Source organism: Paraburkholderia rhizosphaerae (assembly GCF_004366595.1).
GTDB classification, from domain to species: domain Bacteria; phylum Pseudomonadota; class Gammaproteobacteria; order Burkholderiales; family Burkholderiaceae; genus Paraburkholderia; species Paraburkholderia rhizosphaerae.
In genome coordinates this window covers 112,099-169,769 of sequence record NZ_SORE01000011.1, presented here as the reverse complement: position 1 = coordinate 169,769, position 57,671 = coordinate 112,099, and the positions used below count along the sequence as shown (strand labels likewise).

Here is a 57,671-nt window from a genome sequence, read left to right as displayed (position 1 = left end):
TAACGAAATCGCGCGCGTCGCCCTCATTGGACTGATGCTCTCAGCGACCACCGGCCTGATAATGTCGTTGACGACGTTTCGAATTATTCCCGAACGACACGCAGCGGAGCCCGCTTATCCAGATTATGTGAGCAGGCTTGCGCCGCTTCCCGTCGGTCAGCTTGCCGCGCTCAAAGGCGTAGACGTAACGGCCTTGCGTGAGCTCGCTTTCCCTGCGCCGCAGAATCCACGCGACGTCTACGCGTTGAGCACTTCGAAGGGTGCCGGATACGTCGATCCGTCCTCGGGAACATGGCTCGCCTGGCAGGACAACGATGCATTGCAACGTGTTCATGAAACCGTGTTCATGTTGCACACAGGTGAAGGGCTCTGGTGGCTGGCGCTGTTGCTCGGCGCGGCAAGCGCCTCTGTTCCCATGCTCGCCGTCAGCGGGATCTGGTTGTGGGCGCGCCGTCGTCGCGCAATGCCTGTGCTCGCCAACAATGTAAGGACGCGGCAGGCGGATACGGTCATCCTTGTCGGCAGCGAGTCAAACGCGACGTGGGGATTCGCCACGGCCATTCATCAAGCGCTCACACGGGCGAACCTTCGTGTGCATACGGCTTCGATGAACGATCTGTCGTCGCGCTACGGAAAAGCGCAGCGCCTCATCATACTGACTTCGACCTTCGGGGACGCGAATGCGCCCTCGAACGCCACGCAATTTCTCCACAAGCTGGCCGGAATGGACGTTCCCCCTCCGATGGGATTTGCCGTTCTTGGTTTTGGTGATCGTCAGTACCCGAACTTCTGTGGCTATGCGCACAAGGTACATGAGGCATTGTGTGCAAAGGGGATGCGTCCGCTGATGGACCTCGGGAGGATCGATCGCCAGTCAGAGAGTGCGTTCAGAAAGTGGGTCGAGCAGTTGAGCACCGCACTCGACGTCGCGCTGGAGGTTCGGTACCAGCCCTCGTCGCCTCGTACCATTGCACTTCGACTGATCGAGCGCAAGGACTATGGGGCGGGGGCCGAGGCATTTACGTCTGTATTGCGCTTTGTTCGTAGCCCGAAGACAGATTCGGCATGGCAAAGGCTACTGAGCGCCCGGCTGCCGGCGTTCGAGGCGGGTGATCTGGCCGGCATCGTGCCGCCCGGGGACACAGTGCCGAGATTCTATTCGTTGGCGAGCGACTCGCAAGATGGCTTTGTCGAGATCTGCGTGCGCAGGCATCCGGACGGGTTGTGCTCGGGTTATCTGACGAGCCTGAAACAAGGCGACTCGATCGATGCATTCATCCGTACGAATGCTGGTTTCAGGCCGGCAGCGGGTGCAGCCCCGCTCATTCTTGTTGGCGCCGGCACTGGCATCGGCCCGTTTGTAGGATTCATCCGGCAGAACGCGGCTGGGCGCCCGGTGCACCTGTATTTCGGCGCGCGGCGATCCGGCGACTCGTTCCTTTACGACGAGGAACTGCGCCGCCTTGTGGGCATGGGCCGGCTGACAGTCCTTACGACCGCGTTGTCGAGCCCGGCGGAGAAAACTTACGTGCAGGAACGGCTTCTTGCCGATGCTGTGGCGCTTCGCAAGCTCGTAGCTCGAGGGGCGCACGTCATGGTGTGCGGAGGCAGGGACATGGCGAGAGAGGTTGCAAACGCGTGGGAGCGGATTCTGGCGGGCTCCGGCCTTACCGTGAATGACTTGAAGTTGAGGGGTAGCTATGTCGAAGACGTCTATTGAGAACCAGCGGGCAAGTGATCTTTGCCGCCACACGTTCAGCGGTGCAACGATGGGCACTCGCTACAGTGCGCAATGTTACGCGCCAGCGGACCTCGATCATCGGTCGCTTGCGGCCGGGCTCGAAAGGGCGGTGCAAGCCGTTGACCAGGAGATGTCGAACTGGAAGGCAAGCTCGGACCTTACATGCCTTAACAAGGCGAGTGTCGATGTCTGGGTGCCGATATCCGCCAACCTTGCAAAGGTGCTGGTTCGTGCAACCGAGATCGGCCGTGAAACCGATAACGCCTTTAACGCCGGCCTCGGTGACCTGGTTGACCGGTGGGGGTTCGGTCCGGGAGGTGTTGGCCAGCCGGGCATGTCGAGCCTGCTAGGAGGAAGGCCGCATCGGCCGATCGGCGAAATACTCGAGGTCGACGTCGCGCAAAGTCGCGCCCGCAAGCGGGCGCCGGTGAAGCTCGACCTGTGCGGAATTGCGAAGGGCTTTGGGGTCGATGAGCTGGGCCGTGTGATGGAGCACAAGGGCATTCAATCATGGCTCGTCGGAATTGACGGTGAGATGCGCGCACGCGGCACGAAGCCAACCGGGTCTTCCTGGGCACTCGCCATCGAGCGGCCGGAATATACCCGCAGGGAGGCGTTCGCGGTGATTGAAGTCACTGATATTGCGATTGCGACTTCGGGCGACTATCGACACTGGAGTGAATACGAGGGCACGCGCACTTCGCACACGATGGACCCTCGCAAAGGTGCGCCCTTGAGGAACGGGATCGCCTCAGTGACGGTGCTCGCAGACACATGCATGGACGCCGACGCATATGCAACTGCGCTTATGGTGTTAGGCGAGAAGCACGGGGTACAGTTCGCCCGCCGCAAACGGCTGAATGCGCTTTTACTTGTACGTGAGGGCAAAGGTTTGAGGGCAATTGGAACGGGCTGCTTTTCCAATGGATGAACGTTCCTGTCACATGTCGCGGACAGGTCGGCATCGTTCTCATAATGGGTGACATATTGACGGGCGACAAAAGGTTCGCGACGCGTCTTCTATCCTGTCCCGGACCGACGCGTGCAAGCGTGAGAAGCAGCGGCGAAGAGCGATTGAAATGTTGATGTCTTACCGGATGCCTAAGCTGCACAGCGCGGCCTGGGCGCGGCCTGGGCACCCCCTGCTTCCCTAGCGCCGGGCCACCGCGAGCCTGTTGGACCAGGTCGATTTCGCGTCCATTTCTCCGGCGCGCCAGGTCGCAGCGGGTGATTTTTCCCTAATGGCCTCGGCGCGCCCCCCGGCGGAAACATTGGAAACTCTTTGTCTTTTCGCAGACCGACGGTCACCGGAGGGAATGGCCGATCATCGGTGCAATACCGACGCCGGAGTGACCGAGCGACGGTGCGAGTGAATGTCGCTTGATGGCCGACAAGCGCACGCTCGCCGGCCACCGGTGATCACACTTCGGTTTGCTCAGCCATTTCGAGAGCATCGTCTACCTCGATCCCGAGATATCGCACGGTGCTTTCGATTTTTGTATGGCCCAAGAGCAGTTGAACCGCGCGCAAGTTCTTAGTGCGTCGATAGATCAACGACGCTTTCGTTCGTCGCATGGTGTGCGTTCCGTACGCGGTGTCATCGAGCCCGATCGACCCGACCCAACGATGGACGATGCGCGCATACTGGCGCGTCGACACGTGCGCTGAGGCATGCAGTCGACTTGGAAACAAATAGTCGGCAGGCGTCAATCCCCGCGCCGAAATCCAGGCAGAGACACTTTGACGAGTCTGCTCCGTGATCTCGAACTGCACTGGTCGATGTGTTTTCTGCTGCATGAAAGTCGCGCGAGCTACCACATGACCTCCCATGTAGACGTCCTGCACTTGCAGGCGCGTTAAATCGCACGCTCGAAGCTTACTGTCGATCGCAAGGTTGAACATCGCCAACTCGCGAGCGTTGGACGACATCTGCAGCCTCGTTCGAATTGCCCAGATTTCTCGAAGCTTCAGCGGAGGCTTCTGGCCGGTCAGCCTCCCCTTGTTCCACGGCACCCGACGAGCGCCGGAAGAATTAAGCGGTTCCATGACAATCTCCTCTTCAACGAAGGGAGATCGATTCTGCGCTTGGTGGAGTGGTCAATCTTCGACCCGGAACTGCCGTTCACAAGTGGAGGCTGCAACGACAGCATTTAGTCGTACAACTGCCGTTCGCCGCCATTGCGCGATTTCACCTCAGGTACTTGCTCGGGCGCAACGGAAAGTAAATTCCATATCCTCGCTGGGCGCTGCACCGCGTCCCATGCGGGTTGAGTGTTGCGTGGCACCGAAGATACCAACCGGAAGGACTGGGTCTTTTGCAACTGAGCATCGCGACTGCAAGTCACTGCGTTGAACTAACGCACCACCCCACAGGGCTTTGTCACGTTGGCGATTGTGGTGCAACGCGTCACCTGTTGATGCGATCGCTCAAAAGGCGGGAGGACAGAAAGATCTGCGTGCGTTCGGGCAAGCGAAAGCTTCCATGAACGTGACAAAGCCCGGGCAGGCCATCCGCACTCGGAATCCGATGATGGTCGGCGCATGCCGATCCTAGACCTTACCGGCGCCGCCACTCTAAGCGAGTCTCTCATGTCGCATTGCTTGTGATGGCAGCGATCAATTCCCTGGTTGTCAATACTTCATGGGCGTAAGTGGGGCCATTAATATCCATGGCAGCGCGAAGTGCTTCATGTGAGCGCGCAGAGGTCGCATCTCGAACGAGAGTTACGTGATAGCCAAGTTCCATCCCGATGCGGCCCGTCGCTTCAAGGCAGGTGTTCGCAAGCAGGCCAATCAGGATGATCTTTTCCTTGTAGTTCCTCTTAAGCAGTTGATCCAGATCGGTATTTGGAAAGCCGCTGGATGCCCAGTGCTCAGTCGCAACAATGTCCCCTGGTTGCACCTGAAATTCATCGTGAAACGTACCGCCCCATGTTCCCTTTGCAAAGGCTTGACGCTCAGCGGCACCAAGTTGGTAAGGCGACGGATATTTCCAGTTCACGTAGTCGCCCGACTCCCAACGATGGTGCGGCACGTGAAAGATCGTGATGCCAGAGTTACGCGCCGTTCGTACGATCGTCCGAAGGTTGTCCATCATGTTGTTCTCTTCGGCGATGTCCTTGATCCACGGAAATAGCTTGCCTCCGTCACTCAGAAAGTCGTTGTAGAGATCCACGCAAAGAACTGCTGTGATCTTTGGGTCATAGCTGGTCATCGAAATCTCCGCTGTTGAACTGCGAGCCGAACCGGCCAGAGGCGACTCCGCCACTTGCCGAAAATAGATTTAGTGCGCGATCTGTACGGCCGCTGCTTTTTTACAAGAGTCGTGAGAAATCCTGTGCCCAGGAAATTGATCAGATCTTTCGGCAGGTCGGCGGTCACGGGCGTATCGAGCGCGTTCATGCGAACTTGAGTCCGATCACGCCACCGAGAATCAGCAGGATGAAAAACACCCGCAACGGTGCGGCCGAATCTCCAAGCAAAGCGATACCAAGAATTGCCGTACCCGCCGCCCCGATTCCGGTCCACACGGCGTAACCGGTCCCGACCGGCACTGTACGAAGCGCCACCGAAAGAAGAATCACGCTCGACAGCCCGGTCGCGACCGTAAGCAGCCCGGGCGTCAGTCGCGTGAAGCCGTCTGAAGCCTTCATCGCAAAGGCGAAAGCGATCTCAAGCACGCCTGCCAGGCCAAGTAGTAGCCATGCCATCAGTGAAAACTCCGTACAGGATGTGCGATGTCAGGCTTTAGCGTAAGCCGCGGCGGGGGTGGTGCGGAAGGCGATGCCAAGACGATTGAAAGCGTTCATCAGGCTGATCGCATAGGTGAGGTCGGCGAGTTCCTTGTCATCGAATTCGGCCGCCGCCGCTTGATAAGCGTCATCGGGGGCGTGCGTTGCAGCCACACGCGTGACCACTTCCGCCCAGGCGATCGCTGCTTTCTCGCGCCTGTCGAACAGCGTGCCGGCGTCGTGCCATACCTGCAAAAAGGTGAGCTTCTCGTCCGATACCCCGAGCTTCTTCAGGTCTCGTGTGTGCATATCGATGCAGAAGGCGCATCCATTGATCTGCGAGACGCGCAGATATACGAGGTTGATCAGATCCGTCGCAAGGCCGCATTTCTGAAGTATCGAATGTACTTCGCCAAACGCCCGATATGGTTCCGGCGACGCCTTGATGTAGTTGATGCGTTGAGTCATGAAGAACCTCTCTGACTGATCGTTTAAGAGGCTTCATCTTGTCTCAACCTGGTCCAGTCCAAAAGAACCATAAACTTGCATCCGGGCTATGCCATGATTGTTCTCGCGCAAGTCGCGTCGATCACATCAGCGCCAGGATTCGCTTGCCGAGTTGCGCCGCGGTTGCCTGACTGTCAACGTTCGTGAAGCCGACGAGCAGCGCCGATCCGACTTGGCGTCCGTCGCCCCAATCCGAAAGTGCTTCGGCGTACAGGCCGTTTTCACCCATACTCGCAACGAGCCGGCGGTCCGAACGGCGACCGCGCAGACGCAAGATCAGATGCATGCCGCCAGGTTGTGCATCGATGTCGACATAGTTACGCAGAACGCTTTCCAGACCTGCAACCGTTGCATCGCGTCGTTCAGCATATAGCCGGCGCATTCGCTGAATATGCCGTGCAAAGTGCCCCTCTCTCATGAACGATGTCACCATTGCCTGAACAAGGTGGGACGTGCCTGTGCCAAGCGTGTGAACGACCTCCTCGAATCGTTCGACGAGCGTGTCGGGGACGACCAGATACGCGAGTCGAAGGCTCGGCATCAGCACCTTGCTGAAAGTGCCTGCATAAAGGACTCTTCCGTTTCCATCCAGACTTTTCAGCGCTGGCAAGGGCCGGCTGACATAGCGATATTCGCCATCGTAGTCATCTTCGATGATCCATCCTTTGTTTCGCGCAGCCCATTCCAGCAAGGCCAGACGGCGGGGCAACGACAGTGTTACGCATAAAGGGCTTTGATGGGCGGGAGTCACGATCGCCGCCCGCGCGCGGGGTGCGAGTTCAATGCCGCGGGCAACATCTATTCCTTCTTCGTCCACCGGAATGGGAACTCCGCTCAGATTGAGCATACCCATCAACTGCCGGGTCGGGGGGTATCCCGGATTTTCGTACCACACCTGATCGCCCGCGTCGAATAGCGCGTGAGAGATGAGTTCGATCGAGTGACGATAGCCTGATGTTACGAACACCTGCGTTGGGGCGCACTTAATCCCGCGCGCGACCTGAAGGTATGTCGCGATAGCCCCGCGAAGCTCCTCCAGACCACACACCGGCGGGTGAACCATGTCGGACGCTTGCATGGCACGAATCCGGTTCGCGCCCAGCCGGGCCCAAATTTTTCGGGGAAACATGTCAAGTGCAGGCAAGCCCATCTGGAAAGGCAAGATGGAATCGGGTCGAAAGCTGGGCGCCTCTGGCACGGCCTTCAACTTCGGCTGCACTTCGCGTGTCGGAATCCGCGCCCGGAGGCTGGGCGTGACGATGGTTCCCGCCTGACCTCGCGAGACGACATATCCTTCGGCGGCCAGTAGCTCATACGCAGTATTCACCGTGCCCCGGGCCAGACCCAGTTCGGTCGTCAGGGCGCGCGCGGAGGGTATTCGGTCGCCGGGCTTGAGCGTGCCATCCGCGATGACCGCCACAAGACGCTCATAGATCTGGCGATAGAGCGGAGTATCTGCGGTGAGATCGAGCGGCGAAACAATCGATGTCTTCAATTTGACCATGAGCGGTCGCGTCTGCGCGTCTGAAAAAGGATTGAACCATGGCATGCGAAACAGGCGTCTCATGCTGCTCGCAGCAATGACAGTTTTGTCTGCCGCTTCGGCATTGTCCGCTATTCATTTCGAAGTCGTCATCATGGTCTATACGAAGACTCAATTCATGGTTCTGTTAGTTGGACCATTCCATCCTTAGAGTATTCCCATGCCATGCCTTCATCAAGCGATCAAGGCGTGTCAGAGGAAAGCAGTACCGCTGCCGCGAAACCGAACTTTGGAATCCACGTAGATGAACATCCTGCATCTCACATTCAGTTCTCGAGGAGAGTTTTCAGAGAGTCAAAGGCTTTCGAGGAAAATCGTCGACATGCTGTTTCATTGGAATCCCAATGCCGATCTGGTCGTACGCGCACTCGGCGATGGAGCACTACCACACGTCGATGCGGAGTACGCGTTCATGCAGCATTCATGCGATGCAGGACGATGCGGAACGGGTTCTTCCGCGAGGTCCGACGAGTTGATCGCGGAGCTTGAGCGAGCAGATGTGGTGGTCATAGGAACGCCCATGCACAATCTCAGCGTGCCGTCCTCTCTCAAGGCCTGGATCGACCATGTGGTTCGTGCACGAAGGACATTCACCATGACGACCTCTGGCAAGCAGGGCTTGCTGCACGATCGACCTGTGTACATCGCGGTAGCGTCCGGCGGACGCTTTTCCGGAGCGAATGCTCATCAGCCGGATTTCCTGACACCCTACCTTAAGAGCATTCTGGCGTCGATCGGACTTCACAACCTGAGCTTCTTTACGGTAGAGGGAACGGGAGCGCGCGCGGATTCCGTAGACGCCGCCCGTCGGGTAGCCGATGACGCGCTCCAGGCTCATTTCAACTTACTCGGATTTCAGCATGCCTGCGAAGACCTTGACTGACATGCCGTCGCGCGCAATCGGCGCCATCGCCGTTTTTTGCGGCTCGAACTTCGGCGCTTCGGAACAATACTCTCAGGATGCGCGCAAGCTCGGCCTGGCGTTGGCAGCTGCAGGCATAAAGGTGGTGTATGGCGGGACGACCAAAGGCTTGATGGGTGCCGTAGCCGATGCGGCAATATCGGCGGGAGGCCTGGTGCACGGCGTCATTACAGAGAGCCTGCATCTGCGCGGCCATTCGCATTCGACGCTGACTCATTGCGAGATTGCATCGACGCTAAGAAAACGCAAGGAGCGGATGGTCGAGCTTGCTGATGCATTCATTGCATTACCCGGAGGAATCGGAACGATTGAAGAAGTGATGGAAGCCTGGACGATGAACCAGTTGCAAGAAATCGACAAGCCTTTGGGTCTGTTGAACACTGCGAACTTCTTCATGCCCTTCATGGGTTTCATCGATCACATGGTTGAGCAGAGATTTCTGCCGTCCGCCCATCGTGAATCCATCGCTATCCATAGTGACCCAAGCGAATTGATTGAGTCGTTACATCGCCAGACACGTATCGATGTGCCTAAATGGATATAGCTGACGAGACGTCATTTACATCATGAATATGATCGGATGGCGGCTTACGAGCCAGGAAGAGACCCTCGGGGACCTAAGAACGGAGTAACTGTACGACCGCTTCTGGCCGCACTGCGTCCCACGACAACGCGCAATGCTCGTCGCCAACGTACCTGTCATGCCAGAGGCATAAAGCGACCCCTTTGCCGCTACCCGGTCCATAAGGACGGCGAGGACCGATCTCATACTTCATCGGCTACTCACCCGGGGGAGCGTGTGCTACTCGCCGGCGAAATCCGTCGTCGCACGCAGGACCGCCATTGTGGGGACTCGTTTCGCTTCCCAGATGCGTTTCCACCCGACAGGCCGCCACCTTTTAAGGAAGCGATGGTTCGACGCTTTGAACGCATGAGCGTTAGTTGTTTGCCATACTTCCGTACGAATATCGTTTACTGTCCGCTGGTTGCTCCCGTTACCTGTTCAAGGCCGCAAGCAGCGCTTCCGTACAAGGTGTTTAACTCAAATGGGGGCGGATATGGCTTCCGGAAAGTACAGCGGCGTCAACCGAACAAGCCAAACGTATTCCTGTTTCTGTAACAAGGCGCTTGCTCAGTTTGCGAATCGCCGCATCGGCGCCGACCTCGCGCGACGCGGATTCCTGATAGGCATGGGGGCGGCCATGCTGAGTGCCGTGCTCCCGGAACTCGTTCGGGCGCAGGGTGCGAGTCCCGTCGCCGCTGCGCCGCAGCCCGTTACGTTTACAAATTTCCGACTGTTCGACGGCAAGTCTGCCGGCCTGCGCGATGGGATGTTTCTCGTCGTCGAAGGAAGCCACATCTCACAGCTGGGGCAAGGCCAGCCACCCGCTGCCGGCACGAACCGCACAATCGATTGTGGCGGCAAGGTGATCATGCCAGGGTTGATCGAGATGCACTGGCATGCCATGCTCGCCTCGCTTCCGATCCAGACGATCTTGCAGGCCGACCTGGGCCTGGTGTATCTGGCTGCGAGTGCGGAAGCCCAGCGTACGTTGCTGCGCGGTTTCACGACGATACGCGATGTGGGCGGGCCGGCGTTCGCGCTGAAGCAGGCCATCGACGCGGGGATGATTCCTGGCCCGCGCATTTATCCGTCAGGCGCGATGATCACGACGACAGGTGGTCATGGCGATTTTCGCCCACTGACGGACATCCCGCGTACGACGGGCGAAGTCAGTGCGCAGGAAAGGACCGGCGCGAATGCGATCGCCGATTCAGCGGACGACGTGCGGTTGCGCGTGCGCGAGCAGTTCCTGCAGGGCGCAACGCAGATCAAGATCGTGGGAGCCGGCGGCGTATCCACACCGCGCAGTCCACTCGACATGCTGACCTTCACCGAGCAGCAACTAAGAGCAGCCGTCGAAACCGCGGGCGATTGGGGGACCTATGTGACCGTTCATGCGTACACCTCAGAAGCCGTGAAGCGAGCGGTGGCAGCAGGCGCGCAATGTATCGAGCATGGTCATCTGATGGACGATCATGCAGCCGAGATCATGGCGAAGAACGGGACATGGTTAAGTACCCAGCCATTCGTGAACGAAGACGACGTCGGGCCGCTAGCGGGACCGATCCTTGACAAGTTCCGGGAAGTCATCGTAGGGACCAACAACATGTACAAACTCGCACGCAAGCACGGACTCAAGGTGGCGTTCGGGACCGACCTGATCTTCTCGCCGGCGGTGGCGGCACGCCAGGGTTTGATGATTGGCAATATGACGCGCTGGTACAACGGTTCCGAGATTTTGCGGATGGCGACAGGGGGCAACGGGGAGTTGCTTGAGCTCTCAGGAAAGCGCAACCCCTATCCCGCCAGGCTGGGTGTGCTGGAGCGGGGTGCGTGGGCCGATTTGCTGGTCGTCGGTGGCAACCCGATCGACAATGTGGCACTGCTCGCCGATCCCGACAAGAACCTGAAGCTGATCATGAAGGATGGGCGCATCTATAAAGATGCCATGCAGACCTAGACCTGCCTCTACAGGTTGTTGACCAGGTGACGGCGAATCATGCCGGCGGCTCGCTGGAGCGGAGCAACGTGAAGTCCGATGCACGCCGAGATTAAACAGGCGCTACTGGCAGCGGACGAACTGCAAAAAGTCCGCTGTCTGACTTGAGCTGACGTTTGAATGTCGATCAAAACCTTCTGGTGAGCGGCCGCAGTTGGCCGCACTCTGCCGGATGACGTGTCGACGAGCCGCCTCGCCGGTGACACTTATTTCGCTTAGCTCGAGTCTTTGCCCAGCAAGCGTTCGCGGTCCTCGTTGAGTGCCTGTCGTGGAGTGACGCATTTATCGCCGCAACGTTGACGGAATTAATACGTTCTACGGCTGCGACTACCGTTGCGTCGTCTGATCGTGCATCAAGCCTATGCAGTTCATTTGCGACGTAAGGCGTCACGGCCGTGACCGAAGACCGAAGTGTTGTTCGCGAGCGAGTTTCGGGCACACTACGGATTTCCTGGCGGCTCTCGCATGTCACGTTCATTCACTCCCACTGCGGAACAGGACGCGATCGTGGATGCAGTTATTCACGGCCGCAACCTGAAAATCAAGGCATTTGCCGGAGCAGGAAAGACGTCGACCCTGCGGCTCGTTGCCAGCCGCCTCGCAGACAAACGCGGCAGCTATCTTGCCTTTAACCGGGAGATCGCAGAACATGCGCGCCGCGGTTTCCCGCCGAACGTCGTCTCGCGTACGATGCACTCCGTTGCCTATGCATCCGTCGGCTCAGCGCTGCGTTCGCGCCTGGATCTTCCCGCCGAACAGCCGCACGAACTGGCTGCGCGATATCAGCTGGGTGCGCTGGAATTGCCCGGCATCATGGGCAAGGCGCTCGAGATTACTCCATTCGACATCGGCCGGATGATCGTGGATGGTCTTGGTCGCTTCTGCCGCTCAGCGCAGGTCTCGCCTGAAGCGTTCCACGTTCCTGTGGACGAGAAAATCGACGAGGCGGCTGGGCAATGGCTGCGTGAGGCGCTACTGCCCTATGTCACCCGTCTGTGGGAGGAAAGCATTGCTCCCCGGGCACATCAGGCGATCGGGCCGGATGTCGTCCTCAAGGTCTGGGCATTGACAGATCCGCGTCTGGATGCCGACTTCATTCTTTTCGACGAAGCGCAGGACAGCGACGGCGTCATGCTTTCGGTCCTTGGGCGACAGCGTCATGCACAGATCATCTATGTCGGCGACCCCTACCAGCAGATTTACGAATGGCGAGGCGCGATCAATGCAATGGCGTCGATCGATGCGCCCGAACTCGCATTGTCGGAATCCTTCCGCTTCGGTCCTACTTTCGCAACTCTCGCAAGCCGTCTGCTTGGCCTGCTTGGCGAGCGCACACCGATTCGAGGCCAGCATGCGATTGGCTCAATCATGGTGGAGGACCCATCGATCGCACCGCCGGTCGACGCCATCCTGTGCAGGAAGAATGCGACCGCCATCTGGCACCTGGCTGCAGGGGTCGAGATGGGCCACAAGCCGGCCATCCGCATGAGCTCGGCTGAAATCGAAGCGTTCGCGGATGGCGCCGACCAGCTAATCGCTGGAAGGCGTGCCTTTCGCCCTGCCGCTTTTTCACTGTTCGAAAACTGGGGTGAGGTGCAGTCGTTCGCCCGGAGCGCGGTCGGGCGCGACCTTCTGCCCATCGTCCGGATCGTCGAGGAATGCGGTACCGGTTACATTCGGGCGCTCGCTCGCCGCGCGACACCAGAGCCGGTTGCAGACTACGTTATCTCCACCGTGCATCGCGCCAAAGGACTGGAATGGAAACGCGTGAAGGTGGTTAATGATTTCCGGTTCGGAGTGGTCGACGGCCGCCTGAGCGTGGACGACGAAGAAATGCGTCTGCTTTATGTCGCGATCACGCGCGCACAACACGTACTCGACATCTCGGAGCTTCGTGAGGAGCTCTTGCGGTTATTCCACAAGCGCACCTGACGCATGTAGCCGGAATCACTCCCGCTGCCAGTGCCCGTCCGCTAGCGCCATCGGCATCGCCATCCGTGCGTGCTCCTGACCTTGTACCGCTGATGCAAGATTGGGAAATGTGGCCTGGACGTCCGGTCGCAACGCCCATTCCGGCAAACCGTCGATGCGATACGTGAAATAGACTTTGGTGAACGAAGTGCCCGCGACGTTTACGACCGGGTCCCAGCTCAGTATCTTCACAAGCCTGGCCTTGCCGTAGCAGATGGTGCCTTCAGGCGTTATGTATTTCTTGCCCTCGTCAGTCGGCGTGTACTGGTGTCCCGGATAACGTCGGCCCAACCAGCCTGTGACTGACACTGGATCAGCTTTCAACACGCCAGCCTTGCTCAACGCCATCATCAGTGGCGTATCCGGTTCGGAATCCTGGGCAACATTCGGCCAGTTGAACGAGATCGTTCTGCACATGCTAGGCTCACAATTACCCGAAAGATGCGGTGACTCACGCGTTCAGTAATCGCCTTGATTGTGCCGCCCTTACCAGCGCCGTCCCGCCCTTCGAACACAATACAGATCTTGGCCCCGCTGCGCACAACCCACTCCTGCATCTTCACGAGGTCCGCGTGCAGTCGACCCAATTCTTCAAGATACGCCTTGTTGCCGAGTTTGCCTCCTGACTTCGTACTATCGGCTTTCGGTACCATCCGTGTGGTTTTGGACATGTTCATGCTCCTGGTAAAGCTCGCGAAAACACCATTTACTCTTCCATTACCGGTATCCGCCCAGTCTTTGCGCCCGACCTAAGCATGAGCCAGTCCTGTTCATTACGATCCGCGTAAGCGAGTGCGAAATTTTCGATGGCCTCGTCAAATGCGTCTGACGTCCCAACATACCCACTTATCAGCGCGGGATCGCCGGCCTTTCCCATCGCATGTCCGAGCGCACGCCCGCACAGCTCCGCATATTCGCTGAAATCGCTGACATCAAAATTGGCGATGTCAAACGCCCCCTTCATGTCGCGCAACTGCCGGACATAAAAGTCAATGCCAGTCATCCGAGCCTTGGCCCACCCGAGAAAGATGTCACTTGCCGATTGAAGCAGGCGCTGGCCCGTTGCCACACGCTGCCCATGGTTAGCATACCGGCTTGGCCGAAGGTAGCGCTCTAGCACCGACGCACGGGCCTCCTTGACCTGAAGGAACAACGGGCAGTTGCCATCTGCCATGAACAGCGCAACCCAACAGCGCGTGCCGACCGATCCAACGCCGACAACCCGCATCGCCGCGTCAATCAGTTGATAGCGATCGAACAGTTCGCGCCGGTCGTCGGGCAACGTATCGCAGTAGTCCGCAATGAAGTGGCGAATAGTATCGTTGAACCGTGCCGCTTCCTGCTGGTTTGTGACTGGGAAGTGATAGACCAAGGGAGGCTCGTCCTTGATCTGCATCCGCCCATTGACGATCTCGGTCGCGTGTCCCATTTCAGCACGCGACGTTCGCCTCCGCGCCTGTGCGATGACAGCCTGTTCCATCTTCTTCTCTTTGAGCGAATGGGCGGTTGCCAGCATATTCTCTGCGTTGATCTGGTGATACCAGACATCCAGCGGGTCCATCGTAGAGCGCAATAAAACTGTCACTACCCCTGCATCGCAACGGCGCGGCTGAGCACGAGCGAGTTGACACTTTTATATCCCTTTGGATCGTAATGAAAGCGTCAATTCGCATATGTCCGCATTAAATTCGTCAACTCGCCTCCTACACTTCGAATCCCGTCCGTAAGCCGTTGATCTTATGGAAAAGTCTCTGCATATCGCAGGGCCGGTTGCGATCGCCCGTCCGCGCGGTGCTCACCGGTTCGAAGCGTTCAGCCCCAAGCTCGCGCGCCGGATGACGTTCTACCGCCGTGCCTCGCTTGAGCAGTGGGTATTGCTTGAGGCCGATCCTCGGGTAATTACCTTCTGCGAACGGCCGGGTTACATACAGATCAACGGACACAATCGTCTCGCGGACTTCTGGGTTCGGTACATCGATCGCGATGAATTAGTTATCCTTGACGATTGCCACTACAAAGATGATGCGACGAAGGCGGTTCGCAATCTCGACGTGCAGACATTTTTGATCAGGAAAGTCGTGCGTGCAGAACTGGCCGCCGCTCGCGTCTGGATTGAAAACTGGCAGCGCATGTTGCCGTGCCTGGTCGCCAACCGGGATCTTGTGCCGCCGGCGTTGCCGCAAGCGATCGTGCGCTTCACGAATGAGCCTCAAAGACTGCTCGCCATCGAGCGCGAGTTTTCGACCGGTGACCCAATACCGGTTCGCACGGCCGTGTTTGGCCTGCTGCACAGCGGACGTGTCAGTGCGCCGGAGCTTCGGACACAACCGCTGTCACTGCTCACGTCATTCGCGGCTTTGGAGGTACAGCCATGAACCGCCGCCGACCCGAATTCCAGTCGATCGACGTCGGCACCTGGCCGACCGTTGCCAGCGCGGAACTCGACGATGCTGCGCGGCGCGACTTCGAAGCCCGTCGACATGCCGTCGTGCGTTTCGCAGCCGGAGAGTCGGTCGCGACGATCGAACAGGCAACCGGCGTGAATCGCCGGCAACTCTACCGCTGCATCGAAAGGGCAATGCTGCCGCATCCAGACGGCAGGCCGTTCGGTTTTCGTGCGCTGGTTCCCTACATGCGCATCGCGGAGTACGTGCGGATACGCGACATCCGCGTGCATGGCGAGCGCGGCTGCCGTGGCGCGGCTGGAGCACTGTCGCAATTATTCGAACGTCATCCGGAGTTAGCGGGTTGGCTCGTTTTGCAGGTGAAGCAACGCAAGATATTGCTCCGGCAGATCGACACGAACGGACGGCTTCGCACGTGCTTGCGCGGCCTGCAGTCGCTGCACGACGATTTCCTTCGGCAATGTCGTGCGGTGGGGCTCACCGCTGCAGACTATCCGTTCAATACGGCGGGACATGCGATCCGCTCACTTTCTCGCCACCTGACCGCGGAGATGCTGCGCAGTTTCGGGACGGCAGCCCACCTGGCGGGCGCATCGCACCTCAAGGGCTTGCCGCGCCAGGACGACGAAGCGGCCACGCCGGCGGCGACGCGCCCTTACCAGGTGGTGGAATTCGACGGCCACCGGCTCGATATCCGGCTCAAGGTGGTGGTGCGCGATCCGCTTGGATTCGAACACGAGTTCGAGATGGAACGCGTCTGGCTGCTCGTGATCATTGACGTGTGCACGCGCGCTGTCCTTGGCTATCACATTGTGCTGGCCAGGGAGTACAGCCGCTACGATGTCATCAAGACCATCGAGAAGGCGCTGGAGCCACACCGCCCACGCACTTTCACAATCGCTGGACTCGCATATGGAACGCACGATGGCTTTCCGTCGCAACGGTTACCGGAACTGGCGTACGTGACGTGGGAATGGATGCGACTCGATAACGCGAAGGCCAATCTTGCCAGCGAGACGCTGACCGCGTTGTGCGAATTTGTCGGCTGTCTTGCTGACGCCGGACCGAAATACAGTCCGGACGAGCGGCCGTACATCGAGCGCTTCTTTGGCACGATCGCGAGCCGTCTATCATCGCGCCTGCCCGGGTACACGGGTTCGCATCCGCGCGATCTGCGGCGGGCGCTGGCCGATCCGAAGGGCGACCTGCGTCTGTATGTGTCAATCGACGAGCTCGAGGAACTGGTCGAGTACGCGATCGCGAGCTACAACGGGACGCCGCACAGCGGCCTGAACAACGCGACACCGCTTGAAGCCATCGAGTACTTCGTGCGCGGCAGGCAGACCATGGTCACGTGGCTTGCCGAACATCATCGCCACAGCTTATGCCTGATGCAGTCCGCGCGGCGTTGCCGGGTGCGCGCGTATCTGGGCCAGGGCGTTCGGCCGCACATCAACCTGCACGGCGTGCGGTACACCAACAGTGTGCTGGCGACGAGCGCCCATTTGATCGGCCACTACCTGTTGATCTATCTGAACGCCGACGATCTTCGCTGTGTACGGGCGTTTCTCGCCGACGGTACCGAACTGGGCGTGCTCGACGCGCAAGGCGCGTGGCGGGTGGTGCCGCACAACCTCAAGCTGCGCCAGGAAATACGCAAACAGAAGGACAGGCGGCGAAGTCGCCAGCTGCCCGACGTTAATCCGATCGAGTCCTATGTTCGGGACAAGCTTGCGCAGGCGAAGAAGACCCGCAAAGCGGCGACGGAGCTTGCACATACCGTGCGATTGCTTGCATCGGCACCGACCGCGCGAACGCCCGTCGGCCCACGGAACGCCCGCGCGGCGGAAACAGTGTTGTCGCCGGAAACCGCGCCGGCGGTCGTGGCGCCAGCACCGACTGTTGTCGAGTCCGCGCCGCGCACACCTGTGCGGCCGAGGAAGCTGTCAATTGGAACCGGCCAGGTGTTCTGACCTGTAACCCTTCATTGAGAGGTATGCCATGTCGCTAGAGATACCACGTCCCATCGACCCGTCACTGCATCCGCTAGTGACCGGCAACTACCGTATCGCCACGCCGGCCATCGAGGCCTTCTATGAACTCGTCATGCGCTGCCTGCGCTACCGGATCATGGGGGCGCTCATCTATGGGCCGTCGCGCATCGGCAAAACCCGGGCCATCGAGTACGTGCGTCTGCTGCTGGCACGCGATTACCCGAAGATGACAACCTACCACGCCCAATGCGAGCACAAGCCGCGGCACGCGGAGGGACCATTCTTCGCGAACCTGCTCGAGGCGGTGGGCGACTACGATCCGAACGCGGGCACGAATCCGTCCAAGCGCATGCGCCTGGCGCTGAGGATCCGCGAGGCGGCTGCCAGGGCCGGTAGCGGTACCGTGCTGCTCTTTTGCGACGAAGCGCAGCGATACAACGAAAACGAATACGAGTGGCTACGCGACGTGCACGACGCGCTGGACCGGCAGCAGATCAAGCTGTTCACGTTTCTCGTCGGTCAGCAGGAGCTGCTCGCGCAGAAGACAGCGCTGCAGATCGCGGGCAAGACACAGATCGTAGCGCGCCTGATGGTCGAGGAGCTGTCGTTCTACGGTATCCGCAATGCCGAGGACGTCGCCACGTGCCTGAACGGATATGATCAGACCGCGTATCCCGAAGGCAGCGAGTGGACATTTACGCGCTTCTATATTCCACAGGCCTTCGACTCGGGCTATCGACTCGTCAGCGATGCCGACACGCTCTGGCAAGCGTTCGAAGCGGCGCATCACAAGGCCAATCTGGCGGGACGGCTCGCCATCCCGATGGAATCGTTCGCGCGCGCCCGTGGAGATTGTCTTGAAGGAAAGCGAACTCAGGGACGGTGCCGGCTACTGCCCGGAGTCTGCTTTGTGGACCTATGCCGTGCAGCACTGCGGCTACGTGCAGTCACGCCATGCAACCGGGCGCGTCCTCGTTGCCGCCGCGTAGCGTCGCGTCGCCGCGGCCGCTGAGTTTTCCGATCCTCACACTCGACGAACGCAAGCTGACGCCCGCGCTGGGCTACGTGTTCAGCAGGAAGTGGCTCGATCCCTGCGAGTCACTCGTCTCGATCCTGTGGAAATTCGAGCGGGCAAACGGTGCGCCCGGGCATACTGTCGCGCGACTGGCGAGACCGGACATCGACCCGTATGAGGGCATTGTTCCCGAACTGGGCGAGGTCGATATCAACCGGTTGCGGGAGAACCTTCTGGTGCCGGTCGCAACGCTGCAAATGGCATTGCTGCAGCCCTCGCAGCGGCGACGTTACAGCAACGTCTTTCGCCACTGCCGGCGCTGCATGACGCACGGTTATCACAGCGTGCTCCATCAGATGGAAAGCATCCGTGCGTGTCCTGCCCATCATCGGGCACTCGAAACTGAATGTCGGAGATGCGGATACGAAGCACCGTATCGGGTCAGCGTGCGGCTGCTCGAAGCGCCATATCGCTGTGCATCGTGCCGCGCAAGCTATGGCGGTCAGGGCTGGACGCCAGGCACACCCTTGATGAAAGCCGAGCATCGCAAGGCATTCACACGCCGGTACTTCGAGCGTCACCTGGGTTGACCATCGCGCGATGGTTATGACGAAAATGCCATAGGGGCGTCGCGTGCTACCGCTTGTGATCCCGTGAACGAAATGCCTCATCGAACTGGCGGGCTCGCTGCACTTCCTCGCTGTGAAGATAGGTCGATGTCGTCGAGATCGACGCGTGCCGCAGGTTGTCCCGCACCATGATCAGTTCGGCGCCACGCGCGAGCGCGTGCGACGCATGTGTGTGTCGCATCCAGTGTGGGCTCGCACGCTTCAGCTTTTCGGCGGTCGCGGGCCGTTCGCCCTGGATCGCGTCGGCCGCCAGCACGAAGAACCGGTGCAGCACGCGCCAGAGTCGTGTGCTTTCGATGCGCGCTCCATCCTCCTCGAGACTTGCGACGAGTGGTGTTGCCGGATTCCAGCGCTCCGGTGTGACTGGCAGGCTGCGCTGGATGAGATATTGATCCAGCGCGGTTCGGGCCAGCGACGGCAGCGCCACCTTGCCCGGCTTCCTACCTTTGCCGAGTACGTGCAGCCAGTGATCGCCGTGTTCGTCACGACGGATATCGCCGAGTGTCGCGCTCACCAGTTCGCTCGCGCGCAGGCCGGTCGCGTAGCCGAAGTCCAGCAGGAACCGCAGGCGCTGCGCGGCTGCCTCGCTCCAGCCATACGACCACTCGAGGCCGTCGGCTAGCGTGCGGATCAGCAGCCACTCGCCCTCGGAGAAGCCGCGGGACGCGTCCAGTCCCGCGGGCTCTACGTGGCTTCTGACCTTGACGCCGGCGAACGGATTTGCGAGCACGTAGCGTTGCTCGACCAGCCAGCGAAACATCGCCGACAGGACGTTCAGCGCGTACGCCGCCGAGCGGGGCGACAGCGGACCGGTGAACGGGCGCCATTCGACACTGCGTCGCAGCCGCGACGGTCCGATCCAGCGTTCGCGCGGCGTCGGCCGGCGCAGGAAGCTCCGGTACGCGATTGCATCGTCGGTGGTGAGCGACGACAGTGCGCAGTCGCGCTCGACGATCGCCCACAGGATCAGGCGCTCGGCTTCCTTGCGGTAAGCACGCTGCGTCGCAGCCGACTCGTGCAGCGACAGCCACGATCGAACCGCTTCATAGTCGTTGGACGCTTTCAGCAGGCAGGCGTCCTTCGGCGCACGAAACTGCCCGCGCGAGCCGTCAACCTCGTGTGGCACGCGCAATTGCTCCCACGGCACGATGCTGCTCACCGGCGTCGCGGCAATCAGCGCGCGTGCGCGTTGGGTCAGGGCGGGATGGGCGGCGAAAAACGCTTCGATCTGGCGCGCACCGGCGGTACCGAGTCCGTCGATGGCCAACCACCAGCGCCGCCGGCGCGGAATCCGCACGGTCAGGTCAGCGAGCGTCCGGATGCCGTGGGCATGCAGGGCCGCGGCGATGCGAGCGGGAAGCCACAGGTCGACCATATCAGCGATCAGCGGTGCGGGCACCGTCAGATTGCGCAGCGTCTCGATTGCGCCATTTACCCGACTTGCCGATGCTTTCGTCGGTCGATCGACGAAGACGCCCGCCAGATCCGCGCGATGGCGAACCTGCGCGTACGCGATGAGCAGCCGGCGAATCCGGCCCAGCACGCCACGCGAGGACGCGCCGACGGCTCTCCGGTCGCCCAGATAGCGGGCCACGGCAGTCCGTGCGTCCAGCCCGGCGTACCAGCCGCGCAACGCGGCGAGCTCCGCCTCGTCGGGGAAGCCCAGGACAGTTTCGTCGGTGTCACGCGTTTTCATGTCCACCAGTTTAGACGAAGATTGATGATGGACTGATAATAGGATTTATCTTGTTGGACGCGTTTCGCTCCGTATTTCTGCGGAAAATCTGAGGTCAATACGCCAGAAAGGCCTGCGTGCACGACGATGCGGAATGCGTACGGTCAGGTCCGCGTGGGTCGTGCTGGGTTGTGTCGAGCAGGCGCGCCGCGCGCGGTGCGAACCGCTGCGCGATGTCGTCGGCCATCCGCGCCTTCGGCGGGCACGCGGTGCGCGGATGTCGATCGCCTGTGCGACCGATTTCGCGCTGTTGCCGTTCATCTGCTGGATGGTCGAAAGAGCGCCGCAAGATCGTTGCGATGGGACGCGTGCGCAACGGCGATCAGTTTGTGCGGGATGTGCCCAAGCACGCCGCGCCCGGATCGCCCGCCGCCCGGCGAGGAGGGCAAATAGCGCTCGACGGCCGCCCATACGGCGAGGCCCACGCATTACGCGCGCAGCACGGCGAGCTCATCGGTGCCGGGAAAGCCGGGTGGGATCTCATCAGGAACGGGAACGGGCAGCGGGGTGTGACGCATTTTCCCACCGATTGCAAGCATGCGAACGACAGATCCAGCCGTCCCCCGTTACCATCCGGCCGTCAAACTCTTCGAAACCACTGCACATCTCGCAGGATAGGGATATAGTCGTCAATGAGGCGCATGTTGCGCGCGCACACGAGAATGACCTCCTGCACGAGCAGGTTGTCTGGCGGTCTCCCCGCCTGATGAAGAGAGGCCGGCCAAACGCCGGCTTCTTTTTTGTACCATCACGATTTCAGTTGCTTTGCTATCGCATTGGGCGCATCGTGAAAACATCCAAATATTCCTGACCGCCTTCTCGCATCCGGATACGAGCAGTTCAATGACGGCCAGTTTTGATTGAAGAGCCCGTCATCATGACCATTCCGACCATTGAATACCGAGGGTACGAGCTGCGCGCTTACTCTCACCAGGAATTTCCGCTGCATCGCGACCCCTATGCCAAAGGGGCACGCCGGTTCTCATCCGTCGTGGGAATTGACGCTATCCCGTCCACAGGAGCGAGCTTGCGCCGCTATTCGACGTTGTTCGGCGGCGCCAGTCCCACGAACGAGCGTGATGCCATCGAGCTCGCCATGCAGTTCGGCAAAGACATCGTTGACGGCAAGGTTCAGGCATCCGAGCTCTGACAGCCAAATGCCAGTCAGTCCCAAACCCAGTGGGCCAGTATGCAGTATCCCTTTTATGTTTGCCGCGAGGACGAATTCGGCTTTCGCGGCAGTTTTCCTGACTTTCCGAGCGCCGAAGCACGCGGAGATTCGTTCGCCGAACTGCTGCGCAACGCGACGAGGGCCGTCGTATTGATGTACGACCGGAGTGAGCAACTCATCCCCGCTCCGACGTGCAGCGCGTCGGAGTTGCATTCGCTCGATCTGGACGATGGGGAGGGCATCTGGATGTTTGTCGACATCAATCTCGCGCGGATTACCTCGAAAGCCGCGGACGTTCAGTTTGATCTGCTCGAAAGTTTGCTGCAGCAAGTGGATCGGGCGGCAAGAGAACGTCATATGACGCGCTCCGCGTTCATCACCCTGGCTGCCGTACACGAACTTTCGAGCCGGTACGACGGGCAGTTGTGCTGTTTGCCCGTTTCCCAACGGGTTTTCGTGGACGCCTGACACCGTTCGCGCGACGACAAATGGCAGGAAGCAAGCGCGACGTCACGACGTGTCGCGCCGTCTCGACTATCGGGGCCGAACCAGTTTTTCTCACAGCAGGAGTGCATCATGAAGGTTGACCAGGTACATGCGGAAGAGCTGGCAGAAAGCAGGAGGCGCAGAGAGGCTGCACAGAACGCGACGGATGATGGTATGCCGATGGCACCCGAAAGTGATGAGCAAGACGTCGAAGCGATTCCATACAGAAAGCCGAAGCAAGGAATCAGGTCAGCGAGGAAATGGCCAGACGCGGTATGCGACCTCATGTGATCCTGACCGTCCACGAAAACAGAGACGATATCGCCTCGCCCGTAATCGCTGGGAAGCGAGGAACCGGAAAAGCTGGTTCCAGCAGGCCCTGAAGGGCGGCGCGGCATCGTTCCGACGGCGTGTACTCTCACGACAAGCAAGTTCTTCGCACTGCAGTTCAGGTCGCTGGAAGTGAGCTGAGGTTGCTCGTCTCCGGCTATGCACCGACCTGTGCTAAACGCGATAACGCATGACGAGACGCACCGGAGATACATGTGCTTACGATCGCGCAGCAACGTCACAGTCTGACCGTAACTGAGAACCGGATCATTCGGGCGGAACTCAGCATTAGCACGGTGCGTGACATGATTCAGACATCGCTCGTGGGCGGCTCTGACACACTACCGATGCAAGACGTTCTCGCTATGGCAGAGCAGGCACTCAAGGACCTTTTCGAAGTGAGAAAATTCTTGATCGAAAGCATCAAGGGAAAAGAGCGGGACCTGGCCAAGGTCGTTGGATCCTCGAATTAACGCTCATGTCACTCGACCAGGCACGCAGGGATTGCGACCCGTACCATTCCCACACCGTGAAGCTCGAGTGGTATCGGGCGGTGCGCGCTTGCTATCATTCAAGCGACTGAGGCAAGCGCAAATCGGCCGGATGCGCCTGGCCCCCTACGATGCGGCAAACGTTGCAGGCTATCGGAGAGAGAGGGAAGAACTCACTTCAATGGTGAGCTGTTTGTATCGATTGAAGATCCCAAAAGCACGTCAATTGCTGCCTGCCCTGCGACTTCCGCGACCAGGTAAGCCCAGCGCCTGGTAAAGGGGCCATGGCGAAGCTGGATTGCGTTTGCACCGTCGCCGATGATGCCGAAGTTGGTACCGCCTTTAATCTGCATCGTTACCTCGTACATGTCCTCCGCGGAAAGAGTCAATGTGACGTGAATCTCAAACCCTCTATAGGGAATCATCCGATACATCGACAGACTCCGCCGGTTGAAGAATCAAGCCTTGTGCTCGACTCCGGTCCTGATGGTTGTACGCAATCGTGTGCTCGGTTCCCCGATGAGCGGATGCATGGAGGCCATGCAGGTGCCGTCCCCAAATCGAGGTCCCGGCAAATACCCGTTGTGGGTCGGGCGCGAAGCTCCGAAGCATTTCGTGAGTGCAGCAGCGGGGAGCAATATATCGCCATCGCGTACTCAGTTACAAAACCAGCCAAACTGGATGGCAACCCGTCCGGAACGACGTAAGCAGCGACGACTGTCGGCGGCCCGTCCCGCGTCAGCAGAAAGGTGCAGGGGTACAGGTGGCGATAGGCCCTCTGTTCACGAAATTGTGTATCTGGTCGCGGGACCACCCTTATAAAGGGTTCTGGCCAGTCCCAGGATTCGGTCGCGGTTGTGGTCGAAGGTCGCAAGCAGCGCGGACTCGTCAGGACCCATGTCGGGGTTCAGCTTCGTCAACATCGCATCGTCGACCAGAAAGACAACCTCGCGCGCATTGTCATGGCCCCAGAAGCACACACAGTGTCTGGATGCGTCGTAGATGCGACTGGGATTGGGAAAGTTGAGCACGCACTGTTTTTTCATTCACTCACCGGACAGATATATCGCCACTTGGCCGCGTTGACATCGATGCGGGCGTCCATGTCGCGTCGCCTTTGCGCCCGCTCGCCTTCCGCCATTTCCCGTGCCGACTCACGGGCTTTCTGCTCGACGACGTAGTCGCTTTGCCTGACGGCGGGGCTTGAGTACGTCCTGGGTTGCCTGGGCATGGTATTTCCAATGGAAAAATTCAAAATATCAGGGCCGACTCAGCAACCGAATGTCGTTGTCAGCGAGGGGAGAACCTTCTTGAGCGCTCGACAAGCGGACAACGAAGACAGGCAAAACGCGGCCTGAATGAGGCACGAAGCTTTCGGCACGATATCCGCAGTGGTCTCGGTACCGTGAAGGTTGAGGGCGCCGTGCCGACCGGAGCAGTCGGGTCTCAAGGCGTGCACTCTGCGTCTGACGAGAATGCGCCTTTTTCGACGGCAATGCAAGGCAGATCGCAAAGACCTTTCAGTCGACTTCCCCCGCGCAACCGCGCAACGGTCACACACCGCAAGCGTAAGACTATCAATGCGCTGTCTGTGTGAAATGTACCCGCGACGTCAATACGTAATCCGAAATAAAACGGGTGGACCTTCCTGACTCTACGGTCTTGGCCCCTTCATTCCTTCGGCTTCCATGGCCGCATTTCGCTCCTCGCTTGCCCCAATGGGTTCCATAGCCTCGTCAACGGAAGCTGTCGCGCGTTCTGTGGCTGACCTGGTCTCGTTGACAGTGGCGCCAGATTCTCCGTCTTCCTCGCGCGGGGGAACCAGCATGTCATCCAGCATGGCTTCCAGCTCCGGCGTGTCCCATGGCGCTCCGCGCAGTTTCTTCCTCTTTATGTAGTGCCTCACCTCTGCGTCGTGCTCGGAACTCAATGGAAGACCAAGAAAGGTGTTTTGGGGGGTAGCTTCGACCATGGTACTGCTCCAGAATTTTCCCTGCTTCGAGTGTAATCCTGATGTGCTCAAGAAGCTCGAACTATCGGTCAGGGCATCGGCCGACCGCTTAAAGCGGACGTGCCACCAAGATCACCGAGTACAGGGAGAGGAAGCGCATGGCGCAATTTCCGATTGCTACCCGAAATCGTGGTGTTCCTGAAAATCGCAAATGAAGATTTGTTTGCTTGAGGGTCTAACATGTGTCACGTGTCCGGGTGACGGGGTGCTCAGCGTGCGCATCGTGATACCAGGCCATTCATTTTCCCGCATCGGGGCCTGCTCGTCGCGCATCGCGTTCCACGCCTCTGTCGACGTCATCCGTGGTCAGGCTGGGTAGCGTCGCATCTGCGTCCCGATATCCAACATCCGTGCGTGGGATAAAGCTGTGTGTGGGATAAAGCTACGAGTACGATAGATCGGTGAATAAAGACCTTTCATATTGCTATGGGAGGCTAATATGTAAGTGTGGACCCGACGGCAAGGAAGAGTGCCGCGAGTCGATCAATAGACGGTCCTGTATCGTGTTCGCGGTGGTAGTGTGCCTCGCGATATCGGCAGCGGCAGCGTGCAGGCTGGAACATGAGCGCGAGCCGGCCGCCCGTTGGCCAGATACGTCTCCGATCGGGGACCGGATGCGCGATAAGCACTGAATGACTGAGCTATCCGGATTTTGAAAGCGCCAAGGATAACGAGTGACATTTCTTACCGCATAATCGGTCGCCAGGTGTAACTCGGGAACAGATTGGAAAGGGATAGTATGACGCATGCAATGTGGGGCATCGCTTTCGGGCTGGCGCTGATCTTAGCCGTATCACTGCGGAGGTACATGCGCGGCGTCCAGCGGAAACAGGAGATCCGTTGGCTGAACGAACATCACGTATTGAACAGGCTACGCGAGCGTTTGCGATTGTCAGCTGGGAAATGACACCCGCAGGATGCAAGACTGTTTTGAAGGAGGAACAAGATGACCTTGAATTACGCAGGCAGGTCGCACGACGCAGTCGTCGCGGCGAGACATAAGCAGAAGCAAAGGGCGCAGGAACAGGCAGGCGGTGAAATGGCGATCGAGGGGAGTGAGGCCGACGCCGAGCACAGTTGCGGCGAACTGTCCGAACGAGGAAGACATGTATGGCAAAGCGGAAGCGGGATCAACAAATTCGGCGCGTGCGCCAGCGGAGTTCGCGCGCACGGAACCCGGCCAGCCAAGGCAGAGAATCTGCCGCACCCGGGTCGCTTGAGTTTCCCGCGACGGGCCATGCGCAACACCTCGAGGATCGCTTTCACATTGACGTACGGCTTGTTCATCACGATCTCCTCGTTAGTGTAATGCTGCGCAACCCTACTCGCCGTCCCTTACTGGGCCCCAAGATTTGAGATGCACCGGATCGACAAGACTTACTGCTCCTTCCTGGACGAGACTGTTCCTGTCGTCCGCGTTCATCGTAGAATGGAATGCGCTCCCGGTGCCATATCCCATGCCTCCCGTGCCTGCCAAAGTTGCGCACCTACGCAAAGGCCTGCGTGGAACTAGTCAGTTGTGCGAGATTTGTCCGCTTTCCGAGATCCGTCGCGACGACGTCCTTGAGGCACCCGGTGATCAATCAACATGGCAACCATCGTCGCTTTGGTCTTTGAATGGGTGGTGTCGATTTTCATCACCCTTTATTTTGTAGTCGCGGCTGCGACCTGTGGTCTGGTTGTGGCTAGCTACCTGATCAGCCTGATTTCCAGAATCCGACGATAAAAGGGACAATCCCGATCGCACGCGGTCCCAGGATGCCTGCGACTGGCTAAGATAGGTTGTCCAGCGCGGGCCGCGCAAGTTGCACCTCTGGATCGCACTCAAGTCCTATGCGGCCAGCCGTAGCGTCGTTCGAGCCATTCCGTTGCCCAGCCGGTTGCGTAACGGACAGCGTCGTCGCGCAGGTCAAAGCCTGCAAGGTCGCCGCTCATGAAGACATCGGCTTCGCTGCCGTCCGCGGTATGGGCGCTGATGCGTGCATGCGCCATATATTCTCCATCGGCCCTGCGCGGTGTCGGGTCGATGCGGTAATTAGGGAGAATGAGTTGCATGGTATTCGGATCACCTTGTGAAGTCAGCAAAGATCGGGCGTTTGGTCGGCGCAGGGCTGCCTAGTGCATCCCGTTCTGTTTCGATGCTCACGGGCTCGCCCGTGTCCCATTCAAAGAACGCCTCATCCGGCGGGCAGTTGTCGATCATCTGTTCCGCGTAAGTCGTGCATGCGCGCCGCGCGTCTCCCGCGCTTCGATACGCACTTTGTGTAACGAGCCTGAACACGCGGCTGCGCGACGGAACGCGTTCGACTGTCGGCTCCTGAATGCGCACGGCGGCATCGAAGCCTTCCTCGTAGTCGTGCCCACGACCGGATATGGTAGGACGACGGGGAAAGACGAGCGGATAGATTTCCAGGCCGCGATACAGGCGGAATTTGACTGTCATGGGATAACCTCGCGCCGCGCGAGGCGGCAAACAGGAAAAGGAGCGTGGAGCAATATCGGTAGTGCTGACAGAGTGACCGCGTTGCACGGTCTCCGATCACTGACAGATCCCCTTAGGGATCGCCGAAAGCGCTGCTGATGGTCGCCAGGTGCTCCATTGGGCACTTAGTCGACTGCATCCATCCTACGCGCTTTGAAGAGTTTGTATAGCGATATTTCCAGGCTCAACTAGTGCGCGATGGCGCAGTCGGTCAGGCGCAGGCGTGCGCAGACTTAACTGCCTATAATCGAGGCATTGCCGCACAGTCCCGACAAGAGGCGCGTGACTTTACTTCCAGGAGCGCCTCCTCATGTACCGCATCATTCCCTACCGTGGCTTTGAGATCCACGTCACTTTGGTGGCTTCTGCCGAAGACCTTTATGACGTGACTTTCCAGATCAAAGGCGGGGCCAACCTTAGCGTGCTCGGCCATCGAGGTCACCGCATCGAGATTCGTAACGGCCCTTTCACGCGGCGCTGGTCTTATCTCATCGGGGAAAGCGCGGGGCAAGCTGCAATCGACACGCTCCTCGGCCCCGCATGAGGGCTAACCGCGTGGCCTGGCGCCGTTCCTCACATCTGCATAACGAGCGGCTTCCCGATCGTCCTCACCTCCGCGCGAGATACGGACCACAACAGGAGACTCAGCGATGAAAGCCAATTCCGTCGAGCTGTACGTGGGCCCGAATGGCGACACGTGGCTCCTGGGTATCGGAGCTGACGAACTTCCCGTCGTTCACCATGTCCCGAACGCCGCGTCAGGAGGCCGGCCATCCGAGATTTCCGTTGCGACGTTCCTGTCGTCAGGGCAGGCAGGGCCGCAACGCGATGCTCTGCTTCAGTTGATCGGACAGTTCGTCCGTGATCGAGCGAATTTGCCGCCAACTTCTTCCGGGATACGCGCGGCGCTATCCAGGCCGGCCGCGGATGCGCTGCTTCTCACGGGGGCGCGCGTCCGGACCTTCGCGCATACGGACCATCTGACGAATGCCAGCAGTTTCTTTTTCGCGCGTGACGGGCGGCTCTTTCTGGTGACGAGTCGCCACGTCATCAGCGACGAGCCAAGCGGACACTTTCCGGACAGGTTGGAGATCGAGCTTCACATCGATCCCGACGATCTCGGTGCCTCGACGTGGTTCTCCATCCCCTTGTATGCGGAAGGCGTCAGCCTTTGGCGGCAAGGCGAAGACGACGCCGGCTCAATTGACGTGGCGGTGCTCGAGATTCACAGGGATCGGCTGCCGGCGAACGCGGTATTCAGCTCGTTTGGCCCCGAGCACCTGCCCAGGCCGGGGGACGTCGTGCCAGTTGGCGCTTCGGTGCTGGTCGTCGGATTTCCGCTCGGCTTTCACGATTCACTGCACCATCTACCTGTGGTGCGGCAAGGCGTCATAGCATCAGCGTTCGGCCTGCGCTTTCAGGGCAAAGGATGTTTCATTACCGATGCGCGGACGCACCGTGGCACTAGCGGCGCGCCCGTCGTCATGAGCAACGTATCGACCGGACAAGCGACAACCGGCGCGCGCCTGCCATGGATGCTTCTCGGCGTGCATTCGTCTGCCATTGATATGGGCGCGCGAGATTTGCACATTGACGAGACGCTGGGCCTCAACAGTGCCTGGTATTCGGACGTTCTGATGACTCTGACCAGTTTCTGATTGCCGAAGCGGGCGAAATGGAACGCGACGGCAAATGACGTCATGCCGATTATCCGGCAGCCCCGACACGATCGGGGCCGAGTACGAAACCGTAAAGGTGTGGCGATCGACGCTACCGAGGCGATGCGGGGCGCAGGTTCGGCGAATTTTCCGAGCGAAATATAACGGATATGGCAAAGAGGAAACGTGGTCAAATTAGCGGAGCTCAGAATTGGTGGACCTGACGCATTGCTAAGCGTGGGGCTCGACAACGGAAGGCGGAGCGCACCAGATGGATTGCGCAGAATCCACCCTCGAAGTTCACGAGGAGATCGTGATGAACAGGCCATACATCAATGTGGAAGCAATCCTTGAACTGTTTCGCACGACCGTCGAAGAAAGGTCAAGCAGGCCAGCTGCGGAGGCTTCCCTGTGTTGGCTGGCCGGGTTCCTTGCCCGCGAGCGTTCTACGATGAGCGCAGACGACTGGGACGGCCGTGTCAACGTAAGCGCACACCTCTGGCAGGTTTGGGACGTTGCACCGGAAAGACGTTGATGTTGCTGAGGTTCGCGCATGCCGGACCCTGAACGGGCATCGTTGCACCGCATTTCTTCCGCATCTGATCGCCGCCCTGGCCGGCTCGCGCGAGCTGCCTGCTCATCAAATAGATCGCGACGGAACCGGCAAATGCGCGCAGAATGGACAAGGCGGCCGCTTCCGCGGTCGAAGTAACTGGAGAAACACGATGTCAAAGGGTCAATTGCGCGGCAATCGCGAGGCAAAAAAACCGAAACAGCCCAAGAAAATACCGCCTCCTGCAGCGGATCTTTCCGGGACAACCGCTCCGAAGACCTCCGCCAGCTCCCCGACGAAGAAGAAATAACCGGCACTTAACAGACGCAGGTTCAGTCTGCGTCCCGTGATCTTCCGTTTCGTCGCGCACCGCTTGTCCGGTGCCATACGGGTTAGCCTGGGGCCGGCCCATTTTCTCCCTTCCTGTTGACTAGTCGCATAACACTCGCGACACACCGCACGCGTAAAACAAAGCAAAGTCAGGCATACGTCTCCTCTACTGGCGCGGCTGCACCCGTGCCGCCACACGCGCCAGTGCGCCGGAGTTGGTCATGCCGGCAATTCGTGCTCACGTCCACGGATCATCGTAGCGATGGCGTCCGGCAGACCTTTCAACAATATCGCGCGCGGGTTTTGGCTCGTTCGCCGAAGTCACCTAACCGCAGAAAAAAGGCGTCTGTGAACAACACATTGCTTCAGTACACGATACGATTTCGTTCACGCTCACCACCGTGGACAGACACCGCGCCAGTGCGCGATGAACTATTCGGCGTCGAGCGTCTCGAGCAGCACGCGCAGAGCCTCGCCGCGGCCCAGCCGGTGACGAGCAAACCACCCGTCGTGCTGGCTCTGCACACGCGGCTCAACGACAATGCCGCCGTCCTGCTCGCAGCTTACCGCGCGAGTGCCGCAGAACTGGAGAGCGGCCGGGGCGTGGAGCCTGCGGCCGAATGGCTGCTCGACAACTATCACCTCGTCGAGCAACAGATCCGCGAGATTCGCGACGACCTGCCGCCAGGCTACTACCGTCAGTTGCCCAAGCTCGCCGAGGGTCCGTTCGCCGGCTATCCGCGCGTATTCGGCCTTGCGTGGGCATTCGTTGCCCATACTGACAGTCACTTCGACCCGCAGGTGCTGCGGCGTTTCATCGACGCCTACCAACGGATTCAGCCGCTGACGATCGGCGAATTGTGGGCGGTGGCGATCACGCTGCGCATCGTGCTGATCGAAAACCTGCGACGTCTCGCCGACCAGATGACCGCGGGCCGCACCGCACATGCGGATGCCGACGCGCTCACCGAGCGTCTGCTCGAATCGGGCAGCGCGCGTTCCGCACTGGAAGCGGATATCGCTACACGTTCGCCGGGCGCGTTGTCGGAGCCGTTTGCTGCGCAACTCGCTAAACGGCTGCGTGATCAGGATCCGCGTACCACGCCGGCGCTCGGCTGGCTGGAAGAGCGGCTGAAACGCCAGGATCTTTCCGTCGATGAGGTCGTGCAGCGCGCGCAGCAACACCAGGGTGCATCGAACGTCACGGTGCGCAATGTGATTACCAGCATTCGCCTGATTTCCGACATCGACTGGACAGAACTGTTCGAGAGTATGAGCCTTGTCGATGCGCGGCTGCGCGCAGGCAGCGCATTCGGCACGATGGATTTCCCGACGCGCAACCTGTACCGCAGCGCGATCGAGCAACTGGCGCGCGGTTCATCCGCGAATGAACTCGAAGTGGCAGATCTCGCGCTGCAGTCGGCGCAAGCGGCGATTGCAGCGGCGGGCGATACGGTACGTGCGGGACGTGCTGGGGAGCCTGGCTACCATCTGATCGCCGAGGGCCGGCGCGCGCTCGAGTCCACATTGAAATTTCGACCGCCGCCGCGTCTGAAGATCACGCGATTCAGTGTCCGTCTCGGCATCGGCGGCTATGTCGGCGCGATCCTGGCGGCTGCCACGATGCTGATGGCACTGGACTTGTGGGCGATGTGGACGCTTTGGACCGCACCACCGCAAGGCACCGACGCGTGGCTACTCGCATTGTTTGCCGTATGCGCATTCCTGCCTGCCACGGAGGTCGCAACGGCGTTCGTCAATCGCGCGGTGACATCGGGTTTCGGCGCAGTCACGTTACCCGGGCTCGAACTGACGGCGGGCGTGCCGTCGTCGCTGCGCACGCTGGTCGCCGTGCCGACGCTTCTGACCAGCGAGGCCGAGTTGCGCGAGCAGATCGAACGCCTCGAGGTGCATCATCTCGCGGGCGCTGGCGGCGACCTGTCGTTCGCGTTGCTGGCTGACGGGCTCGATGCCGATGAGGAAGTGCTGCCCGGCGATGCGCCTCTGCTAGCCGTCGCTGCCGACGCCATCGAAGCACTGAACCGCCGGCACGGACAAGGCCCCGGCGGCAGCCGTTTCCTGTTGCTGTACCGCCGTCGCGTGTACAACGCGAGCGAGAACAAATGGATGGGCTGGGAACGCAAACGCGGCAAGCTGCACGAACTCAACCGGCTGCTGCGTGGCGCGACCGATACGAATTTTGTGCCGATCGCAGGGCGGGCACCGCAGGTGCCATCGGGCGTACGGTACGTCATCACGCTCGATGCCGACACGCGTCTGCCACGCGATGCCGCGCTGCGCCTGATCGGCAAGATGGCGCATCCGCTGAACCGGCCGCAATTCAGCGACATCGAACAGCGTGTGGTTAACGGCTATGCGATCCTGCAGCCGCGCGTGACGCCATCGCTGCCCGTTGGCCAGGAGGGGTCGCTCTATCAGCGTGTGTTCTCCGGCCCAGGCGGGATGGACCCCTACGCAGCGGCCGTATCCGACGTCTATCAGGACCTCTTCGGCGAGGGTTCGTTTACCGGTAAAGGCATCTACGACGTCGATGCATTCGAAGCGTCGTTGCGCGGCCGAGTGCCGGAAAACGCACTGCTCAGTCACGATCTGTTCGAAGGCATTTTTGCGCGCGCGGGCCTCGCATCCGATGTCGAGGTAGTCGAGGAAGTGCCGTCGCGTTACGACGTCACGTCAAAACGCCAGCATCGCTGGACGCGTGGCGACTGGCAGTTGCTGCCGTGGATCGTCGGGCATCGGGGCCGCGTGCGGCCGGCGATGCCATCCATCGGCCGCTTCAAGATGCTCGACAATCTGCGCCGCTCGCTACTCGCCCCCACAATGGTCGCCGCGTTCGCGCTGTGCTGGTTGATGCCCGTCCGCGCCAGTCTTGCGGGAATCCTGGCGTTGTCAGGCGCGCTCGCCATTCCCGCGTTTCTGCCGACGCTATTCGCGATCATGCCGCCGCGTGCCGGGATCCGCCTGCGCAATCACTTCCGCGCCCTCGCTGCCGACGTGCGGCTTGCTACCTTGCAAATCTTTTTGTCGGTCGCATTCGTCGCCGATCAGGCATGGCGCATGGTCGATGCGATCGTCCGGACGCTTGTGCGCCTGTTCATCACGCGTCGCCGTTTGCTCGAATGGACGACGGCGGCACAGTCCAAGGCCAGCCCGCGTCTGGATCTGAGCGGCTTTTATCGACAGATGAGCGGCGGTATCACGCTTGTACTTGTGTTGTGCGCCGGTGCGCTCACCTTTGAGCCGGCACATTGGCCGCTCGTATTGCCGTTCGTCTTGCTGTGGCTGGCCGCGCCGGCGCTGGCACTGTGGTCGAGCCGTTCGCCAGCGGTCGCGGGGCGATTTGCGATGTCTGACGAAGACGCCCAGCACCTGCGCCTGATCGCGCGGCGTACCTGGCGCTTCTTCGAGACCTTTGTGACGCCGCTCGAAAACATGCTGCCACCGGACAATTTCCAGGAAGACCCGAAGCCGGTCGTCGCGCAGCGCACCTCGCCGACCAACCTCGGGCTGTATCTGCTGTCGGCGGTTGTCGCTCGAGATTTCGGCTGGGCGGGGACGGTGGAAACCACCGATCGCATTGAAGCCGCATTTGTCTCGATGCAGAAACTTCCGCGTTTCAGGGGCCATTTCTACAACTGGTACGACACGCGGGACCTGCGGGCCCTGGCGCCCGTGTATGTATCGTCAGTCGATAGCGGCAATCTCGCCGGCCATCTGATCGCGCTCGCCAACGCGTGCGAGGAGTGGCTGCAAGCGCCGCTTGCGTCGGCTGCCAGATCCGGAATACGCGACCACCTGCAACTCGCGCGCGAGGCGGTCGACGCGCTGCCAGCGGCAAACGCGGAGCATGGCAAACAGCTCGTCGAAATTTTCGAGGAAATCGATGCGCACCTGCGTGGCCCGCAGATGCTTGAGGCGTTGTCGCCGTCGCTGATCCGGCTAACGAGGAAAGCCGCGCAGACGACGCGCGCGATCATGCCGGCCGGCGGCGACGACAGTTATGCCGATCTGATGTTCTGGATCGAGGCCTTGCATCGCAGTGTGAGCGAACACAGTCGCGACCGGCAGCAACTTGGCGCCGTGCCGCAGCTTTTGCAAGCACGTCTGCGCTCGCTTGCCGACACGTCGCGCGAGATGGCGCTCGGTATGGACTTCTCGTTTCTGCTCGATCAGGATCGCAAGCTGCTGTCGATCGGCTATTCGCAAGCGGATAACAGCCTCGATACGAGCTGCTACGACCTGCTCGCGTCCGAAGCGCGGCTAGCGAGCCTGTTTGCCATCGCCAAGGCAGACGTGACGACGCGTCACTGGTTTCGCCTCGGTCGCGCCGCGACGCCGGTCGGCAACGGTTCTGCGCTGATTTCGTGGTCGGGGTCGATGTTCGAGTATCTGATGCCGTCGCTGGTGATGCGCGCGCCGGTCGGCAGTCTGCTTGAACAGACCAGCCGACTGGTCGTGGAACGGCAGATGTCGTACGCGCGGTCGCTCGGCATGCCATGGGGCATCTCGGAGTCCGCGTATCAGGCTCGCGACATCGAGTTCAACTATCAGTATTCGAACTTTGGCGTACCCGGCCTCGGCCTGAAACGCGGCCTTTCCGAAAACCGGGTCATCGCACCTTATGCGACGGGTCTGGCGACCATGGTCGCCCCGCAGGCCGCCCTCGAAAACTACGCGCAACTCGCGAAGCTGGGCGCGATGGGCCGCTACGGCTTTTACGAAGCCCTTGATTTTACCCGTGCCCGTCTGCCCGACGCGCAGCACTTCGCGATCGTCCGCAGTTTCATGGCTCACCATCAGGGCATGACGATCGTTGCAATCGCAAATACCTTGCTCGATGCAGTGATGCGAGCGCGCTTTCATCGCGAGCCGATGATCCGGGCGAGCGAACTGCTGCTGCAGGAACGCATGCCGCGCGACGTCGCAGTGGCCCATCCGCGCGCCGAGGAAGTGAGTACGTCCGCAGCGGACGCCGGCACGATGCTGCCGACGGTACGTCGCGTCGCCGAAACGACGGCGGCCAGCGGGCCGCCGATTACGCATCTGCTGTCTAATGGACGGTATGTGGTGATGCTCACCGCCACCGGCGCCGGTTACAGCCGCTGGCGTGAACTCGCGATCACGCGCTGGCGCGAAGACGCAACCCGCGATCACTGGGGCTCGTTTATCTACCTGCGCGATACGCTGGGCACCCAGATATGGTCTGCCAGCGCGCAACCGTGCGCTGCCGAAGCCGAATACGGCGACGTCGTGTTCGGCGAAGATCATGCGGAATTTACCCGTCGCGACGGATCGCTGACCACGACCATGGACGTGCTGGTTTCCGGCGAAGCGGACGGCGAAGTTCGGCGTGTCTCGCTCGCGAACAGCGGGCGCAGCGCGTATGAAATCGAACTGACCTCATACGCCGAACTCGCACTGGCCACGCCAGCTGCCGACAACGCCCATCCGGCATTTTCGCGGATGTTCGTGCAGACCGAGCATCTTGCCGAATTCGAAGCGCTGGTGGCGACGCGGCGTCCGCGCTCGCATGACGAGGCTCAGGTCTGGGCCGCGCATTTCGCCGTGGTCGAGGGCGAGATCGTCGCCGAACCGCAGTACGAAACGGATCGGCTGCACTTTCTGGGCCGCGGGGGCAATACCCGCACGGCCAAGTCGATCGTTAGCGACCGTCCGCTCTCCAACACCACAGGTACGGTGCTCGATCCGGTCTTCTCGCTGCGCTATCGCGTGCGGGTACCGCCCGGCAAGGTGGTGCGCGTCACGTTCTGGACCGTGGTGGCCGAATCGCGCACACAGCTGCTCGATCTCATCGACCAGCATCACGACCGCAACGCGTTCGATCGCGCCAAAACCCTCGCGTGGACGCAAGCTCAGGTGCAATTGCGCTACCTCGACGTGGAGGTCGAAGAGGCGGCGGACTTTCAGCGGCTCGCGGCGCCGATCCTGTATGCCGACGCGCGCTTCAGGGCGACGCCCGACGCCATCGTGCGCGGCGCCGGCCCGCAGTCGGCGTTGTGGCCGCACGGAATTTCGGGGGACCTGCCGATCGTGCTGCTGCGCATCGGCGATGTCGACGATATCGCGCAGGTCCGGCAGCTATTGAAGGCACACGAATACTGGCGCATGAAGCGGCTGGCGGTCGATCTCGTGATCGTCAACGAGCGGGGTTCGTCGTATATCCAGGAGTTGCAGGGGACGATTGAAACTGCGGTGCGCAGCAGCCAGTCGCGGCCGCGCTTTGACGGCGAACTCGCGCAGGGTTCGATCTACGTGCTGCGTGCCGACCTGATGAGCGTCGAGACCAGAGCGCTGCTGCTATCGGCCGCGCGTATTGCGCTGCTGGCGCGCCGCGGCGCCATCGCTGCCCAGCTTGGTTACCTGACGCAAATGCCGGCACGCTCACCCGCGCCTCGCCGGCAAAAAACAGCGTGGTTTTCGCCGTGGCAGGAGCACTCTGACGCGTCCGCAGTGCCGACGCTGACTGCAGGTCTTGAGTTTTTTAATGGCCTGGGCGGCTTTGCCCGCAACGGCCATGAATACGTGACGGTGCTCACTGGACAGACCAGCACACCGGCACCATGGATCAATGTGATTGCCAACGGCGGTTTCGGCTTCCAGGTCGCTGCGGAAGGCACCGGTTATACGTGGGCGGACAGCAGCCGGGAAAATCAGCTCACGCCATGGTCGAACGATCCCGTCGAAGACCCTGCTGGCGAAGCCATTTACGTGCGCGATGAAAGCACCGGCGACGTATGGACGCCCACTGCACAGCCGATTCGCGACGGCGGCGTGTACGTCGCGCGTCACGGGTACGGCTACAGCCGCTTCGAGCACGAAGCGAACGGCATTGCACTCGGCTTGCTGCAATACGTGCCGCTGGCCGATCCGTTAAAGATTACCCGGCTGACATTGCGCAATCTGTCGGGTCGCAGACGGCGGCTATCGGTCACGGCGTGGCTCGAATGGGTGCTCGGTACCTCGCGAGGCGCGTCGGCACCGTTCGTCATGACGGAAATCGACTCGCTCACGAGAGCCATGCTGGCGCGCAATCCCTGGAGTACCGCATTCGGCACGCGTGTCGCATTTGCTGACCTGAGCGGCCGGCAAACGGCATGGACGGCCAATCGCACTGAGTTCCTCGGCCGCCACGGCGACGCGGCCGCGCCTGCGGCATTGACCGGCAATGCGTCCCTGTCCGGCGCGACCGGTGCAGGGCTCGACCCATGCGCGGCACTACAGACTTTTGTCGAGCTGGAACCACAGGAGACGGTCGAAGTGGTCGCGTTCGTCGGCCAATGCGCGAGCGTCGCCGAAGCACGGGCGCTGATCGAGCGTTATCGCACCGCGAACCTCGATACGGTGCTAGCCGATGTGACACGTCATTGGCAGAACGTGCTGGGTGCCGTACAGGTCAAGACGCCAGATCGCGCGATGGACCTGATGCTCAACGGCTGGCTGCTGTACCAGACGCTCTCCTGCCGGATCGAAGCGCGCTCGGCGTTCTACCAGGCAAGCGGCGCGTACGGATTCCGCGACCAGTTGCAGGACATGATGGCGCTGACGCACGTGCGGCCCGACGAAACTCGGCGGCACCTGCTGCGTGCCGCGTCGCGGCAGTTCGTCGAAGGCGACTTTCAGCATTGGTGGCTGCCACACTCGGGACAAGGTGTGCGCACGCGGATCTCCGACGACCGCCTGTGGCTCGCTTACGCCGCGGCGACGTACATTGGCTGCACAGGCGATCGCGCGGTGCTGGAGGAGGTCGTGCCCTTCCTCGACGGTCCGCAGTTGCAACCCGGCGAGCACGACACTTTCTTCCAGCCCATGCTAGCCGAGGAATCTGCTTCTTTATTCGAACATTGCGCACGTGGCCTTGATCAATGTATCGAATTGACTGGCGCGCACGGCTTGCCGCTCATCGGCACGGGTGACTGGAACGACGGGATGAACCGCATCGGCGCAAACGGCAAGGGAGAAAGCGTCTGGCTCGGCTGGCTGCTGTTGCGCACCATCGAGCTGTTCGCGCCATTCGCCCAATGCCGCGATTCAGCGCGCGGCGAGCGCTGGCGCGTGCATGCGGTGTCGGTGCGCGACGCACTGGAGCGTGACGCATGGGATAGCGAATGGTACCGCCGTGCAACTTTCGACGACGGCAGCTGGGTCGGATCGAACACCAACGACGAATGCCGGATCGATTCGATTGCCCAGTCTTGGGCCGTACTGTCAGGCGCAGCCGAACCACAGCGTGCACAGCTTGCGATGGCCGCGCTGGACAAACACCTGATCCGTCCGGATGACGGCATTGCGTTGCTGTTCACGCCGCCGTTCGACAAGTCATTGCACGATCCCGGCTATATCAAGGGCTACCCGCCGGGGCTGCGCGAGAACGGTGGCCAGTATAGCCATGCGGCGATGTGGGCGATCTTCGCGTTCGCTAAACTCCACGACGGTAACCGGGCTGCCGGTTTGTTTTCGCTGCTCAACCCGGTTAATCACGCGCGTACACCGATCGAGACCGAACGCTACAAGGTCGAGCCCTACGTGGTCGCGGCCGATGTCTATTCAGTCGCACCGCATGTCGGACGCGGCGGCTGGACGTGGTACACGGGGTCGGCCGGATGGATGTACCGGGCTGGAGTCGAGGGCATTCTGGGGATTCGCAGGGAAGGCGATTTTCTGGTAGTGAATCCGTGTATTCCAGATTCGTGGCCGGGTTTTGAAGCGACGGTCTATGTGCATTCAACGCGCTACGAAATCCGTGTCGAATCTGCGCCAGAGCATCGTGCGATGCGTATTGTGCTCGACAGTCAACCTATCGATTGCAGCGGCGAAGGCGTGTACGTGCCACTTGATGCCGGCTCGCATAGGCTGTCGATTACATTGTGCCGGGGTCACACCGAGAAAATCGACTCTCCGGAGCCGGCCCCGTAAAGTGCTCCGGGCCGTGCGCATGATAGACAACACCGGCCGTTTCTCGCCCGCACAGCAACCGATGGCTGATCGCCGCCGGGCCATGCCTGCGTTCACTTTGTACTGCTCCCACATTAATCAGCGGCGACTTCGATGCCCGGCTATTGGGCCGCCGCCGACGGCAACGGGGAAATCCTGACAAGCGCGGACCAGATTGGGAAGGTAAAGAGCGCACGGCTTGGCGTCTGAAACACCTGAGGTGTCTCAAGGCACCTATGGCCGGCTCGCCACATCCGAGCTTGGTCGCCTGCGCTCACGGCCAGCAACCGGCATGCACCGGTTGCCAGCGTGATGCCGCAGGAATCTGGCGTCGAAGGACGGCGCTCACGGAGACGGTCCGAGAAGGTTGCTTGCCAGTAGTCACCCGCCGCTCGACACCGGCGTGGATGGCTGCTGCCAGTTCCTCGAACCGAGCCGGCTTGCGCAAAAACCGCCCCCATGATGTCGACGGGTTGGGTGGTTCCGGCGCCGCTGACAGCATCAGGATAGGCAACTCTGAGTATGCGTGCTGGGCATGGACCAAACGGCACAGCTCAGCACCGTTGATGTCCGGCATTTCGTAGTCTGTGATCATGAACTGGATGCACTCATGGTGCAAAATGGCCAGTGCACGCTGTCCGTCGCCTGCGACGCTCACCTGGTGACCGTCACTTTCCAGCGCCAACTGCAGCGAAGAGAGATTCTCGGCATCGTCATCAACCAGCAGAATATTCGCCACATTCGGCTCAAAGAGGTGCTCGTTCGGGGACGGGCGATGGGGCGAAGCTGCTCGTACTGCCCCTGCGCCGGCCACAATACGTTCCCGCAATCGACGTGCCGCAACCTCGGCACCTCGTTATTGTTTGTTCGGCGCGGCAACCATGCAGCCCATGTCTTGACGAAACCGCCCTGTGGTTACTTGAATCCGAATATCTCGCAGCAACTTTCCGCGAACGAACGGCTGGTCAAGCGCTGCGGATTCAACCCGTCGATGCAACACACTTAAGCCGCTGTTGGCCGACTACTGCCCGATGCATGCCGGATAAATCGGTACCATCTGCCCGGTCGTTGACATTTTTATTTCGAATGCGCGAAGCCCATACCGCACAAGTCTTTGCGTGTCACCGATGGGAGCCAGCGGGCGAGTTGACACGTTTAATGCCGCAACGTTGACACATTTAATGCGGTCTACGATATCGCAAGCTCGCAGCGCGTCGCAAGAATGTGAACATCGGCGTGGTCGCCGTTGCGAGGGACCTCGCGGGGTTCATCTGGGACATCAGCAGGCTTGCCATGTCCCTCGCCATACCACGCGATGCCCGCCCACTCTGACAACAAACCATACTCACGCAACTTGAACCGTGGAGTTTCCTGAAGGCGGCGTAGCCCGGCACCCGAGCAACCCGCGATTGGACTATGCAACATATCTCTTGTAATCCGCGACTTTAGGTAGCGGCAGGCTCAAGGGGCGGACCACCGTAATGCGGCAACCCAACCCGCGGATATCAGTGTGATCCACCGTCGAGACGTACTGCTACGTCGCCCTCAGGAAATTCAGATGCACCCAAAAGGCAAAACCGATCCCGATTGACACGGAAAGTCATATCAGTCCTTCGGCCACAAAGAGACATCTGCCAATCAACAAGGAATGGCCGCTTTTCGATGCAGAGCAGTCAAAGCAGGCGGCTCATGTGGCCTTGTGCGAGGTTCAGCCTAGCGTCATGCAAGCGCCCGCCGGAGGTCCTCAGCGGTATACGGCTTGCGAAGCGCGCGCCACGAGAATGGCAACTGCCTGGCGGGGGGAGCGTCAGCGCCCGACGAAAAAACGACCCTGATATGCGGATGTTCGCGCACCGCCTTGATCGCGAAATCGATGCCCGACATGCCGGGCAACGAGATATCAGTCAGCAGCACATCAAATTCCTGCACGCCCAGCGCGTCGTCGGCTCGCTCCGCCGATCGGTGGAGCACCGGCCGGTGTCCGAGCATTTCGAGCAGCGCACCCACGGCATCTGCGGAGCCCGCATCGTCATCGACTACCAGCACACGCAACGAGCCGGGGGCTGTCGAATCATGTTCGACGTTGCCGTTGCCGGTCGTTTCGAGCTCGACACCTTGTGTGCCCAGCACACGCCTGATCTTGCGGGCAAGCTCTTCACGGCTGTACGGCTTGCTGAGGAGTTCGACGCCATCGTCGAGTCGCCCGCCATGCACGATCGCGTTCTGTGTGTATCCCGACGTGAACAGTACCTTTATCTGCGGCAGCATTCCGACAGCCTGCCGCGCCATGTCCGGGCTCTTCAGTGGGCCGGGCATCACGACGTCGGTGAAGAGCAGGTCGACCTGTACGCCGCTGCGAATGATCGTCAGCGCCTGCTGCGCGTCGTCCGCCTTAAGCACCGTATAGCCCAGACCACTTAGCATGTCGACGACGGTCGATTGCAGTTTCCGGTCGTCTTCGACGACGAGTACCGTTTCCCTGCCGCCGCGCAGCGGCATGCGAACGGGCGAGGACGGCTCTACGGCGCTTGCAGTCGATCGTGGCAGATACACCTTGACAGTTGTGCCGTGGCCGGACTCGCTATAAATCCTCAGGTGTCCGCCACTCTGTTTGACGAAACCGTACACCATGCTCAGACCGAGGCCTGTTCCGTAGCCTTCCGGCTTGGTCGTGAAGAACGGGTCTATCGCCCGCGCGAGCACATCGGGGGACATGCCGACTCCGGTGTCCGTCACCGCGAGCACAACATACTGCCCCGCCGGTACATCCTCCAGTCCGGCCACATAGCGATCGTCGAGCATTGCGTTGCCCAGCTCGAGCGTTAGCTTTCCACCGTCGGGCATCGCGTCGCGTGCGTTGATGGCGAGATTCAGAATCACGTTTTCCAGCTGGTGGACGTCTGCGCAGGTATTCCACAGTCCACCTGCCACCACCGTTTCAACCTGGATGGTTTCGTCGAGCGACCGTCGCAGCATGTCGTCCATGTTGCGCAGCGTGGTCGCCAGATTGATGACGACCGGCTGCAACGGTTGGCGACGCCCGAACGCAAGCAGTTGCGAGGCGAGTTTTGCGCCGCGCTCGACGGCGTCGATAGCCTTGTCGAGACGTTCCCGCATCCAGCTGTCGCGGCCGAGCCGGCTCTCGATCACTTCAAGGTTGCCGCGCACGACCTGCAGCACGTTGTTGAAGTCGTGTGCGACGCCACCGGTCAGCTTGCCAACAGCTTCGATCTTTTGCGACTGGAGCAGCGCCGAGCGCGTTTCGTCGAGGGCTCGCTCCGTCTCGCGTCGCTCGCTTATGTCGCGCGTGATTTTGGCAAAGCCGACGAGCGTGCCATCGTCATCGCGAATCGCATCGATTACCACGTGCGCCCAGAAGCGGCTGCCATCTTTGCGCACCCGCCAGCCTTCGGTTTCGAAGCGACCTTCGCGCGCTGCCGTTTCGAGCCCGCGCTGCGGCAGGCCCGCGGCGGCATCCTCCGGGGTGTAGAAACGCGAGAAATGCGAACCGATGATTTCCTGCGCGGTGTAGCCCTTGATGCGTCGCGCGCCCTGGTTCCAGTTCGTGACGTTGCCCTCGGGCGACAGCATGAAGATCGAGTAGTCCGTCACGCCATGCACCAGCAGGCGGAAGCGCCGCTCGCTTTCGACCACCGCGTCGTGCGCCTGCTTCTTGTCACTCATGTCGCGCACGATCTTGCCGAAACCAAGCGTCTGTCCCGAAGTACCCCGCAGCGCGGTGATCACCACGCTGGCCCAGAAGAAGCTCCCGTCCTTACGCACACGCCAGCCCTCGCCCGAGTAGCGGCCGGTTTTACGCGCCTCGCACAGTACGTTCTCGGGCACGCCCGCGCGACAGTCCTCATGGGTGTAGAAGACAGACAGTGGGCGGCCGAGGATTTCTTCCCGCGAATATCCATGGATGTGCTCGCCACCGGGATTCCAGCTGACAACGCGGCCGTCAGCCGACAGCGCGAAAATCGCATAGTCGGTGGTCGAATCGATCCATTGGCCCGCCCACACTGTTTCCCGAACTTCCATCGGGTTCTGCGGTTCGTCCATCTCGAACGATCTCCCTGGAAAACGAAGATACCGGTGTGGAGTGCATCGAAGGACGCATTACGCTGCGCCTGCTCACTTCGAACTTGCTCAAAAAGTTTCAGAAATTTGCGGCGACTTATGTCTCCGGTAAACACTACAACTTTACACGCTTCGACTGTACGACCTTGTCCTAGGTTGGAACAGCCCCCTGAAACTCCGGACACAGTCTCCCACTTACAATAGCGGGTAGGCATAAGACTGTGTATATGACTAACAACAAGAACGAAGTGATGGAAGTGTTGACGGGACCTGAGCGCCGGCGGCGCTGGTCGGCAGATGAGAAGCTGGCGATGGTTCGAGAGACGTTCGAGCCCGGCAAGACAGTTTCGATGGTGGCGCGGCTGCACGGCATTAACCCGAATCAGCTGTTTCAGTGGCGCAAGCTGCATCAGGACGGTAGCCTGTCGGCAGTGAGCGCTGGCGAAGAAGTTGTGCCGGCGTCTGAGCTGGGTGACGCGCTGAAGCAGATAAAGGAACTGCAACGCCTGCTCGGCAAGAAGACTATGGAGAACGAGATTCTTCGGGAAGCCGTGGAGGTGATGAAGTCGCGAAAATGGATTGCGCGCTCACCCTCATTGCCAGGGGACGACCAATGAAGCAGGTCTGTGACGTTCTCGGTGTAGCGCGCTCGAATATGGCGGTAAAGCTCGCGCGGCCTGCTGACTGGCAGGACGGCCGCGGTGCACGGAAAACGAATGATGCAGGCCTCGTCGACGAAATCCGGTTGCTCATTGCCGACTTGCCGAGCTACGGCTATCGACGCGTGTGGGGCCTGTTGCGATGCGAGCGGGAATCCCGATGTGAGGTCCCGGTGAATGCCAAACGCGTTTATCGCGTGATGCGCGTGCACGATCTGCTGCTGCACAGGCGGCCTGCGCGGCCGCGCATTGAGCGTCGGCATGACGGCAAGGTGGCGGTATCCCGAAGCAACCAACGATGGTGCTCTGACGGCTTCGAATTTCGTTGCGACAACGGCGAGCCGCTGCGCGTGACGTTCGCGCTCGATTGCTGCGATCGCGAGGCTATGAGCTGGGCAGCGACGACCGGCGGTCACAGCGGCGATGTGGTGCGCGATGTCATGCTGGCGGCTGTCGAGCATCGTTTCGGGAACGTCCGGAAAGCGCCTGTGCAAATCGAATGGCTCAGCGATAACGGCTCGGGCTATATCGCGGACAAGACTCGCGCATTCGCCTCGGACATTGGTCTCAAACCGCTCACGACGCCTGTGTGCAGTCCGCAAAGCAATGGCATGGCAGAGAGTTTCGTGAAGACGATGAAGCGCGATTACGTTGCGTTCATGCCGAAGCCGGACGCGGTGACCGCCGTGCGCAATCTGGCCGTCGCCTTCGAGCACTACAACGACAAACACCCGCATAGCGCGCTGAAATATCGCTCGCCACGCGAGTTCCGACGCAGGACCGATTCATCAACCTTAGTGTGAGATGGTGTCCGGAAGTACGGGGGCAAATCCATAGGTGGAACCTCTCACGCTTTCTCATTCCTATGGTCTTTGTTGAAAGCCTTTGCGCCCCTTGTCTTTTGCGCGACCGTTTGCATCTTTGCTTTCTTCGCTCTCGACTATTGTCTTGCTAGGATTTTTTGCGTCTACAGTCGCGAACGGGAGTATGCGGCAGACGCGGGCGGAGCTGCGATGACGTCTGCTGAGGCAATGATCTCGGCGCTGTTACTCACCAGCCGTCGGCGTTTTCGACACACATCCCCCTCTCTCGGGACGAAAAAGGCGTTTGGCCAGGCTGACCTCTAGATAGATACGGCCCGCTGAGCGCCAACCGACGAGCTCTTCACGATCGAGGTTTAAGTGCTATTTAAAGTAAATTTGTTTTTTCCTTGCATGATCTGACCAACGGCACCGGTCTGTTCGACGGCTCCTGAGTGCTCGCGCGAGCAGCGCGGCGCGCGACTCGTTAGAGCCGCGGCGTTGGGATTTCGTCCTTGCGTGGCAAAGTACAGAGAGAAACTTGGCCATTTCGACGACCCAAAGTGAAGGTCCGAATAGTTGGGGCTATCCGGGCCTTCGTTTGTGATTGGGGTGGAGGAGGGCGTTTCACCGGGTGCTAGGCCCGTGTCACGCTTGAACGACGACCGCTCGCATAGCCGTATGCCGGAAATCGTCCATCGCCGGTTTGCCTGGCGCGGGACGATGCGGTAGGGTGCGGTTTCACTTTTACCTAATGGACGGAATTCATGAACAAGCAAGAACTGATCGACGCGGTCGCCGCAGGCACGGGCAGCAGCAAGGCGGCCACAGGCGAAGCCATTGATGCCGTGCTCGAGACGATCACGAATGCCCTGGTCACGGGCGGCACAGTTCAGTTGATTGGCTTCGGGTCATTTGCAACCGGGCAGCGCGCGGCACGAGCGGGACGCAATCCTTCGACTGGCGAAGAAATACAGATCGCTGCTGCAAAGACTGTGAAGTTCACCGCCGGCAAGGCTTTCAAGGAGGCCGTGAACGCGTCATGACGGAAATAGCACCTGGCGACTACGTCGGGCTTCACGATGATCTGGTCAGCGTAGTCGAGTCCGCGCGACGGACAGCGGCGCGCAACATCAACGCAGTAATGACGGCCGCCTACTGGGAGATCGGGCGTCGGATCGTCGAAAGCGAGCAGGGTGGCGAGGCGCGCGCCGGTTATGGTCAGGCACTCATCGCGCGCCTCGCCGAGGACCTGCACGCCGCTTTGGACGCGGCTTCGGCAAGGCTAATCTGGCCAGCATGCGAGGGTTTTATCTCGCTTGGCCAGAGTCGGAGATTTTCCAGACGGTGTCTGGAAAATCGGCCGCCGGCGACAGTGTCCAGATGTCGATGGCGGTCTGAATCCGCGTAAATCTGGCGGCGTGAGCAAGAAACAGTAAAAACCGTGCGGCTGTAGCAGGGAGAGTTGCGAAGGGAGTAAAGACGGGCTGGATGGAAATCAAATGCGTAACCGGGTCGGGTCACGCGAGCGCCCGCGCGTGTGATAGAAACGCGGTTCGCCGAAGAAACAACAGGCGTGGCACCGGCCTCGAACCGCCAAGTCCAAACCGGAACCACGCCTCCACGAACACCGCATGACGGGCCGCGCAGGCCAGAAGACGGAACGCGTGAGGCCGCAGTATCGCATCCGCTGGGCGTCGCGTCGATCTTCCTTTACCCATCTTCTTCGGCGTTCCTCGAGGATCGCCGATGCAGGCCACGGGCCGCTTGTTTCTGTGCGCCCGTTGCCGGGCGCAGGTATTCAGATCGAAGCGCACGTACGGCGTCTTGCCAACCTTCACGGCGAGTTGCTCCTCCACCGGATACGGGTTCTCCGGTAACGGCAGCAGTTGCGCTCGCTCCTGTGCGAGCGCCTCACGCACGGTGATGTCCCGGTCTTCGGGACACGGCCGGTCGGCCGCCTGCGTGCGGCACCAGTGCTCGGCCTGCGCATTCAGATCGGCGAGATCGGTGAACTTGCGCGCGGCGAAGAACGCTTCGCGGATATGGCGGATGGCGCGCTCCACACGCCCCTTCTCGTTGCCACGCGCGACGGCCACGGGCCTCGGCTCGAAACGGTAGTGGCCAGCGAAGGCAAGCAGCGTTGGATGGAAGCGGATCGCATCACCCTGACGCTCGAGCACGGCCGACTTGAGGTTATCGTAGAGCAGAACCCTTGGCAGGCCGCACCAGGTGTTGAACGCGCCGATGTGGCCACGCAGGAAGTTCTCCATGCGCGCGTCAAGGAAGAAGCGCAGGTAAATGTCGCGTGAGTACGAGAGCACCATCACGAAGGCCATCAGCGGCCGGCGGGCGCGGCCGATCTCGAGGTGACCGAAGTGTCCCCAGTCGACCTGCGCCTGTTCGCCCTGGAGGGTCCGCAATCGCAGGAACGCCTCCGCAACGGGACGGGGCCGATGCAGCGCGACCCGATGCCGGAAGTGATCGCGCGCGCCCTCATAGCCGCGCTCGCGCACCATGGCATACAGCCGGCTCGCAGTGAGCGTGGGGAACTTCTCCAGGGTCTGCTGGATGAACGGCAGGTAAGGTTCGATCATCGAGGGGCGCGGCGGCGGCCCGTGCCGGGGCAGCCCTGCATGGGCAAGCACACGCTGCACCGTCTCGCGATGCACGTGCAACTGCTTCGCAATGGTGCCGCAGCGCCACTTCTCGACATGGTAATAGCGAAGGATCTTCGCTTCGAGTTCGGCTCCGATGGTCATTCAGGATCTCCGCGATTGGGTCGATGGACACGATGGGAGCCTCGACGACGCACAAAGCCGGTTCGCACAAACGGCGGCAACGCGCAGCCACAGCAATGACAGCGCGGCGCCGCCGCATTGCCGGCGGCGTTGGCCACTGCAACGGCGGCGTCAAGGTCCGGTTGCAGTACATCATTCGGGGAGGGGGCGGGTGAACCGTGATGCGTCACGAATTTGCATCGGGCCCGGTGGCGCCGGGTTCGGGCCGCGTGTGCAAAGCGCCCGCGGCGGGTGCTCTGATAGCGGCGCCCGGCAGCACGCAGGTTCTCGCGGCGGGCCGCCCGTGCGCACTCGCTATCGCAATAGCGGTTGCCACGATCGCAGCGGCGACAGATGAACGACTACACGATCCCGCGCACGCATGTGCGTCGCACGTTGAGCGTGCGTGCCGACCTCGAGCAGGTCCGGGTGTTCGACGGCGCAGAGATGATCGCCAGCCATCGTCGCAGCTTCGACCGTGGCGCGCAGCTCGAGAACCCCCAGCACCTGAAGACGCTCGAGCAGTTCAAGCACCAGGCCCGTCAGCATCGCGGCGTCAACAGCCTCACGAAGGCCGTACCGGCCTGCCGGAAGTTGCTTGAGCGCGCAGCGGAGCGTGGCGCGAACATCGGAGGACTCACCACGGCGCTGCTGCGCCTGCTTGAGCGCTATGGCGCCGCCGAACTGCAGCTCGCCGTCGAGGAGGCCCTGCGCAAGGGTTCTGCGCACGCGAACAGCGTGCGCGCCGCGCTGGAGCGCCAACGCGCCGAGCGCGGCACGCCACCGCCCGTTGCCGTGAACCTGCCCGAACACGTGCGCCGCAAGGATACGCCCGTGCAACCGCACAAGCTCGACACCTACGATCAACTGACTGCCGATGACCATGACGATGCCCAGCCCGAACAACACTGAGATCCAGCGCGCCCGCGCGAAGGCCCTGCATCTGAACGGCCTGCTCGAACACTGGCCGGAAGTCGAGGGTGCAGAATGGGTCGCGCCGTTGCTGCAATGGGAAGAGGATGAGCGCGCACACCGTTCGCTGCAGCGTCGCATCCGTGACGCGAAGCTTGGCCACTTCAAGACGCTCGCAGACTTCGAATGGGAATGGCCCAAACGCATCGACCGGGGCGCAGTCGAGGAGCTGATGTCGCTCGGATTCGTCGCTGACGCGACCAATGTCGTGTTCATCGGCCCGAACGGCGTGGGCAAGTCAACGCTTGCGCGCAACCTGGCGAACCAGGCGCTCGTCGCGGGCCACTCCGTGCTGTTCAGATCGGCAAGCGAGATGCTGGGGGAACTGGCTGCGCTCGACAGCGATTCGGCGCTGCGGCGACGCCTGCATCACTATGCGGCGCCCGACATCCTGGTGATCGACGAGGTCGGCTACCTCTCGTACACAAACCGCCATGCCGACCTGCTGTTCGAACTCATCAGCCGCCGGTATGAAGCGCGTTCGACCATTGTTACAACCAACAAGGCATTCAAGGACTGGTCGGAGGTGTTCCCGAACGCGGCGTGCGTTGTGTCGCTGGTCGATCGCCTCGTGCATCGCTCGGAGGTGATCTCGATCGAGGGCGAATCGTACCGTCTCAAGGAAGCGCGCGAGCGAACCGAGGCGCGTGCCCGGCAACGCAAGACCCGAACGCCTGCGGCGAAGAAGGGGCCAGCATCATGAGCCGCGCACCGTTGCTGCCATCGGGGCGCCGGCGCGGTCTGCCGTTCGTCGTGCCCGAGAACTGGACACCTGAGCAGGCCCTTGCCGTGTTCGAACTGCTCGACGACCTGCGAGAAGTCATCTGCGCCCGGTATCTGCCGGAGATGCAACGTCTGCTGCGCGAAGAGCGACAGACACACGAGCCGCGATCCAGCAAGCGCGACCCGCCATTCTGATCGACGTCGCCGGATCGTCAACAAGGGGGCCGTGTGGCCCCTTCATTGTTGATGAATTCACTCAACCTTGCGCCGCCATCTAATGCCGGATTCGCACCGCCGACAACACCCTCAGCCGACGTTCGACTGCGTGCACGCGAGAGTCAGCTTTATGAGTGCAGCGGCCATTCGACCACGGGCCCGGTCGGCGACCGATCTGATGACTGGTACGATGAGGCGCAACAAACTTTCGCTGCGAACCGCGATAGAAGACCGCGCAGGTCAACGTTCCGTCGACGGAAAACGGGGGATCTGCACCGTGAAACTCGTCCCACCTTCTGCCGATTCGGCCTCTATGGTGCCGTTATGCGCACGTGCGATGCACCGGCAGATGTAAAGACCCAGGCCCATGCTCGAGGGCGGTCCGCTTCGCCTGGCCGAACGGCTTGCCCGCGTCAATGGATCAAAGAGCGTGGGCAGGGCGGTCGCCGGTATCGGAGCGCCTTCGTTCGACACGATGAGTGTTAGCTGCTCACCGTGACCAAGAGCATCCACGCTTATATTCCCTGAGCCGTGCTGGACTGCGTTCACCAGCAGGTTAACCAGCAGCTGGCCGATCCGGGTGCCGTCCCACCTGCCGGCAAGCTCTCCCGTGACGCACACTTTGATGCATGCGTCCGGATATGAAGCGCGTACCTCATCTGCCGCGTCGTTGCAGATTCGCCCGATATCCTGCGGCGTGAAGTCGACTGGCAGCATGTCACCCAGGCGGGTACGCGTGAAGACGAGAAGATCGTCAATCATATGCTTCATGCGCACGGCGCTGCGTTGCGCGATCGCGACCGCTTTCACGCTGGATGATGACAGGCCGTCGTCATGCAGAACGACCTGCGCCGAATTCAATATTGCGCCAAGGGGGGAACGCAGGTCGTGCGCCAGCACGCCAGCAAACAGATCCCGGATGCGCTCCGTGCGTTGCGCGTAGTGCCGGACCGATTCCGCGAGCATATGGTCGATTGCCTCATTGAACCGGACCATCTCCTCAGAAGCCGCTGCGGCGTCCGGCGACCTCTGCTGCCATTGCCGCAGCACACTGGCGCGCAGGGCGCGATATTCCGCCACCACCTCGTTGATCCCGTAGCCCTGTGCAAGGCGGTCGTCTGCGTGCTCGTGGGCGACCCTGTCGAAACCGGATGCCGGATCGTGTTCGTTGCCGCGCGACTTGGCCTGCTGCTGCTCAGCGGTCTGCGGTTGGCGCATATGCGCCGCGATCCGGATCAGGATGTCACGGGCCGAGTTCCGCAATTGGGTGTCGGTGAGATGGCTGTCCTTCAGGCTGATTGTGCGGGCATATTCCGCCCACTCGTCGACCAGCTCAGGAAGGTTTGCTTCGATAAAGTCCGACAGACTCATAATCCCCCCGGTCGCGTGCGGTGCCATGGGACATCGCAAGTTTTAGGCCGCCGCGCTGCCGTCCACGTTCCGGGAACAGCGGATGCGTCAAGCCTCTGCGGAGTTCAGCGCACTGAAAGCTGTATTACACATGAGACCATTCCAAACTGCACGCTGGACGCCACGCGTGCTATCCCAGCGGCAGGCAGACTGTCGGCGCCGACTACTCGTCGTCGACGACTACCGGCCCGGCGCCGAAGCAATCACTGCGTCACTTTACCTGTCAGGATATGAAGCTCAATTTGTCCTGAGCGGGATGGCGGTTATCCACGCCATCAACGGCTGGACGCCGGACATCGCGATACTGGACATCAACATGCCCGGCATGGATGGATTCGAGGTCGCACGGCAGTTGCGGCGCCACAGGCAGACCCAGCATATCGTTATTGTAGCTTTTACCGCGCAGGACGAATACGTTCTACGTCACCCTGTCATCGATCGCGGAGGCTCAAATCGCATCAGGCGCCGGTGCTTACGTGTGGGCGCTGGACGTCAGAGCGCCCAACGGCCAGCACAATCTGTTGATGGGCTCGTTGCACGTCCCGGGCAGGGGGCTGCGTCAGCCGGCACCGGCGATCCTTCGATCGTACCGCGTGCTGGTCACCGAACATGCAGACGTCGATGCGGGTGGAACGCCGGCCGTAAGCTGGCGCGAGGCGCTGACGGCGGACGATGTCGCCATGTTGCGGCAACAGATGCAGTGTATGGCACCCCTGACCACCACTATCTTGCGGACGATGCTCCGAGCTATTTGGGGACCATCTCGTTCGCGCTGTGTGCGATGACAGCGCACAGCTTGGGCTTCGTATCGATTTCGCTCATTGCCGGCGGCGGGCGCGGCTTTATTCCAGACATGATCGGGTATCGTTACTGGCCGAAGGTTGGGTTTGACGCGGTCTTGCTAGAAGGCGAAACAGCTGGCGCGGCTCACCTCGCCGATTGCCGAACCGTGCAGGACGTCCTTGCGCGCGATCCAGCCTGGTGGGAAAGGAACGGCAGTCAGCGACTGATGGAGTTCGATTTGGGCGAGGGAAGTCCCAGCTGGGAAAAGCTGTTAGACTATTTGCGTGAAAAGGAGTTGGTATGAGCCACGCACTGAAATCGAAGCCGCAGTCGGGCCCGAAGAGCGCACGGATGTCGCTCGCCTCAATTCCGGTGCTGACCAAGGACGCCAAGGCCAAATTGCAGTCTGCGGCGCGGAGGTCAGATCGACGGACGTACCCCGAGTTGCCAGAGTGGAAAACGTCGTCAACCAAATAAAAAGGGCCGTAAGGCCCTTTTTTGTGTCGTTGCTATGTTTGAGGCGCGTTTTTTCTGATCAACAGCGTCACCAGTGCGAAGAGCCGAAAGAAGAGGTAGTCGACGTGGTCCGTATCGAACACCGGTTTCTGCGTTATCTCATAATGCCGGATCAGCTTCGTGTTGTCGACCGTAGTGAGAGTCTTCGCCTCATCTTCCAGCAGTTGCCTGATGTCCGGCTCCCCTCTGGCAGCGCCATCAAGAATCGTCGTAATTGACGTCTTCTTGTCGCTGTCCGCTAACGTCTTCAGCCTTTCCCATCCGTCCCACAGCCTCTCCAAACCTTCGCGTCGGATGAGCGGATCTGGATCAGAGAACTTGGCTCGGCTTTCTTCGAGCAGGCCGTCCAGAAGTGAATCGCCGGTTTCGAATCGGGACCGCGCGATAATGTCGCCCAATGCTTCAGGCAAGATACGCCGGATCTGCCCCGCTGCTGTCAGCTCATAAGCGACGCCGTTGCGACTGAAAAGCCGGTTCACGTCCTCGCAAAAATCTGCCTGTCCTTCTTCAATGTCGAACCGCAAATGGTGGTGCCGTTGATAGCTGTGATACTCCACTTTCACTGGCTTGCCAACATTTGCCCAGACGAACTCTAGGAAATCGAGCACCAGTAAAGTCGGAGGCGCATACGGCTCGTGCGACCGGGACGTGCCGTCGGGTGAACGGGAAGTTTCAAGAGGCCATACGAGGCCGGGCATCTCGGCAGCCAATTCAGCCGAGAGCGCCACTTCGTTGCTTCCGCACGCGACCTGACCATCCAGACACTCTGCATCGAAACACCAAACGACGCGCCGCGGAGAGGGGGCGATTGCTGCGTTGCAACATGGCTTAGTGTACAAGCAATGATTCGGAAGTCAACTATTCCTGCGCCAACCAGGCGCGAGCTTTTGTCAACGCCGTTCAGGAGGGTGCTCGCATCCGGTCGACATGCCTGCACGCATTTCTGTATCCGCGGGAACACGTGTTGCGCTACAAAAAGCGTTGGCTCGCTTCGTCAAGCGTACGGTGCGTACGGCATTCAATCACTTCAATGAGCTTTGGTTCCAAGGGCTACCTTGTCATGAAAAATCCATGGACGAAGAAAAATCCTTTCCTGAGCATGTGGCTCAGCGGTGCGCATGCCGCGATCGGAGCTGCACGAGGGCGACTCGCATCGGCTGCGAAACGGGAGGCAGTCAATTTCTGGACTGCAGCGTTGACATCGCCGAAACCACGTAAGCGCCGAACGCGCCGTTGATCGCGCCCTCACGAAGCATTCCCGATGCAAATGCGGCAGGCGCACTCGGCTCATCGCGAAACCGACATTGAAACTTTGTGTTCATCAGTTATGCAGAGTACGCCGATAATATTTTCAATTCCGAAGCGTCACGCCATGTGTCGCTGTCACGCAGGCCAGCTTCCAAAAAAATAACTCCATTGGCGTTTGCTCTGATGGCCATGCTTCCCCGGTTCGCCCGAATCGTCTCAATCCATGACTGTCTTGCTGTTGCTACGAGAACATGACCGTGCGCATCTTGTGACGCACGCTCAATGTGCATGGCATGCCTGACTCAATGGTAGACCGCGTCCTCGCGGGCATACCCCATGCGCTGTGTTGCTGGCATTCACTGAATCGGAGACTCTCATGTTCATGCACAACAGGCTGCTGCAATACACGGTGCGCGTCGGCGGGACCAATCCCGGTCTGGCGAATCTGATGCTGGAGCAGTTCGGCGGTCCGCAAGGCGAGCTTGCCGCTGCGATGCGCTACTTCACCCAGGCAGTCGCCGAGGAAGATCCGGGTCGCAAGGACATGCTGTACGACATCGCGACAGAGGAACTTAGCCACCTCGAGATCATCGGTTCGATCGTGGCGATGCTCAACCGCGGCGCGAAAGGCGAGCTCGCGGAGGCTGTGGACGAGCAGGCCGAGCTGTACCGCAAACTCAACGCTGCGGGAAACGACAGCCACGTTACCCAGCTCCTGCATGGCGGTGGTCCCGCGTTGACCAATTCAGGAGGCGTCCCGTGGACGGCCGCGTACATTGACACAATCGGCGAGCCGACGGCGGACCTGCGTTCGAACATCGCGGCGGAGGCCCGGGCGAAGATTCTCTACGAGCGGCTCATCAACGTCACAGACGACCCAGGTATTCGCGATGCGTTGGGCTTTTTGATGACTCGTGAAGTCGCACACCAGAAATCATTCGAAAAAGCGCTGTATGCGATATCGCCCAATTTCCCCTCGGGCAAGCTGGCACCAATGCCCGAATTCGCGAGCACCTACTTCAAGATGTCGCATGGCGGGACGGTGTTCGGAGCGCCCTGGAACAGCGGTACCGGGCTCACGATGACGGATGGCGGGCCGGCCGTGGACGGCGGGGACGGCAATGCCGGGGTCAATCTCGATCCTGCCGAGAAAACGTCACTCTCGGCCATGGCGGCGCGTCTTCGGTCAGATCCAGACAGTGACCCGATGACCGGCGCGGAACTCGGAAGTGCGGAGGCCGTTTCCAATGACCTGAAGTGACGGGACGCAAAGCTGTTTTCGATACTGAGCGATTGTCGACCGGCCCAGGGTCGGCGACAAATCGGGCCAGTATTGCACCACACATCGATTTTTTCTGTTCACGGAGCAAACCATGACCATCCAGACTATCAGCGATCTGTTCATCCATTCGCTATCCGACATATACAGCGCGGAGAAGCAGATGACGAAGTCACTACCGAAGCTTGCCCGCGCGGCGACAAATCCCGATCTGAGCGCTGCCTTTCTGACTCACCTGGAAGAGACGCGAGGCCAGATCGAGCGGCTGGACCAGGTTGTTGAATCTTGCGAGATCCGGCTCAAGCGGGTCAAATGCGTCGCGATGGAAGGGCTGGTTGAGGAAGGTCAGGAGCTCATCGATAGCGTCGAGCGTGGGCCGGTCCTCGATGCGGGACTGATTGGCGCTGCACAAAAGGTGGAGCATTACGAGATTGCCGCCTATGGTGCAATCATCGTGCTTGCGAAACAGCTCGGAGAAACGCATGCAGTCACTCTGCTGCTGCAGACGTTGAAGGAAGAAAAAGCCACCGACGAGAAGCTGTCTCTCCTCGCTGAGGAGGAGGCTGCAGCCGAAGCGCTAGGTAAGTGAGCTGCACCGGTGCGGGCGCGCATCACCGGGACCGGATAGTGCGCGCGTTTTCAGGAACGCATCATGAAAAAAGAATGGATGCTTGCTTATCAGGTGCTGGTGTGGGCGGGTGCCCTCATGCTTTCCATCAGCGGGTGGACGTGAGCAACGGCCGGCTGAGGGCTCGTGATGGCCTCAGTCGATCATTGTCCGGGACAGACGAGGGCCATCATGAAACAGCGACAGCTGGTTTATCTGGAGTCGTGATGTCAACGGCGTTGATGGGCTGTCAGACAGACCCAGACGCGACGACTGCACAGCTACGGAAAGAAGGCCGGTCATCCGCGTACGTCGAGGGGTACAAGGATGGCTGCCAAAGCGGATACTTCGCTGCGGGCGATCCGAAGTTCAAACTGGTGAGGGACGCGACACGTTTCAACTACGACGCACAATATGTCCTGGGCTGGAACGTCGGCTTCAGTGCGTGCAAGGCTAAACATCAGGGGCCGGCAGGATGAGATCGGGGCGCCCGGGTCCAGCTCCGCCGGGTTCGGGCAACGGGACAATGGACCGCAGTTTGCCGGAGGTACACCGGTCTATCGGGGTGCCCGGGCGAGGTCGGTGGGTTGGGCGCTTTCTTGCGTTCGCGGGCCCGGGTTACCTGATTTCCGTCGGCTACATGGATCCCGGCAACTGGGCGACAGATATCGCCGGCGGTTCCCGGTTCGGCTATACGCTGCTTGCGGTCATACTGTTATCGAACCTGATGGCGATCTTGCTGCAGGCGCTGTCGGTACGGCTCGGCGTTGCAACTGGGCGCGATCTCGCGCAAGCCTGCAGGGAGAACTATTCGAAACCCGTCAATCTAGGATTATGGATCGCGTGCGAGGCAGCAATCATTGCGTGCGATCTGGCGGAGGTCATCGGCACGGCGATCGCGCTGCAGCTACTGTTCGGCATTCCGTTGATAGCGGGTGCGATCATTACCGCGCTCGACGCCTTTCTGTTGCTGCTCCTCATGAATCGGGGCTTTCGCTTTCTTGAAGCATTCGTCATCACACTGCTGCTTGTCATTGCCCTGTGCTTCGCATTCCAGATCGTAGCTGCTGCGCCTCCGGTTGCTGCCGTGCTGCGCGGCTTCGTGCCGTCGCCTGAAATCGTCACGAACCCCGAAATGCTTTACCTGGCCATCGGCATCATCGGTGCGACTGTCATGCCGCACAATCTGTATCTGCACTCGTCGATCGTGCAGACCAGAGCCTACCCGGAAACCGAAGCGGGGCGCCGCAACGCGATACGCTGGGCGACCGTCGACAGCACGATCGCGTTGATGCTCGCGCTCTTTATTAACGCGGCGATCCTGATCGTTGCCGCGTCGACCTTTCACAAGGCCGGCCACACCGACGTGACCGAAATTGGCGAAGCGTTTCGACTGCTATCGCCGCTGCTCGGTCTTGGCGTTGCATCGACGTTGTTCGCGCTTGCGCTGCTCGCCTCCGGATTGAATTCCACGGTCACGGCAACGCTTGCCGGTCAAATCGTCATGGAAGGCTTTCTGAAGTTGCGCATTCCGGCCTGGTCAAGGCGCCTCCTCACCCGTGGCATCGCGATCGTACCGGTAGTCGTGGTGACGGCGATCTACGGCGACAAGGGCACCTCGCACCTGCTTCTACTAAGCCAGGTGATCCTTTCAATGCAGTTGCCGTTTGCAGTAATCCCACTGCTACGGTTCGTCTCCGACAAACGGCAGATGGGCGTATTTGTCATTAGCACCTGGGTCAAGACGCTCGCGTGGCTTGTGACAGGGGTGATCGTGGCCCTTAACGTAAAGCTCCTGGCCGATACTGCCCTCCGGTAGATTGGCTCCGTCGGTCGGGTACAGCGGTTGCGCTCGCTATGGCAGAACGCGGAAAACGCCGCGTCATATATTTCGGATCTCAAAACAACAGAATCGCGATCACGGTGAAGAACCCGGTCTGTAGCGCAGTGGCACCGATGGTCACCCCTCGTCGAAGCAGACGGGACGCGCCGTCGACAACCGACGGCGGCTCAAACTTCAGAGCTTCGGCGGGCGCCGCGCGGCGATACGCGCGCCACGCTAGTAGGGCCATGCTGGCAAATGTCAGCGAACTCGTCACACCGCACGCGAGAAGTACACGAAACGAATTCGCCGGGCTCCGTGCGGGGATGAAAAGGACCCACGTCGCGACCGCAAGCATGGTCTTGAGGGCCACACAGCCCGCGGCGACAGGAAAGAGCCGCGAAGCCGGGAGCCGGGCTGCGATAAGCCCGCGCAGACCGATCGCCATCAGCAGCGGTAGCATGCCAGGTGCGATACCGTACAGGAACCATAGGGCGCCTGCAGCCGTGGCTGTATCCTGACCCAGCAAGGGAA

At 60.5% G+C, this 57,671-nt stretch carries 49 protein-coding genes and 2 pseudogenes (2 of these 51 only partly in view); 30 read left to right on the top strand and 21 right to left on the bottom strand.

Annotation, left to right across the window (positions count from 1 at the left end):
• Positions 1-1,720, top strand: the 3' portion of a protein-coding gene (locus BX592_RS16415; protein ID WP_134192863.1) for a PepSY domain-containing protein. It extends 497 nt beyond the left edge of the window; only the last 1,720 of its 2,217 coding nucleotides appear in the window; its start codon lies beyond the left edge, outside the window; its stop codon occupies positions 1,718-1,720.
• Positions 1,701-2,672 carry an FAD:protein FMN transferase gene (locus BX592_RS16410; protein WP_134192862.1) on the top strand — a complete coding sequence of 324 codons (972 nt, stop codon included), beginning with the start codon at positions 1,701-1,703 and terminating at the stop codon, positions 2,670-2,672. Before BX592_RS16415 ends, BX592_RS16410 begins: the two co-directional genes overlap by 20 nt.
• A gap of 488 nt (positions 2,673-3,160) precedes the next feature.
• Here BX592_RS16410 and BX592_RS16405 read toward each other — a convergent pair whose 3' ends face one another.
• The 5 genes from BX592_RS16405 to pdxR form a co-directional block, all read right to left on the bottom strand.
• On the bottom strand, positions 3,161-3,787 hold the full coding sequence (locus BX592_RS16405) for a tyrosine-type recombinase/integrase (RefSeq protein WP_134192861.1): 627 nt from the start codon (positions 3,785-3,787) through the stop codon (positions 3,161-3,163).
• Positions 3,788-4,328: 541 nt separating this feature from the next.
• Positions 4,329-4,955 carry a cysteine hydrolase family protein gene (locus tag BX592_RS16400; RefSeq protein ID WP_134192860.1) on the bottom strand — a complete coding sequence of 209 codons (627 nt, stop codon included), beginning with the start codon at positions 4,953-4,955 and terminating at the stop codon, positions 4,329-4,331.
• A 184-nt stretch (positions 4,956-5,139) separates the two neighbouring features.
• Complete coding sequence (locus BX592_RS16395) at positions 5,140-5,451, bottom strand: DMT family transporter (RefSeq protein WP_134192859.1); 312 nt, start codon at positions 5,449-5,451, stop codon at positions 5,140-5,142.
• Between the two features lie 30 nt (positions 5,452-5,481).
• On the bottom strand, positions 5,482-5,940 hold the full coding sequence (locus BX592_RS16390) for a carboxymuconolactone decarboxylase family protein (protein WP_134192858.1): 459 nt from the start codon (positions 5,938-5,940) through the stop codon (positions 5,482-5,484).
• Positions 5,941-6,061: 121 nt separating this feature from the next.
• Positions 6,062-7,483, bottom strand: a complete 1,422-nt coding sequence (pdxR, locus tag BX592_RS16385) for a MocR-like pyridoxine biosynthesis transcription factor PdxR (RefSeq protein ID WP_134192950.1) — start codon at positions 7,481-7,483, stop codon at positions 6,062-6,064.
• Positions 7,484-7,766: 283 nt separating this feature from the next.
• On the opposite strand from pdxR, the gene BX592_RS16380 reads away from it, so the two are divergent.
• The 4 genes from BX592_RS16380 to BX592_RS16365 all read left to right on the top strand — a co-directional run bounded on the left by BX592_RS16380 (position 7,767) and on the right by BX592_RS16365 (position 12,940).
• Complete coding sequence (locus tag BX592_RS16380) at positions 7,767-8,405, top strand: FMN-dependent NADH-azoreductase (RefSeq protein ID WP_134192857.1); 639 nt, start codon at positions 7,767-7,769, stop codon at positions 8,403-8,405.
• Positions 8,383-8,988, top strand: coding sequence for an LOG family protein (locus BX592_RS16375; RefSeq protein ID WP_134192856.1), 606 nt, complete (start codon positions 8,383-8,385; stop codon positions 8,986-8,988). The genes BX592_RS16380 and BX592_RS16375 overlap by 23 nt, the downstream gene beginning before the upstream one ends.
• 514 nt (positions 8,989-9,502) lie before the next feature.
• The gene (locus BX592_RS16370) at positions 9,503-10,969 is read left to right on the top strand and encodes a metal-dependent hydrolase family protein (RefSeq protein ID WP_243849577.1); all 1,467 of its coding nucleotides are present in this window, start codon (positions 9,503-9,505) and stop codon (positions 10,967-10,969) included.
• A gap of 504 nt (positions 10,970-11,473) precedes the next feature.
• The gene (locus BX592_RS16365) at positions 11,474-12,940 is read left to right on the top strand and encodes a 3'-5' exonuclease (RefSeq protein WP_134192855.1); all 1,467 of its coding nucleotides are present in this window, start codon (positions 11,474-11,476) and stop codon (positions 12,938-12,940) included.
• Positions 12,941-12,955: 15 nt separating this feature from the next.
• On the opposite strand, the gene BX592_RS16360 is transcribed toward BX592_RS16365, so the two are convergent.
• The 3 genes from BX592_RS16360 to BX592_RS16350 all read right to left on the bottom strand — a co-directional run bounded on the left by BX592_RS16360 (position 12,956) and on the right by BX592_RS16350 (position 14,540).
• Complete coding sequence (locus tag BX592_RS16360; protein WP_166676365.1) at positions 12,956-13,396, bottom strand: hypothetical protein; 441 nt, start codon at positions 13,394-13,396, stop codon at positions 12,956-12,958.
• Entirely contained in the window at positions 13,330-13,536 is a 207-nt protein-coding gene (locus BX592_RS35170; protein ID WP_377681672.1) for a hypothetical protein, read from the bottom strand. The genes BX592_RS16360 and BX592_RS35170 overlap by 67 nt, the downstream gene beginning before the upstream one ends.
• 149 nt (positions 13,537-13,685) lie before the next feature.
• A complete protein-coding gene (locus tag BX592_RS16350; protein WP_243849576.1) occupies positions 13,686-14,540 on the bottom strand; it encodes a DUF2252 family protein in 855 nt (284 codons plus the stop codon).
• A gap of 178 nt (positions 14,541-14,718) precedes the next feature.
• Between BX592_RS16350 and BX592_RS16345 the strand changes: the two genes are divergently transcribed.
• The 4 genes and pseudogenes from BX592_RS16345 (at position 14,719) to BX592_RS16330 (ending at position 18,983) form a co-directional block, all read left to right on the top strand.
• On the top strand, positions 14,719-15,354 hold the full coding sequence (locus BX592_RS16345; RefSeq protein ID WP_134192853.1) for a hypothetical protein: 636 nt from the start codon (positions 14,719-14,721) through the stop codon (positions 15,352-15,354).
• Entirely contained in the window at positions 15,351-17,357 is a 2,007-nt protein-coding gene (locus tag BX592_RS16340; protein WP_134192852.1) for a DDE-type integrase/transposase/recombinase, read from the top strand. Before BX592_RS16345 ends, BX592_RS16340 begins: the two co-directional genes overlap by 4 nt.
• Positions 17,358-17,385: 28 nt before the next feature.
• Positions 17,386-18,367 (top strand): annotated as a pseudogene (locus BX592_RS16335) (AAA family ATPase).
• Complete coding sequence (locus BX592_RS16330) at positions 18,333-18,983, top strand: TniQ family protein (RefSeq protein ID WP_134192851.1); 651 nt, start codon at positions 18,333-18,335, stop codon at positions 18,981-18,983. The pseudogene BX592_RS16335 and the gene BX592_RS16330 overlap by 35 nt, the downstream one beginning before the upstream one ends.
• Positions 18,984-19,029: 46 nt before the next feature.
• Here the strand turns inward: BX592_RS16330 and BX592_RS16325 are convergent, their stop codons facing one another.
• Positions 19,030-20,718, bottom strand: coding sequence for a site-specific integrase (locus BX592_RS16325; protein ID WP_166676374.1), 1,689 nt, complete (start codon positions 20,716-20,718; stop codon positions 19,030-19,032).
• Positions 20,719-20,812: 94 nt separating this feature from the next.
• The gene (locus tag BX592_RS34855) at positions 20,813-20,944 is read right to left on the bottom strand and encodes a hypothetical protein (RefSeq protein WP_279589192.1); all 132 of its coding nucleotides are present in this window, start codon (positions 20,942-20,944) and stop codon (positions 20,813-20,815) included.
• Between the two features lie 690 nt (positions 20,945-21,634).
• Between BX592_RS34855 and BX592_RS16320 the strand changes: the two genes are divergently transcribed.
• From BX592_RS16320 to BX592_RS16305, 4 genes are all read left to right on the top strand, one after another.
• Positions 21,635-21,907, top strand: coding sequence for a hypothetical protein (locus BX592_RS16320; protein WP_134192849.1), 273 nt, complete (start codon positions 21,635-21,637; stop codon positions 21,905-21,907).
• Between the two features lie 39 nt (positions 21,908-21,946).
• Positions 21,947-22,396, top strand: a complete 450-nt coding sequence (locus tag BX592_RS16315) for a type II toxin-antitoxin system HicB family antitoxin (protein ID WP_134192848.1) — start codon at positions 21,947-21,949, stop codon at positions 22,394-22,396.
• A 108-nt stretch (positions 22,397-22,504) separates the two neighbouring features.
• Positions 22,505-22,705 (top strand): hypothetical protein, encoded by a 201-nt coding sequence (locus BX592_RS16310; protein ID WP_134192847.1) that lies wholly within the window; start codon positions 22,505-22,507, stop codon positions 22,703-22,705.
• Positions 22,706-22,959: 254 nt separating this feature from the next.
• Positions 22,960-23,217 carry a hypothetical protein gene (locus tag BX592_RS16305; protein WP_134192846.1) on the top strand — a complete coding sequence of 86 codons (258 nt, stop codon included), beginning with the start codon at positions 22,960-22,962 and terminating at the stop codon, positions 23,215-23,217.
• A 191-nt stretch (positions 23,218-23,408) separates the two neighbouring features.
• Here BX592_RS16305 and BX592_RS16300 read toward each other — a convergent pair whose 3' ends face one another.
• The 3 genes from BX592_RS16300 to BX592_RS16285 all read right to left on the bottom strand — a co-directional run bounded on the left by BX592_RS16300 (position 23,409) and on the right by BX592_RS16285 (position 25,207).
• A complete protein-coding gene (locus BX592_RS16300) occupies positions 23,409-23,669 on the bottom strand; it encodes a hypothetical protein (RefSeq protein ID WP_134192845.1) in 261 nt (86 codons plus the stop codon).
• A 348-nt stretch (positions 23,670-24,017) separates the two neighbouring features.
• Positions 24,018-24,281, bottom strand: coding sequence for a DUF1488 family protein (locus tag BX592_RS16295; RefSeq protein WP_134192844.1), 264 nt, complete (start codon positions 24,279-24,281; stop codon positions 24,018-24,020).
• A 608-nt stretch (positions 24,282-24,889) separates the two neighbouring features.
• Positions 24,890-25,207, bottom strand: coding sequence for a hypothetical protein (locus BX592_RS16285; RefSeq protein ID WP_134192842.1), 318 nt, complete (start codon positions 25,205-25,207; stop codon positions 24,890-24,892).
• Between the two features lie 985 nt (positions 25,208-26,192).
• Between BX592_RS16285 and BX592_RS35165 the strand changes: the two genes are divergently transcribed.
• A complete protein-coding gene (locus tag BX592_RS35165) occupies positions 26,193-26,555 on the top strand; it encodes a hypothetical protein (protein WP_377681669.1) in 363 nt (120 codons plus the stop codon).
• A gap of 515 nt (positions 26,556-27,070) precedes the next feature.
• Here the strand turns inward: BX592_RS35165 and BX592_RS16270 are convergent.
• Positions 27,071-27,301, bottom strand: a complete 231-nt coding sequence (locus BX592_RS16270; RefSeq protein WP_134192840.1) for a hypothetical protein — start codon at positions 27,299-27,301, stop codon at positions 27,071-27,073.
• 10 nt (positions 27,302-27,311) lie between these two features.
• Positions 27,312-27,689, bottom strand: coding sequence for a hypothetical protein (locus BX592_RS16265; protein WP_243849575.1), 378 nt, complete (start codon positions 27,687-27,689; stop codon positions 27,312-27,314).
• 349 nt (positions 27,690-28,038) lie between these two features.
• On the opposite strand from BX592_RS16265, the gene BX592_RS16260 reads away from it, so the two are divergent.
• The 3 genes from BX592_RS16260 (at position 28,039) to BX592_RS16245 (ending at position 39,224) form a co-directional block, all read left to right on the top strand.
• On the top strand, positions 28,039-28,272 hold the full coding sequence (locus tag BX592_RS16260; RefSeq protein WP_134192839.1) for a hypothetical protein: 234 nt from the start codon (positions 28,039-28,041) through the stop codon (positions 28,270-28,272).
• A gap of 106 nt (positions 28,273-28,378) precedes the next feature.
• Positions 28,379-29,386, top strand: a complete 1,008-nt coding sequence (locus tag BX592_RS16255) for a trypsin-like peptidase domain-containing protein (protein WP_134192838.1) — start codon at positions 28,379-28,381, stop codon at positions 29,384-29,386.
• Positions 29,387-30,617: 1,231 nt separating this feature from the next.
• Positions 30,618-39,224: a glycoside hydrolase family 94 protein gene (locus BX592_RS16245; RefSeq protein ID WP_134192836.1), complete on the top strand. Its 8,607-nt coding sequence runs from the start codon at positions 30,618-30,620 to the stop codon at positions 39,222-39,224.
• Between the two features lie 292 nt (positions 39,225-39,516).
• On the opposite strand, the gene BX592_RS16240 is transcribed toward BX592_RS16245, so the two are convergent.
• Positions 39,517-39,981, bottom strand: a complete 465-nt coding sequence (locus BX592_RS16240; RefSeq protein ID WP_134192835.1) for a response regulator — start codon at positions 39,979-39,981, stop codon at positions 39,517-39,519.
• 452 nt (positions 39,982-40,433) lie between these two features.
• On the opposite strand from BX592_RS16240, the pseudogene BX592_RS16235 reads away from it, so the two are divergent.
• Positions 40,434-40,574, top strand: a pseudogene (locus tag BX592_RS16235) (IS110 family transposase); the annotation flags it as partial.
• 387 nt (positions 40,575-40,961) lie between these two features.
• Here BX592_RS16235 and BX592_RS16230 read toward each other — a convergent pair.
• Complete coding sequence (locus BX592_RS16230) at positions 40,962-43,304, bottom strand: hybrid sensor histidine kinase/response regulator (protein ID WP_134192834.1); 2,343 nt, start codon at positions 43,302-43,304, stop codon at positions 40,962-40,964.
• Between the two features lie 269 nt (positions 43,305-43,573).
• Here BX592_RS16230 and BX592_RS16225 point away from each other — a divergent pair.
• The 3 genes from BX592_RS16225 to BX592_RS16210 all read left to right on the top strand — a co-directional run bounded on the left by BX592_RS16225 (position 43,574) and on the right by BX592_RS16210 (position 46,192).
• A protein-coding gene (locus BX592_RS16225) for an IS3 family transposase (protein WP_134192947.1) occupies positions 43,574-44,784 on the top strand; the annotation gives its coding sequence in 2 pieces (ribosomal slippage) (positions 43,574-43,892 and positions 43,892-44,784; 1,212 coding nt in all).
• A 764-nt stretch (positions 44,785-45,548) separates the two neighbouring features.
• Positions 45,549-45,827, top strand: coding sequence for an HU family DNA-binding protein (locus BX592_RS16215; protein WP_134192833.1), 279 nt, complete (start codon positions 45,549-45,551; stop codon positions 45,825-45,827).
• The gene (locus BX592_RS16210) at positions 45,824-46,192 is read left to right on the top strand and encodes a DUF1016 N-terminal domain-containing protein (protein WP_377681667.1); all 369 of its coding nucleotides are present in this window, start codon (positions 45,824-45,826) and stop codon (positions 46,190-46,192) included. The genes BX592_RS16215 and BX592_RS16210 overlap by 4 nt, the downstream gene beginning before the upstream one ends.
• 109 nt (positions 46,193-46,301) lie before the next feature.
• Here BX592_RS16210 and istA read toward each other — a convergent pair whose 3' ends face one another.
• Complete coding sequence (gene istA / locus BX592_RS16205) at positions 46,302-47,543, bottom strand: IS21 family transposase (protein ID WP_243849574.1); 1,242 nt, start codon at positions 47,541-47,543, stop codon at positions 46,302-46,304.
• Between the two features lie 372 nt (positions 47,544-47,915).
• On the opposite strand from istA, the gene BX592_RS16200 reads away from it, so the two are divergent.
• From BX592_RS16200 to BX592_RS16190, 3 genes are read left to right on the top strand one after another with little or no spacing between them, the layout of a single operon-like run.
• Entirely contained in the window at positions 47,916-48,473 is a 558-nt protein-coding gene (locus tag BX592_RS16200) for a Mu transposase domain-containing protein (protein ID WP_243849573.1), read from the top strand.
• Entirely contained in the window at positions 48,445-49,236 is a 792-nt protein-coding gene (gene istB / locus BX592_RS16195) for an IS21-like element helper ATPase IstB (RefSeq protein WP_377681666.1), read from the top strand. Before BX592_RS16200 ends, istB begins: the two co-directional genes overlap by 29 nt.
• Complete coding sequence (locus BX592_RS16190) at positions 49,233-49,451, top strand: hypothetical protein (protein WP_134192832.1); 219 nt, start codon at positions 49,233-49,235, stop codon at positions 49,449-49,451. The genes istB and BX592_RS16190 overlap by 4 nt, the downstream gene beginning before the upstream one ends.
• Before the next feature lie 261 nt (positions 49,452-49,712).
• On the opposite strand, the gene BX592_RS16185 is transcribed toward BX592_RS16190, so the two are convergent.
• Positions 49,713-50,843, bottom strand: a complete 1,131-nt coding sequence (locus BX592_RS16185; protein WP_134192831.1) for a sensor histidine kinase — start codon at positions 50,841-50,843, stop codon at positions 49,713-49,715.
• An 82-nt stretch (positions 50,844-50,925) separates the two neighbouring features.
• Between BX592_RS16185 and BX592_RS34450 the strand changes: the two genes are divergently transcribed.
• Together BX592_RS34450 and BX592_RS33845 are read left to right on the top strand one after the other, a co-directional pair.
• Entirely contained in the window at positions 50,926-51,969 is a 1,044-nt protein-coding gene (locus BX592_RS34450; RefSeq protein ID WP_243849572.1) for a response regulator, read from the top strand.
• Entirely contained in the window at positions 51,966-52,142 is a 177-nt protein-coding gene (locus BX592_RS33845; RefSeq protein WP_166676372.1) for a hypothetical protein, read from the top strand. Before BX592_RS34450 ends, BX592_RS33845 begins: the two co-directional genes overlap by 4 nt.
• Positions 52,143-52,174: 32 nt before the next feature.
• On the opposite strand, the gene BX592_RS16175 is transcribed toward BX592_RS33845, so the two are convergent.
• On the bottom strand, positions 52,175-52,909 hold the full coding sequence (locus BX592_RS16175; RefSeq protein WP_134192830.1) for an AbiJ-NTD4 domain-containing protein: 735 nt from the start codon (positions 52,907-52,909) through the stop codon (positions 52,175-52,177).
• Positions 52,910-53,805: 896 nt separating this feature from the next.
• Here BX592_RS16175 and BX592_RS16165 point away from each other — a divergent pair.
• The 3 genes from BX592_RS16165 to BX592_RS16155 all read left to right on the top strand — a co-directional run bounded on the left by BX592_RS16165 (position 53,806) and on the right by BX592_RS16155 (position 57,134).
• The gene (locus BX592_RS16165) at positions 53,806-54,690 is read left to right on the top strand and encodes a manganese catalase family protein (protein ID WP_134192828.1); all 885 of its coding nucleotides are present in this window, start codon (positions 53,806-53,808) and stop codon (positions 54,688-54,690) included.
• 112 nt (positions 54,691-54,802) lie between these two features.
• Positions 54,803-55,297 carry a YciE/YciF ferroxidase family protein gene (locus tag BX592_RS16160; protein WP_134192827.1) on the top strand — a complete coding sequence of 165 codons (495 nt, stop codon included), beginning with the start codon at positions 54,803-54,805 and terminating at the stop codon, positions 55,295-55,297.
• 544 nt (positions 55,298-55,841) lie between these two features.
• Positions 55,842-57,134: an Nramp family divalent metal transporter gene (locus BX592_RS16155; RefSeq protein ID WP_377681665.1), complete on the top strand. Its 1,293-nt coding sequence runs from the start codon at positions 55,842-55,844 to the stop codon at positions 57,132-57,134.
• Positions 57,135-57,213: 79 nt separating this feature from the next.
• Here BX592_RS16155 and BX592_RS16150 read toward each other — a convergent pair whose 3' ends face one another.
• A protein-coding gene (locus BX592_RS16150) for an MATE family efflux transporter (RefSeq protein ID WP_134192825.1) crosses the window boundary here: on the bottom strand, positions 57,214-57,671 show its 3' portion. 415 nt of this gene lie beyond the right edge of the window; only the last 458 of its 873 coding nucleotides appear in the window; the start codon falls outside the window, past its right edge — the gene reads right to left on this strand; the stop codon is at positions 57,214-57,216.

Coding starts and splice junctions, on each gene's coding strand:
- BX592_RS16410 (WP_134192862.1), top strand. CDS start 1,701: ATGTCGAAGACGTCTATTGAGAACCAGCGGGCAAGTGATCTTTGCCGC.
- BX592_RS16405 (WP_134192861.1), bottom strand. CDS start 3,787: ATGGAACCGCTTAATTCTTCCGGCGCTCGTCGGGTGCCGTGGAACAAG.
- BX592_RS16400 (WP_134192860.1), bottom strand. CDS start 4,955: ATGACCAGCTATGACCCAAAGATCACAGCAGTTCTTTGCGTGGATCTC.
- BX592_RS16395 (WP_134192859.1), bottom strand. CDS start 5,451: ATGGCATGGCTACTACTTGGCCTGGCAGGCGTGCTTGAGATCGCTTTC.
- BX592_RS16390 (WP_134192858.1), bottom strand. CDS start 5,940: ATGACTCAACGCATCAACTACATCAAGGCGTCGCCGGAACCATATCGG.
- pdxR (WP_134192950.1), bottom strand. CDS start 7,483: ATGGTCAAATTGAAGACATCGATTGTTTCGCCGCTCGATCTCACCGCA.
- BX592_RS16380 (WP_134192857.1), top strand. CDS start 7,767: ATGAACATCCTGCATCTCACATTCAGTTCTCGAGGAGAGTTTTCAGAG.
- BX592_RS16375 (WP_134192856.1), top strand. CDS start 8,383: ATGCCTGCGAAGACCTTGACTGACATGCCGTCGCGCGCAATCGGCGCC.
- BX592_RS16370 (WP_243849577.1), top strand. CDS start 9,503: ATGGCTTCCGGAAAGTACAGCGGCGTCAACCGAACAAGCCAAACGTAT.
- BX592_RS16365 (WP_134192855.1), top strand. CDS start 11,474: ATGTCACGTTCATTCACTCCCACTGCGGAACAGGACGCGATCGTGGAT.
- BX592_RS16360 (WP_166676365.1), bottom strand. CDS start 13,396: ATGTGCAGAACGATCTCGTTCAACTGGCCGAATGTTGCCCAGGATTCC.
- BX592_RS35170 (WP_377681672.1), bottom strand. CDS start 13,536: ATGCAGGAGTGGGTTGTGCGCAGCGGGGCCAAGATCTGTATTGTGTTC.
- BX592_RS16350 (WP_243849576.1), bottom strand. CDS start 14,540: ATGGACCCGCTGGATGTCTGGTATCACCAGATCAACGCAGAGAATATG.
- BX592_RS16345 (WP_134192853.1), top strand. CDS start 14,719: ATGGAAAAGTCTCTGCATATCGCAGGGCCGGTTGCGATCGCCCGTCCG.
- BX592_RS16340 (WP_134192852.1), top strand. CDS start 15,351: ATGAACCGCCGCCGACCCGAATTCCAGTCGATCGACGTCGGCACCTGG.
- BX592_RS16330 (WP_134192851.1), top strand. CDS start 18,333: ATGCAACCGGGCGCGTCCTCGTTGCCGCCGCGTAGCGTCGCGTCGCCG.
- BX592_RS16325 (WP_166676374.1), bottom strand. CDS start 20,718: ATGAAAACGCGTGACACCGACGAAACTGTCCTGGGCTTCCCCGACGAG.
- BX592_RS34855 (WP_279589192.1), bottom strand. CDS start 20,944: ATGGCCGACGACATCGCGCAGCGGTTCGCACCGCGCGCGGCGCGCCTG.
- BX592_RS16320 (WP_134192849.1), top strand. CDS start 21,635: ATGACCATTCCGACCATTGAATACCGAGGGTACGAGCTGCGCGCTTAC.
- BX592_RS16315 (WP_134192848.1), top strand. CDS start 21,947: ATGCAGTATCCCTTTTATGTTTGCCGCGAGGACGAATTCGGCTTTCGC.
- BX592_RS16310 (WP_134192847.1), top strand. CDS start 22,505: ATGAAGGTTGACCAGGTACATGCGGAAGAGCTGGCAGAAAGCAGGAGG.
- BX592_RS16300 (WP_134192845.1), bottom strand. CDS start 23,669: ATGTATCGGATGATTCCCTATAGAGGGTTTGAGATTCACGTCACATTG.
- BX592_RS16295 (WP_134192844.1), bottom strand. CDS start 24,281: ATGAAAAAACAGTGCGTGCTCAACTTTCCCAATCCCAGTCGCATCTAC.
- BX592_RS16285 (WP_134192842.1), bottom strand. CDS start 25,207: ATGGTCGAAGCTACCCCCCAAAACACCTTTCTTGGTCTTCCATTGAGT.
- BX592_RS35165 (WP_377681669.1), top strand. CDS start 26,193: ATGACCTTGAATTACGCAGGCAGGTCGCACGACGCAGTCGTCGCGGCG.
- BX592_RS16270 (WP_134192840.1), bottom strand. CDS start 27,301: ATGCAACTCATTCTCCCTAATTACCGCATCGACCCGACACCGCGCAGG.
- BX592_RS16265 (WP_243849575.1), bottom strand. CDS start 27,689: ATGACAGTCAAATTCCGCCTGTATCGCGGCCTGGAAATCTATCCGCTC.
- BX592_RS16260 (WP_134192839.1), top strand. CDS start 28,039: ATGTACCGCATCATTCCCTACCGTGGCTTTGAGATCCACGTCACTTTG.
- BX592_RS16255 (WP_134192838.1), top strand. CDS start 28,379: ATGAAAGCCAATTCCGTCGAGCTGTACGTGGGCCCGAATGGCGACACG.
- BX592_RS16230 (WP_134192834.1), bottom strand. CDS start 43,304: ATGGACGAACCGCAGAACCCGATGGAAGTTCGGGAAACAGTGTGGGCG.
- BX592_RS16215 (WP_134192833.1), top strand. CDS start 45,549: ATGAACAAGCAAGAACTGATCGACGCGGTCGCCGCAGGCACGGGCAGC.
- BX592_RS16210 (WP_377681667.1), top strand. CDS start 45,824: ATGACGGAAATAGCACCTGGCGACTACGTCGGGCTTCACGATGATCTG.
- istA (WP_243849574.1), bottom strand. CDS start 47,543: ATGACCATCGGAGCCGAACTCGAAGCGAAGATCCTTCGCTATTACCAT.
- BX592_RS16200 (WP_243849573.1), top strand. CDS start 47,916: ATGAACGACTACACGATCCCGCGCACGCATGTGCGTCGCACGTTGAGC.
- istB (WP_377681666.1), top strand. CDS start 48,445: ATGACGATGCCCAGCCCGAACAACACTGAGATCCAGCGCGCCCGCGCG.
- BX592_RS16190 (WP_134192832.1), top strand. CDS start 49,233: ATGAGCCGCGCACCGTTGCTGCCATCGGGGCGCCGGCGCGGTCTGCCG.
- BX592_RS16185 (WP_134192831.1), bottom strand. CDS start 50,843: ATGAGTCTGTCGGACTTTATCGAAGCAAACCTTCCTGAGCTGGTCGAC.
- BX592_RS34450 (WP_243849572.1), top strand. CDS start 50,926: ATGCGTCAAGCCTCTGCGGAGTTCAGCGCACTGAAAGCTGTATTACAC.
- BX592_RS33845 (WP_166676372.1), top strand. CDS start 51,966: ATGAGCCACGCACTGAAATCGAAGCCGCAGTCGGGCCCGAAGAGCGCA.
- BX592_RS16165 (WP_134192828.1), top strand. CDS start 53,806: ATGTTCATGCACAACAGGCTGCTGCAATACACGGTGCGCGTCGGCGGG.
- BX592_RS16160 (WP_134192827.1), top strand. CDS start 54,803: ATGACCATCCAGACTATCAGCGATCTGTTCATCCATTCGCTATCCGAC.
- BX592_RS16155 (WP_377681665.1), top strand. CDS start 55,842: ATGGACCGCAGTTTGCCGGAGGTACACCGGTCTATCGGGGTGCCCGGG.